This window comes from Kitasatospora sp. NPDC049285, assembly GCF_040678815.1.
Lineage (GTDB): Bacteria > Actinomycetota > Actinomycetes > Streptomycetales > Streptomycetaceae > Kitasatospora.
On record NZ_JBFAQR010000011.1, the window covers coordinates 57,672 to 115,342 of the forward strand.

The window sequence follows — 57,671 nt, forward strand, 5'->3', positions numbered from 1 at the left end:
TGTTCGCGGAGCTGGAGGCGGTGGTCTCGCCGACCACCATCCTGGCCACCAACACCTCCTCGCTGTCCGTCACCGAGATGGCGTCCAAGCTCCAGCACCCGGAGCGCGTGGTCGGCTTCCACTTCTTCAACCCGGTCGCGATCCTCCCGCTGCTGGAGATCGTCCGCGCGGAGAAGACCGACGACGCCTCGCTGGCCACCGCCTTCGGTGTCGCCAAGAAGCTGAAGAAGACCGCGGTCCTCACCAAGGACGCCCCGGCGTTCGTGGTCAACCGCATCCTCACCCGCTTCATGGGCGAGATCCAGAACATCATCGACGAGGGCACCCCGTTCGAGACCGTCGAGGCCGCGGTGAAGCCGCTCGGCCTGCCGATGTCCCCGATCGCGCTGCTCGAACTGGTCGGCCCGGCGATCGCCCTGCACGTCTCCGAGACCCTGCACGGTGCCTTCCCCGACCGCTTCACCGTCTCCGAGAACCTCGCCAAGGTCGTCCAGGCCGGCAAGCGCGGCTTCTACATCTGGCAGGACGGCGCCCAGGTCCTCGACCCCGAGGTCCTCGCCATCCTCTCCTTCGGCGACTCCGTCCTGACGGAGGACCAGGTCCGCGCCCGCGCCCTGGAGGCCGTCGCGCAGGAGATCGGCCTGATGCTCGACGAGGGCGTCGTCGGCGAGGCGCAGGACATCGACCTGTGCATGATCACCGGCGCCGGCTGGCCCTTCCACCTCGGCGGCATCACCCCGTACCTCGACCGCGAGGGCGTCTCCGAGCGCGTCACCGGCAAGAAGTTCCTGGCCCCCGGCCTGGCTTCGGTCCCCGCCTGACGCACCGCCACACCACCGCCGCCGGGCGGCACTCCTCCTTCGGGACGAGGTGCCGCCCGGCGGCGTTTCCGGCTCAGGGCGCGAACACCATCTCCGGGAAGCGCGGCGACGGCCCGTCCAGCAGGTGGTCGTCGCGGCCGCGCAGCCAGCGGTCGAAGAAGGCGGCGACGTAGCTGCGGGTGGCCGCCTCCGCGCGCTCGGGCCGGATGTCGCCGATGTCCGCGGCGCGCTGCTCCGCGGTGAGCGCACCCTGGCGGGCGAGCTGCGGCAGCAGGGACTCCGCGTCGGTGTACGAGCCGTGCCGGGAGCCGGTCAGCGTGAAGTCTGCGTGCCAGCCGGTGCTGTGCCGCCAGAGCGCGTCCCAGCCGGGCTGGCGGTGGTAGTCGCCGGAGTCGTCCTCCCCGGTGCCGAGCAGCAGGAACGGCCGGTCCAGGCCGTCCTCGGCGACGCTCGGCAGGAAGACGCCGGTGTGGCCGTCGGGGCCGGGGAAGTGCAGTTGGCCGTCGAGGTTGACGCCGGCCGTGATCCGCGGGTCGTCGTGCATGGCCTGCAGCGCGGCGAAGCCGCCCGCCGAGTGGCCGACCATGCCGACCCGGCCGAGGTCGAGGGCGCCGGCCAGGCCGGCCGGCAGGCCGGGTCGGGAGCCGAGGCGGGCGAGCTCGTCGAGCACGGTGCGGGTGTCCGCGACCCGGGCGGCCAGCGCCTTGCGCAGCACGGCGCCGATGTCCAGGTCGGGCCGGCCGAGCATGCCGGGGAGCACCGAGGCGGCCAGGCCGCCGTCGGGGAAGGAGACTTCGGACGCGTCGTAGGTGTGGTCGACGGTGACCACCACGAAGCCGCGCGAGGCGAGGTCCTCGACCAGGGCGGTCCCCCAGCTGCGCGGGTCGCCGAGTCCGGGCGAGTACAGCACCACCGGGCGCGCTCCGCCCGGTCGTACCGGGGCGTCCGGGCGGGCGTGGGTGGCGATGCCCGCCCAGTCGGTACTGCCCGGCGACACGCCGTAGTTGAGCAGGCCGACGCCGTCCGGCCCGCCGAAGTGGGCGCCGGCGGCGTCCGTCATGTAGGGGGCCCGACCCCCCGCCGGGGCCGTGCGGTCGGCCGGGTACCAGATGCCGATCATCAGCTCGCGCGGCCGCCCGGGCTGCCAGGGGTCGTCCCGGCGGGCGTCCGTGACGGCCAGCGAGGTGGTCCCCACCGGGTACGGGCCGGTGGGTTGCGGCAGCCATGCCCGCGCCCGGTGCACCCCGGCGCCGCCGTCCGGCTGTGCGGCCGAGGCGCCGGGCACCCCCAGGCCCACAATCGCCGCCGCCAGGAGCACCGCCACCGTTCCGGCCCGCGCCCGCCCGCCCATGAGGTCCCTCCTCGTTCCGACCGATCCACCGGTCAGCACGGTACGGGCGGAGGCGGCCGCCGCCGTCACCCCGGGGAGCCAACCCGCCCCTGATACCGCGGTATGACACCCGTACGGAGGCGCGGGGCCCGGTGCGCTACTTCTTCTTGAGGCGGTAGATGACCGTGTCGCCCGTGACGCCGACGACCTCGTAGTGGGTGTCGAGGAGGGTGGCGATGCGGGGGACGAGGTCGGGTTGGTAGGGGGCGGTGCCGGAGTCGTCGACGACGACTTCGGGGAAGCCGTTGGTGCTGATCTCGTGGTCGAAGGTCTGCCAGGCGTCGGAGACGGAGTACTGCTCGCCGACCTTCTGGCCGTCCTTGCCGCCGCTGTAGTTGGTGAGGAAGCCGGCGGTGAGGTAGCGGGTGACGGGGCGTCGGTCGGCGAGCCAGTAGAGCTCGGGGTGCATGCCCCAGACCAGGACGGTGTCCTTGGGGGTGGTCTGGGCGGCGACGGCGGTGGCGACCTCGGTGGTCTGGGTGAGTTTCTGGCCGGGCCAGAAGACGGCGAGGCCCCAGAAGAAGGTGCAGGCGGCGGTCGAGTAGACCACGACGGGTTTCCAGCGGACGGCGGAGGTGGAGACCGCGCCGACGCCGAGCAGGACCAGCGGCGGCATCAGCTGGAGGTAGTAGTGGCCGAAGAAGTGGAAGCCGACCGAGACCGCGAGGACGGAGGAGGCCAGCCACACCCACAGGTCGATGGTGGAGCCGTGCTCCTCGCCGCGGTCGGGCACCGGACGACGCCGGTAGCGCAGCCACAGGCGGCGGCCGACGGGCAGCAGGAAGGCCAGCCCGGCGGCGAGCAGGATCGCCGAGTTGCCGAGCGCCCGGCCGAGCATCTGCGGCCAGTTGGAGCCGAGGCTGGCGTAGTCGCCGGAGCCGGTGACCACCCAGAACAGGAAGCCCTTGGGCTTGGTGAGGATGACCGCGACCAGCGCTATCGGCAGCGCGAAGCCGAAGCCGATCTTGGCCAGGGCGGGCAGCCACCGCACGCCGCGCTGCCGGGCGTCCTGGAGCAGCATCCACAGCACGGGGAGCAGCACGGCGCCGCCCGTCTGCTTGGTGAGCGAGCAGATCGCGACGGCGATGCCCGCGGCCAGCCAGCGGCGGCGCTCCGCGTAGCGGAAGGCGGCGACCATGGCGGGCAGCATGAAGACTTCGAAGGTGGCGGCCTGGGTGTCCTCGGGGGAGAGCCCGATGGAGAGCAGCAGGTAGAGGATGCCGGCGTAGCGCCCGGCCCGGTCGCCCCAGCGTCCGCGGGCAAGCGAGGCCAGCAGGACGGCGGTGAGCAGGTGGGCGCAGATCGCGAGGGTGCGCAGCGGCCAGAGCGAGACGGAGCCGAAGAGCCCGAAGCAGGCTTCGTACAGCCAGGGCAGCAGCGGGGGTTTGCGGTCGACGACGGTGTCGTAGAGGACGCCGCCGTCGGCGAGCATCCGGGCCTGGGTGGCGAGGTAGCCCTCGTCGGGGCTCCACACGGGGCGCAGGAAGGACGGCAGGTGGGTCAGGGTGGCCAGCACCGCGAGCAGCGGGACCAGTCTGGTCCAGTACCCGGTGCGGACGCGCTGGGGAACGCGGTCGGCGAGGGCACTCAGGCGGCTCGTGATGGTGAGGGACACGGATGACAACCTACCGGGCGTGAACAGCGGGAGGCATCGCCGGTCCACGAAAGAGTGTGACGGTAAGACAATGGGCGCACCGCGCGGAGCCGTTGGAGTGGCCCGCGCGGTGCGCCGCCGAACGAGGACCGGGGTCAGCGCCCGGCGAGTGCCCGGGTGCGGATCAGCGCCTCGACCTTCGCGGCGATCGCGGGCGCGGTGAGCCCGATCTCGTCGAGGATCTCGCCGCGCGAGGCGTGGTCGAGGAACTCCTGCGGGATGCCGAAGTCCCGCAGCGGGACGTCCACGTCGGCGTCGCGCAGCGCCTGGGCGATGGCGGAGCCGACGCCGCCGGCCCGGCCGTTGTCCTCGACGGTGACGACCAGTCGGTGCTGGGCGGCGAGGCCGGGGAGCACGGGGTCGACCGGCTTGACCCAGCGGGGGTCGACGACGGTGGTGGTGATGCCCTGCTCGGCGAGCAGGTCGGCGACCGCGAGGCAGGTCGGGGCCATCGCGCCGACCGAGACGATCAGCACGTCGGCCGCGTCGTCGTCGGAGCGCTCGGTGTTCTCCCGCAGCACGTCCATGCCGCCGACGGTGCCGACCGCGGGGACGGACGGGCCGACGCTGCCCTTCGAGTAGCGGACCACGGTGGGCGCGTCGGTGACCTCGACGGCCTCGCGCAGCTGCAGGCGGACCTGCTCGGCGTCGCGCGGGGCGGCCAGCCGCAGGCCGGGGACGACCTGCAGGATCGACATGTCCCACATGCCGTTGTGCGAGGCGCCGTCGGTGCCGGTGACGCCGGCCCGGTCGAGCACGAAGGTGACGCCGAGCTTGTGCAGGGCGACGTCCATCAGGACCTGGTCGAAGGCCCGGTTGAGGAAGGTCGCGTAGACCGCGACCACCGGGTGCAGGCCGTTGGTGGCCAGGCCGGCGGCGCTGACCGCGGCGTGCTGCTCGGCGATGCCGACGTCGAAGATCCGGTCGGGGTAGGCCTTGGCGAACGGGGCGAGGCCGACCGGGTGCAGCATGGCGGCGGTGATGGCGACGATGTCGCGGCGCTCGCGGCCGAGCGCGACCATCTCCTCGCCGAAGACCGAGGTCCAGTCCTTGCCGGAGGTCTTCACCGGCAGGCCGGTGTCGGGGTGGATCACGCCGACCGCGTGGAAGCGGTCCTCGTCGTTGTTCTCCGCGGCGTGGTAGCCGCGGCCCTTCTCGGTGATGCAGTGCACGATGACCGGGCCGCCGAAGCCGCGCGCCTTGGTGAAGGCGGACTCCAGGGCCTGCAGGTCGTGGCCGTCGATCGGGCCGATGTACTTGAGGCCGAGGTCCTCGAACATGCCCTGCGGGGCGATGAAGTCCTTGAGGCCCTTCTTGGCGCCGTGCAGGGTGTCGAACATCGCCTGGCCGACCACGGGGGTGCGCTGCAGCGCGTCCTTGCCCCAGGACAGGAAGCGCTCGTAGCCCTGGGTGGTGCGCAGCGTGGAGAGGTGGTTGGCGAGGCCGCCGATGGTCGGCGAGTAGGACCGCTCGTTGTCGTTGACCACGATGACGATCGGCAGGTCCTTGCCGTCGGCGATGTTGTTCAGCGCCTCCCAGGCCATGCCGCCGGTGAGCGCGCCGTCGCCGATCACCGCGACCACCGGGCGGTCCTTGTGGCCCTGGACCTTGTTGGCCTTGGCCAGGCCGTCGGCGTAGCCGAGCACGGTGGAGGCGTGCGAGTTCTCGATCACGTCGTGCTCGGACTCGGCGCGCGAGGGGTAGCCGGACAGGCCGCCCTTCATCTTGAGCCGCGAGAAGTCCTGACGGCCGGTGAGCAGCTTGTGGACGTACGACTGGTGGCCGGTGTCGAAGAGGATGCGGTCGCGCGGGGAGTCGAACACCCGGTGCATCGCGATGGTCAGCTCGACGACGCCGAGGTTGGGGCCGAGGTGGCCGCCGGTCTTGGAGACCTCCTCCACCAGGAAGCCGCGGATCTCCTCGGCGAGCGACGACAGCTGCGCAGGGGTGAGCCGATCGAGATCGCGCGGTCCCCGAATGCGGGTCAGCAGGGCCACCCGTTCCTCCTCGTTCAAGTTCTCGCGCCCTCACGGGCCCGGAGGGCGTACGCCCCGTGTGAGTCTAATGTCCATTACCCGTGCGTAGTGCGGCGGGCAACCGTGTCCAGCACTTCGGGTGTCCGCGACCGGGAAAACGGCGAACCGCGCGACCGGCCCCTGTATATACGGGGCGAAGCGGTCGCGCGGTTCCGGGGGTTGGACGGTCAGCCGCGTCCGGAGGACTTCTGGGTGCGGCGGGAGACCGAGTCCAGGACCACCGCGGCGAGCAGCACCGCGCCGGTGATCATGTACTGGATGGCCTGCTGGGCGTGGACCATGTCCAGGCCGGTGGTGATGGACTGCAGGACCAGGATGCCGAGCAGCGCCGACCAGGTCTTGCCGCGGCCGCCGAACAGGCTGGTGCCGCCGATGACGGCCGCCGCGATGGCGCTCATCAGCACGTTGCCGCCGCCGAGGGCCTTGTCCGCGGAGCCCTGCTGGGAGGCGATGAACAGACCGCCGAAGCCGGCCAGGCCGGCCGAGATCATGTACACCGAGGTGCGCACCCAAGCGACGTTGATGCCGGAGCGGCGGGCCGCCTCGATGCCGCCGCCGACCGCGAAGATCTGCCGGCCGTAGGAGGTGCGGCGCAGCACGAAGTCCGCGATCGCGACGATGCCGACGAAGATCACCAGCGGCAGCGGCAGGCCGCGGTCCTGGTTGAGCATGTAGGCGACGACCAGCGCGACGACCGCGATGGCGCCGGTGCGCAGCGCGATCTCGCTGTACGGGCGGGCGGGCAGCCCGGCCGTGGCGCGGCGGCGGGCGTCGAGCAGCTGGCCGGAGGCGAACAGCGCGATGGTGCCGATGGCGAACAGCCAGGACCAGATGACGTCGCCGTCACCGAGGAAGTAGGTGTCCAGGTTGGCGATGACGCCGTCGTTCAGGTTGTTGACGGTGCCGAGCTTGCCGATGGTGAAGTCCTGCAGGCCGCTCCAGGCGAGCATGCCGGCCAGGGTGACCAGCAGCGCGGGCACGCCGATCTTGGAGAAGAAGAAGCCGTGCACGGCGCCCATGGCGACCGCGGCGAGGATGCCGATCAGCACCGCGATCCACTCGTTGACACCCTGACGGACCGCCAGCACCGAGGAGATCGCGGCGGTGACGCCGGCTATCGAGCCGAGCGAGAGGTCGATCTCACCGAGCAGCAGCACGAAGACGATGCCGGTGGCGATCAGGCCGGGGCCGGCGATCCACTTGGTGATGTTGGTGAGGTTGTCGGCGTTGAGGAACGAGCCGGTCTTCCACTGGAAGATGATCGCGATCAGCACCAGGCCGACGACCACCGGCAGCGAGCCGAGCTCGCCGCTGCGGATCTTGCGCCGGAACTCGTCGACGTAGCCGGCCAGGCCGTCCTTGCGGACCAGCAGCCGCGGGTCGACGGCCGGGGCCGCCGGGGCTGCAGGGGTGGTGGTGGGGTTCTCGGTGCTCACTTCGCTTCCTCCGCGATTCGGGCCTGACGACGTGTCACCGCGTTGTCGGTGGCGCCGGTGATGGCGGAGATGATCTCCTCGTGCGAGGTGGTGGCCACCTCGAAGCTGCCGTTGTTGCGGCCCAGGCGGAGCACCGCGACGGTGTCCGCGACGGCCTTGACGTCGGCCATGTTGTGGCTGATCAGGATCACGCCGAGGCCGCGCTGGCGGAGCCGCTCGACCAGGTCGAGGACCTGGGCGGTCTGCTCCACGCCGAGCGCCGCGGTGGGCTCGTCCAGGATCACGATCTTCGGGTCGCCGACCAGGGCGCGGGCGATCGCGACGACCTGGCGCTGACCGCCGGAGAGCGAGGCGATCGGGATGCGGACACTGGGGATGCGGATCGACAGGGTGTCGAGGAGCTCGCGGGCGCGCTTCTCCATCGCGACCTCGTCCAGGGTGCCGAAGCGCTTGAGCTCGCGGCCGAGGAAGAGGTTGCCGACCACGTCGAGGTTGTCGCAGAGCGCGAGGTCCTGGTAGACGGTGGCGATGCCGAGCGACTGGGCGTCGTGCGGGCGACCGATGGAGACCGCCTTGCCCTCCCACTCGATGACGCCCTCGTCGATCGGGTGGACGCCCGCGATGGTCTTGACCAGGGTGGACTTTCCGGCGCCGTTGTCGCCGACCAGGGCGACGACCTCGCCCGCGTGAACCTCCAACTGCACGTCGGTGAGCGCCTGGACGGCGCCGAAGCGCTTGGAGACCCCGCGCAACGCCAGTACGGGTGCGCCTGTCACGTGAACCATCTCCTTGTGTTCCGTGCCGGTCCTGACATCCCGGCACGGCCGACCCGCGTACCGGGCCGGGTACGCGGGGGTAGTGCGAAAAGAAGCGCGCGCGGCTGCTCCGCGCCGGTGGGCGGGGGCCGACTGCCGGTCAGTCGGCCCCCGCCCGCGGGGTGTTACTGGATGCCGGCCGCGGTGCAGGCGGCGGCGAAGTCGGCGGTGCAGATGTCCGCCGCCTTGTAGAGACCGTCGGCGATCACGGTGTCCTTGATGTTCGCCTTGGTGACGACCTTCGGGTCCAGCAGCTTGGCCGGGATGCCCTTGTCGGTGTCGCTGTCGATGGTCGACGAGGCGACGGCCTTGACGTCCTTGCCCTGCAGCAGGTTGACGGCCAGTTCGCCGGCCGCGTCGGCCAGCGGCTTGTACGCCTTGTAGATGGTGTAAGCCTGGTCGCCCGAGACGAGGCGCTGGATCGCGTCCAGACCGGCGTCCTGGCCGCCGACCGGGACGTTGATGCCCTGCGACTTCAGCTGGGTGATGATCGCGGCCGCCATGCCGTCGTTGGCGGAGTAGACGGCCTGGAAGCCGTCCTTGCCGAGCTGGGTGATGGCGGCGCCGACCTTCTGGCCCGCGACGGTGGGCTTCCACTCACCGCTCTGCTCGTAGACGACCTTCTTGACCTTGCTGTCCAGGACCTTGTGGGCGCCGGACTTGAACTTGCCGGCGTTCGGGTCCGCCTCGTCGCCGTTGATCATGATGATGTTGGCGTCCGCGGCCTTGGCGCCGAGGGCGTCGACCAGGGCCTGGCCCTGGAGCTCGCCGACCTTCTCGTTGTCGAACGAGACGTAGGCGGAGACCGGGCCGGTGGCCAGGCGGTCGTACGCGATGACCTTGACGCCCTTGTCGGCGGCCTCCTTCACCCAGGACTGGGTGGACTTGGCGTCGAACGCGTCCAGGATGATCACCTTGACGCCCTGCGCGATCAGGGTGTCGAACTGCTGCTTCTGCTTCGCGGCGGAACCCTCGGCGTTGCTGTACTCGACCTTGCAGTCGGCGCACAGGGCCTTGACCTTGGCCTCGATGAACGGCTTGTCGAAGGACTCGTAACGGGTCGAGGACGCGTTCTCCGGGAGCAGCAGGCCGATCGACTTGTTGTTGCCCGAAGCCGCGTCGCCCTTCTTGTCATCGCCGGCCTTGCCACAGGCGGCCATGGTGAGAGCCATCGAGACGGCGGCGGTACCGATGACGACGCGACGCATCATTGCGTTCATGGTGGGGGGTGCCTCCCTGACAGAGCCGCAACATCGCGGCGAGGTGGGCAGGAGTCAACCCCGTCACCAAGCTTGTCGTCAATAAGTAAAACCGGAGGGCCCTGGATTCAGACCCTTTCGTTATCTTCCTGAAGGCTTACCCGAGATCAGACGGGGTAGAAGTACCGTTCGGGCACGCCTCACAGGACGCCCGTCTCACCCATCTCGCTCATCACCAGGGCGAGCGCGCCGAGCACCTCCGCGCGGCCACCGAGCGTGCCGGGAACGACCGACAACTGCCGGGCGGCGCTGGGGATCGCGTACCGCGCCACGGAGTCCCGGATCGGGGAAAGCACCAGCTCACCGGCCTCGGCGAGGTCTCCGCCGAGGATCACCCGGCGCGGGTTGAGCAGATTGCAGAGGGTGGCCACGCCCATGCCGATCTGGCGGCCCGCGTCGGCGATCACCCGGCGGCAGCCCAGGTCGCCCTGCTGGGCCAGTTGGACGACCCTGCTCAGGGTGAGGTCGCCGGGGTGGTTGGCGTTCAAGAGGTTGAGCAGGTAGCGCGAACCGACGAAGGTCTCCAGGCAGCCGCGGTTGCCGCAGCGGCAGACCGGACCGGCCTCGTCCAGCGTGATGTGCCCGATCTCGCCGGCGGTGCCGCCGGGGCCCCGGTAGATCTGGTTGTTGATCACCAGTCCGGAGCCGACGCCGCTGGCCACCTTGATGTACGCCAGGTCCCCCAGGCCCCGGCCGGCGCCCCAGACCAGCTCGCCGAGCGCGCCCAGGTTGGCGTCGTTGTCCACGTGCACCGGCATCCCGAGCCGCTGGGACAGCTCCTGACGCGGCATCACCCCGGTCCAGCCGGGCAGGATCGCGGTGGAGCCGAGCGCCCCGGTCTCCACGTCGATCGGGCCGGGCACGCCCAGGCCCACCCCGATCACCTTGTCCGGCCGGAACCCGGCCTGCTCCAGCAGCCGCTCCACCATCCGCTCGGCGCGGTCGAAGCCCTGCTGGGCCGAGACGTCGACGTCCAGCGGCTCGCTCTCCTCGGCCAGCACCCGGTGCGCCAGGTTGCCGACCGCGACCCGCAGGTGGGTGTGGCCGAAGTCGACGCCCACCACGATCCCGGCGTCCCCGCTGAGCGAGACGCTGCGCGCCCGCCGCCCGCCGGAGGAGGTGTCGGCGACCACCACGGTCCCGGATTCCTTGAGCTCCCGGACGATGTTGGACACCGTCGCGGCCGACAGGCCCGTGCCGCGGGCGATCTCCGCCTGGGTGAGCGATCCGGCCATCCGCACGGCCCGCAGCACCCGCTCGAGGTTCGCCCGGTGCAGCGAGGACTGCGATCCCGGTGTGTCCGTCGACATGTTCCACCCTCCGAGAAGCCGCGCCGTTGCGGCAGTGTCCAAAGTTCAGCTTCAACTTCTGAACTCTATGCTCCGTCACTGCTCGGAGGGCGAGTCAAGCACGAACACGGATCGTTACGCGCGTGGGAGGATGCCCGGTATCCGAGCCTGACGAAGGAGTCCTGCGAGTGCCTGGCACCAACTTGACCCGTGAGGAGGCCCGCACCCGGGCCGCGCTCCTGCACGTGGACGCGTACGACATCGAGCTCGACCTGAGCTCTGCGCGTGAGGGCGGAACCTTCCGGTCCACCACCGTGGTCCGCTTCACCGCCACCGAGCCCGGGGCCTCGACCTTCATCGACCTGGTCGCCCCGAGCGTCTCCGAGATCGTGCTCAACGGCCGCGCCCTCCCGCTGGAGAACTTCGCCGACAGCCGCATCGCGCTGCCCGGGCTGGCCGCCGACAACGAGCTGCGGGTGGTCGCGGACTGCGCCTACACCAACACCGGTGAGGGCCTGCACCGCTTCGTCGACCCGGTCGACGGCGAGACCTACCTCTACACCCAGTTCGAGGTCCCGGACGCCCGCCGGGTGTTCGCCAACTTCGAGCAGCCCGACCTGAAGGCCGCCTTCACCTTCACCGTCACCGCCCCCACCGGCTGGGTCGTGGTCTCCAACTCCCCGACCCCGAAGCCGTCCGGCGAGGGCGACGCCCAGGTGTGGGCCTTCGAGCCCACCCCGCGGATGTCCACCTACATCACCGCGCTGGTGGCCGGCCCCTACGTCGGCGTCTTCGACGAGTACAACGAGCACGACGACAGCGAGCAGGTGGTGCCGCTGGGCATCTACTGCCGCCCCTCGCTGCGCGAGTTCCTGGACGCCGAGGCGATCTTCGAGGTCACCAAGCAGGGCTTCTCCTACTTCCAGGAGAAGTTCGACTACGACTACCCGTTCGCCAAGTACGACCAGCTCTTCGTCCCGGAGTTCAACGCCGGCGCGATGGAGAACGCGGGTGCCGTCACCCTGCGCGACCAGTACGTCTTCCGGTCCAAGGTCACCGACGCCTCCTACGAGATGCGCGCCGCCACCATCCTGCACGAGCTCGCCCACATGTGGTTCGGCGACCTGGTCACCATGGAGTGGTGGAACGACCTCTGGCTGAACGAGTCCTTCGCCACCTTCGCCGAGGTCGTCTGCCAGGCCGAGGCCCCCGGCTCCAAGTGGCCGCACTCCTGGACCACCTTCGCCAACCAGATGAAGACCTGGGCCTACCGGCAGGACCAGCTGCCGTCCACCCACCCGATCATGGCGGAGATCAACGACCTGGAGGACGTCCAGGTCAACTTCGACGGCATCACCTACGCCAAGGGCGCCTCGGTGCTCAAGCAGTTGGTGGCCTACGTCGGCCAGGACGCCTTCTTCGAGGGCGTGCGCGGCTACTTCAAGCGCCACGCCTGGGGCAACACCCGCCTCAGCGACCTGCTCGGCGCCCTCGAGCAGGCCAGCGGCCGCGACCTGAAGACCTGGTCCAAGGCCTGGCTGGAGACCGCCGGCATCAACATCCTCCGCCCGGCGCTCGAGGTGGACGCCGACGGCGTCATCACCTCCTTCGCCGTCCTGCAGGAGGCCCCCGCCCTCCCGGCCGGCGCCCGCGGCGAGGCCGTGCTGCGCCCGCACCGCATCGCCATCGGCCTGTACGAGCTGGTCGACGGCGCGCTGGTGCGCACCGACCGGATCGAGCTGGACGTCGACGGCGAGCGCACCGAGGTCCCGCAGCTGACCGGCCGTCAGCGCCCCGCGGTGCTGCTGCTCAACGACGACGACCTGTCCTACGCCAAGGTCCGTCTCGACGACGCCTCGCTGGCCCAGGTCACCGAGCACCTCGGCGACTTCGCCGACTCGCTCCCCCGCGCGCTGTGCTGGGCCTCCGCCTGGGACATGACCCGCGACGGCGAACTCGCCACCCGCGACTACCTCGCGCTCGCCCTCTCCGGTCTCACCCGGGAGAGCGACATCGGCGTGGTCCAGTCCGTGCAGCGCCAGGTCAAGCTCGCCCTCGAGCTGTACGCCGACCCGGCGTGGCGCGAGGAGGGCCTGCAGCGCTGGGCCGCCGCCGCCGAGACCGCGCTGGCCGCGGCCACCCCCGGCAGCGACCACCAGCTCGCCTGGACCCGCACGCTGGCCGGCGCCGCCCGGACGGACGCTCAGCTCGACCTGCTGGCCGGCCTGTTGGACGGCACCGCGGTCATCGACGGCCTCGCCGTCGACACCGAGCTGCGCTGGACCCTGCTCACCCGACTGGTCGCCACCGGTCGGGCGGACGACGCCGCGATCGCCGCCGAGCTGGAGCGCGACAACACGTCGTCCGGGCAGGAGCACGCCGCGACCTGCCGCGCCGCCCGCCCGACCGCCGAGGCCAAGGCCGAGGCCTGGGCGTCCGTGGTCGAGTCCGACACCCTCACCAACTACGTGCAGGAGGCCGTCATCGCCGGCTTCCAGCAGCCCGACCAGCGAGAGCTGCTGGCGCCGTACATCGAGAAGTACTTCGCGGCGGTCAAGGGCGTGTGGGAGTCGCGCAGCCACGAGATCTCCCAGCAGATCATCGTCGGCCTCTACCCCGCGTACGCGGTCTCCCAGGCCACCCTCGACACCACCGACGCCTGGCTCACCACCGCGGACCCGGCCCCGGCCCTCCGCCGCCAGGTGATCGAGGCCCGCGCGGGCGTCGAGCGGGCGCTGCGCGCGCAGAGCGCGGACCGCTAAAGGGGCAGTTGCAACCACCTAGGGGGGCTCTGGGGGTACCTCCCGGCCCCCCTAGGGGCTGGGGGCGGAACTGCGAGGCGAGTGGCGGTGCGGTCTTAGGTCGGCTGTAGGTCTTGGAGACGTCTATGCGTCTTGACCTCGCAGCGCCCTGTGAGACCGGCCGCCACGCGCCCCCGCCGTTCCCCGGGCCCCTAAAAGTGTCACCCTGAACTGTGTGAGACCCGGGGTGTTCGACAGTTCCACGGTTCCGCCGTGGGCGTGGACGACGGCTCGGACGATGGCGAGGCCGAGGCCGGTGGAGCCGGTGCGGCGGGTGCGGGCGCGGTCGCCTCGGGTGAAGCGGTCGAAGACGTGGGGGGCCAGGGCGGGTGGGATGCCGGGGCCGTCGTCGGTGACGGTGAGCAGGACGTCGGCGGGACGGGGCTCCAGACGGAGTGTCACCTCGGTGCCCGTGGGGGTGTGGGCGCGGGCGTTGGCCAGCAGGTTGGCGACGACCTGCGCCAGGCGGTGGGGGTCGCCGGGGACGGTGACGGGGTGTTCGGGGAGTTCCAGCAGCCAGCGGTGGTCGGGGGCGGCAGCCCTCGCGTCGGCGGTGCAGTCGAGCGCGATCCGGGTCAGGTCGACGTCCTGGAGGGCCAGCGGGCGGCCGGCGTCCAGCCGGGCGAGCAGCAGCAGGTCGTCGACGAGGTCGCCCATCCGCACGGATTCGGCGGTGATGCGCTCCAGCGAGTGGCGGACCTCGTCGGGCACCGGGCCGGGGTGGCGCAGGGCGAGTTCGGCGTGGCCGCGGACCGCGGCGACCGGGTTGCGCAGTTCGTGGCTGGCGTCGGCGGCGAAGTCGCGCAGCCGGTCCTCGACGGCCTGACGGCGGGTCAGGGCGTCGCCGACGTGGCCGAGCATCCGGTTGAGCGCGGCGCCGACCCGGCCGACCTCGGTGCCGGGGTCGGCGTCGGGGACGCGTTCGGCGAGGTCGACGGTGCCACTGGCGAGCGGGAGGGCGGAGACCCGTTCGGCGGTGGCGACCACCCGGTCGAGCGGGCGCAGGGCGATCCGGGCCCCGAGGGTGCCGACGGCCGCGGCGGCGGCGAGGGCGGCCGCGAAGACCACGAGTTCGATGGCGAGCAGGCGTTGGACGGTCTCGTCGACGGGGTGCAGGGGCAGCCCGGTGACCAGGACGTCCTGGTCGTGGCCGGCCACCGCGACGGCGCGGTAGTGGCCGAGCGCGGAGAGGTCGAGGTCGTGGGGGCGGCCGCCGACCGGGAGGCCGCGCAGGGCCCGCTGGTCGGCGTCGGTGAGCGGGACGGTGGCGTCCGCCGCGCCGTGGACGAGCTGGACGGGGTCGTCGTCGCCGGGCGGGATGCCGCCGACCACGGCGGCGTGGGTGACGGCGCCGTCCGCCAGCCGGGCGCCGAAGGTGCCGGGGGACTGGGCGCGGGTGTCGCTGCCGCTCTTCTGGCCGGGGTGCTCCAGGCTGGCGGCGTAGCGGCCGCCGCCGGCGGCGAGCTGCTGGTCGAGGCGGTCGACCAGGAAGTGCCGCAGCGCCTCGCAGGTGGCGACGCCGATGCCGCAGCAGATCACGGCGAGCAGCACCAGCACCCCGGCGACCAGCCGGGCCCGCAGGGTGCGCGGACGGAGCGTCGGGCGCCTCACGGCGTCGGCGCCTTGATCACGTAGCCGGCGCCGCGGACGGTGTGGATCATCGGGTGCCGGCCGGCGTCGACCTTGCGGCGCAGGTAGCTGATGTAGAGCTCGACCACGTGGGCCTGGCCGCCGAAGTCGTAGGACCAGACCGCGTCCAGGATCTGCGCCTTGCTGAGCACCTGGCGGGGGTGCTCCAGCAGGTGGCGGAGGAGCGCGAACTCGGTGGGGCTGAGGTCGATCGGCACGCCGCCGCGGGTGGTCTCGCGGGCCTGCGGGTCGAGTCGCAGGTCGCCGAGGACGAGGGTGCCCGGGGCGTCCGGCCCGGCGGGGGCGGGGTGGGCCCGGCGGAGCAGTCCGCGCAGCCGGGCGACCACCTCACCGAGGCTGAACGGCTTGGTGACGTAGTCGTCGCCGCCGGCGGTGATGCCGGCGATCCGGTCCTCGACGGCGTCGCGGGCGGTGAGGAAGAGCACCCGGACCTCGGGGTCGGCGGTGTGCACCCGGCGGAGCACCTCCAGCCCGTCGAAGTCGGGCAGCATCACGTCGATCACCATGGCGTGCGGGTGCCAGTCGGCGGCGACGGCGACCGCCTCCAGGCCGTCGGTGGCGCCGCGGACCTCCCAGCCCTCGTAGCGCAGGGCGCCGCAGACCACCTCTACCAGGTCGGGCTCGTCGTCGACCACCAGGACCCGCCAGGGCGTTTGCATCCGTCCATTCTGGCTCCGCCCGATGAGAAAGCGGTGAGATCATCGGACCGCTGATCTGCCTGCTCCAGCGCCTCCGACCTGCCCGAACGCCCCCGCGGGAGGGTCTGCGGGCCGCACTTTTCAGAGGGAACTGAGAGCTTGCGGTGCCACCGTGGCCACCTGGAGCAGCAAGGAGGCCCCGTTGACCGCACTCACCACCCCGACCCGCGCCGACCGGCGGGCCGCGCACCGCCGCGCCCTACCGCCGGACGCCGTCCGGCACGGCGCGCTCGCGCTGATCGCGGTCGGCGCGCTCGGCGTCCTCGCGCTCTGGTGGACCGGCACCCCACGCGTCGCCGGCGCCGCCGACTGGCTCACCGGCGCGGGACGGATCACCGGACTGCTGGCCGGGTACACCGCGCCCGTCCTGCTCCTGCTGATGGCCCGGATCCCGCTGCTGGAACGCGAGGTCGGCGCCGACCGGTTGGCGCGCTGGCACGCCTTCGGCGGCCGCTACCTGGTCTCGCTGATCACCGTGCACGTGCTGACCGTGATCTGGGGCTACGCGCTGACCAGCGGCCAGGGCGTGTGGGCCGAGGGCGTGGAGATCGTCCTCCACTTCCCGGAGATGCTCAAGGCGTCCCTGGCCACCCTGCTGATCCTCGGCACCGGGGCGGTCTCGGCCCGCGCCGCCCGCCGCCGGCTGAGCTACGAGGCCTGGTACTACCTGCACCTGGCCACCTACCTCGCGGTCGCCCTCGGCTTCGGGCACCAGCTGGCCACCGGCGCGGACCTCGGCGACGGCCCCGCCCGGGCCGGCTGGTACCTGCTGTACTTCGGCACCGGCGCCGTCCTCGCCTGGTACCGGCTGCTCCAGCCGTGGCTGCGCGACCGCCGGCACGGGCTGCGGATCGCCGAGGTGCGCACCGAGGGCCCCGGCGTGGTGTCCGTCTTCCTGACCGGCCGTCACCTCGCCGACTTGCGCGCCGAGCCCGGCCAGTTCTTCCGGCTGCAGTTCCTCACCCCGCAGCTGCGCTGGGCCGCCAACCCGTACTCGCTCTCCGCGCCGCCGCACCCGCACTTCCTGCGCTTCACCGTCAAGGACCTGGGCGGGCACAGCGCCGCCGTCGCCGCGCTCACCCCCGGCACCCGGGTCCGCGCCGAGGGCCCGTACGGGGCGTTCACCGCCCGCCGGCAGCACCAGCGCAAGGTGCTGCTGCTCGGCGCCGGCGTCGGCGTCACCCCGCTGCGCGCGCTGTTCGAGACGCTGCCCGGCAGGCTGACGCTCGTCCAACGGGCCACCCACCCGCGGGACGTGCTGTTCCGGCAGGAGCTGGCCGAGGTCGCCGCGCACCGCGGCGGCACCGTCCACGAGCTGCTCGGCCCGCGCGCCCGGGTCGGCGACCTGCGCACCGCCCTCACCCGGCTGGTACCGGACCTGGCCGACCACGAGGTCTACCTGTGCGGCCCCGAGGCCTTCAGCACGGAGGCCGTCCGCGCGCTGCGCGCCGCCGGGGTGCGGCGCTCCCGCATCCACCACGAGTCCTTCGCCCTCTAGGAGCCCCGCCGCCATGCGCCGAGCCGTCATCACCGCGTCCGCCACCGCCGCCGGGGTGGTCCTGCTGCTCTCCCTGAAGCCGCACGACGCCGCGACCACCGCCGCCATCTCCTCCGTGTCCGGCACCGGCTCCGGCAGCGCCGGCCAACCGCAGGACGCCTCGCACACCAGCGCCGCGCCGTCCACCACGCCGTCCACCACCGGCTCCTCACGGACCGTCACCGGCACGGCGATCAACACCCGCTACGGCCCGGTCCAGGTGAAGCTCACCCTGTCCGGCAGCACCATCAGCAAGATCGACGTCATCCAGTACCCCACCCGAGACCGCCGCGACCAGGAGATCAACAGCTACGCCATCCCGGTCCTCAACCAGGAGGCGATCGCCGCGCAGAACGCGAGCATCGACGTGGTCAGCGGCGCCACCTACACCAGCGAGGGCTACACCCGCTCGCTGCAGAGCGCCCTCGACCAGGCGGCCAAGTGACCGCCGCCCCGCTCGGCCACGTCGAGCACGTGATGGGGACGGTCTTCTCCTTCACCGTCCGCGACCCCGGCCCCGCCACCGCCGACGCCCTGCGCCGGATCGTCGCCCGCCTGCACCACATCGACGAGGTCTTCTCCCCGTACCGGCCGGACAGCGCGATCAGCCGACTCGGCCGCGGCGAACTCTCCCTGACGGAGTGCGACCCCGAGGTCGCCGAGGTGCTCGCGCAGTGCGACGCGCTCGCCGCCGAGACCGACGGCTACTTCACCGCGCACCCCGGCGGCCGGCTCGACCCCAGCGGCTGGGTCAAGGGCTGGGCCATCGAGGAGGCCTCCCGGGCCCTGCGCGCCGCCGGTTCCACCCACCACTGCGTCAGCGGCGGCGGCGACGTCCAGACCGCCGGCGGCCCCTGGCGGATCGGCATCGCCGACCCCCACCGCCCCGGCACCGTCCTCTGCGTCCTCACCGGCCACGACCTCGCGGTCGCCACCTCCGGCACCGCCGAACGCGGCGCCCACATCCACGACCCGCACACCGGCCGCCCCACGACCGGCTACGCCTCACTCACCCTGGTCGGCCGCCACCTGGCCCGTACCGACGCCCACACCACCGCCGCATTCGCCATGGGCTCCCCCGCCGGCCTCACCTGGGCCCACCACCACGCCCTCGCCGCCCTGGCCGTCCACCCGGACGGCACCCGCGAACAGACCCCGGGCCTGGCTCACTTCCGCGAGGGGGTAAACCCCCAGGGGCCCGGGTGAGCGAAGCTCACAAGGGGCCCGGGGAACGGCGGGGGCGCGTGACGGCTGGTCTCACAGGGCGCTGTCAGGTCAAGCCGCATGGACGTCTCCAAAGACCTACAGCCCAGTCAAGACCGCACCGCCACTCGCCTCGCAGTTCCGCCCCCAGCCCCAAGGGGGGCCGGGAGGTACCCCCAGAGCCCTGGGTGTTGCAACTGGCTCTGGGTGCGCTGCTACTTCTTCTTGCTGCCCGGAAGCATGCACAGGCCCGCGATCACCAGGAAGGCGAAGATCGGCAGGAAAACGAACAGCCCCAGGGTCGCGCCGACGCTCAGGCTGGTGCCCGGGTCGTCGCCGTCGTCGCGCGTCAGTGCCATCGCGGGCGACGTCATCACCATCATCAGCGTGGCCGTCGCGGTGACCGCACCGGCGCGCATTGCGTTCCTCTTGTCCACGTTCCCCAAGGTACCGGCCCCCTACCCCGCATCGCTCAGCGGGGTGCGCCTTCCGGCGTGTCCCGCTGACGGGTCGTCCGCGGGGGCGGCCAGCGGGGCCAGCGTCGCGGCGATGGCGGCGGCGCCGGGGGATGCGGCCACCTGGTCGAGGGTGCGCGGGGTGCCGGTGGAGTCGGCGACGGGGAGGCGCCAGTTCGGGTACTGGTCCCACGTGCCGGGCAGGTTCTGCGGTCGCGGGTCGCCGACCGTGTCGGGCAGCCACACGCCGACCAGCTTCGCGGGCGTGGCCAGCAGGAAGGCGTACAGCGCCTCCGGCGTGGTCTTCTCGCCCTCGGCGAGCAGCCCGAGCCTGGTCAACTCCTCTTGCCAGTCGGTGAGTTCGCGGTCCGCCGCGGCCTGTTCCTCGGCCAGCGGGCGGGCCAGCAGGCCGAGGTGGTGGCGCAGCTCGACGTGTTCGCCGCTGAGTCGGGCGGCGGTGCTGGGCAGGTCGTGGGTGGTCAGGGTGGCGAGGCATCCGGCCCGCCAGCGCTCGGGCGGGAGAATGGCGCCGCCCGCGTGCCAGTCCCGTTCGAACCAGAGCACCGAGGTGCCCATGATCCCGTGTTCGGCGAGCCGCTCGCGGACGCCGGGCTCCACCGTGCCGAGGTCCTCGCCGATCACCGCGGTACCGGCCCGGTGCGCCTCCAGCGCGAGGACGGCCAGCATCGCCTCGGCGTCGTAGCGCACGTAGGTGCCCTGGGTGGGGCGGGCGCCCTGCGGCACCCACCAGAGTCGGAACAGGCCCATCACGTGGTCGATCCGGATCGCTCCGGCGTGCCGGGCGGCGCCGCGCAGCAGTTCGGCGTACGGGGCGTAACCGGCCTCGGCGAGCGCGTCGGGGCGCCAGGGGGGCAGGCCCCAGTCCTGGCCGTGTGCGTTGAAGGCGTCCGGCGGGGCGCCGGTGGAGATGCCGCCCGCGAGGACGTCCTGCAGGGCCCAGGCGTCGGCGCCGTCGGGGTGGACGCCCACCGCGAGGTCGTGGATCAGGCCGATCGGCATCCCGGCGTCCTCGGCGGCGCGCTGCGCGGCGTGCAGTTGCTCGTCGACCAGCCAGGCCAGCCAGCGGTGGAACTCGATCCGGTCCGCCAACTCGGCCTTGGCCGCCGCGACCTGGGGGTTGGTGGGGTGCCGCAGGCCCTTCGGCCAGGAGTGCCAGCCGCTGCCGTGCTCCTCCGCCAGCGCGCACCAGGTGGCGTACCGCTCCAGCCACTCGCCCTCGCGCCGGACGAACGCCCGGTACGCGGCCTCCCGTCCGGCGCCGCGCGGCACGGTGTGCAGCAGGTCGAGTGCCTGGCGCTTCAGCGACCAGACCGAGTCGCGGTCGATCAGGCCGTCGTGCGCCAGCACCTCCTCCCGCAACTGCCGTGCGCGGCGGGCGAGATCGTGGGCGTCCTCGTGCCGGGTGTACTCCGGGACGGCCTCGATCCGCAGGTGCACCGGGTCGGCGAAGCGGCGCGAGGAGGGGCGGTAGGGCGAGGGGTCGGAGGGGACGCCGGGCAGGCCGGCGTGCAGCGGGTTGATCTGCAGGAAGCCCGCGCCGTGCTCGGCGCCCGCCCACTGGGCGAGTTCGGCCAGATCGGCGAGGTCGCCCATGCCCCAGGAGTGGTCGCTGAGCACCGAGTACAGCTGCGCCAGGAAGCCCCAACTGCGCTGCTGCGGTTCGGGGATGCGCGGCGGGGCGACGATCACCGTGGCCCGGGCCGCGCGCTCCCCCGCCCGCGCGTGCAGCGTGTGTCGGCCGAGCGGCAGGTCCTCCGGCAGCCAGTGCGCGTGCTCGTGGCCCTCCGTCAGCTCCCAGACGCCGCCGTCCTCCAGCTCCAGCCGCACCTCGGCGTCGGCCGGCAGGTCGAGCGCGGTGCGGCGTCCCTGCCAGGCCACCACGGTCGGGGGCAGCAGCCGCTCGGCGATCTGCGCGCGGTGCCGCTCCAGGGCCTGCGCGGCCAGCTCCGGCGTGCCCGCCTCGACCCCGAGCGCCCCGAGCACCGCGACCAGGGTGTCCGCCCCGACCTGCACCGGCCCGGCCCCCGCGTCGTACGCGGTGTCCACCCCGTACGCGTGCGCCAGCGCCACCAACTCCGGCGCGGCCGGCGGATTGTCCTCCGCCGGCACCAGCTCGACCCCCGCCTGCTCCCGGTCAAGGTATGCGGCCACCCAGCGCACTCCGTCCTCAGACGCCCAAACGCCAACAGCCACAGTCCTACCCGCGCCACCACCCCCCGACCCCGACCGACACGGCCCACCCGCGCCCCGATACGGGTGAACGCCGCGCCGCCGCGTTGCCGGCGGGCCCGCCGGACGACAGGTGGGGGCGGTGTGACGAGGGTGAACGCGGCGGGGCGGGGAGTCGACCGGGGGCCGACGGGGTGCGGTGGGGTTATCGGGCCATATCGGGCATACCTGTCAGGGGCGTTGACAGGGACGCGGGTAGCTGGTGGGCTGGGCGCGCCGGGTGGCGCAGGGGGGCTGGGCTGGGCTGGCGGGGGGCCGGTGAGCTGGGCGTTTCGGGCGGCGAGGAGGCTCCGGTGCAGGCGCGGGTGTCGGTGGTTGCGGGGCGTCGGCTGCGGCAGCAGATGGAGCAGAGTACGGCGCTGCGCGAGGTGTTGTCCCACCCCGCGGCGCTGGCGGCGCGGCGGACGGCCGCCCGGACGGCCCGTCAGATAGCACCGCGCGCGGCGGACCGCTTCATCGCGGACTTCAAGGGCACGCCGCCGCTGCTGGCGTCGGTGCGGGCGGAGCGCCGCTCGGGACGCCGGAGCAGCACCCTGAAGCTGGCGGCGACGCTGTCGGCGGCGGCCGTGGTCGGCGGGCTGCTGGTCTCCGCGCCGGGGTACGCGGCGGAGCCGGGCGCCGGCGATCTGCGCGCGGTCTCGGCGGGCGTGAACGACCCCCAGGACGCGCCGGCACCGGCCCCGCTGGGCTCGCTGACCGAGCCCCGGCTCTTCCCGCGTCCGCAGCAGTTGCGCACCGCCGGCAAGCCGGTGAACGTCCCGCACCGGGTCACCGTGGTGCTGGCGGACGGCGCCGACGGCCCGGCCGTGGACGCCGTCCGGGCGCTGCTCACGGCGGCGGGCGCGACCGACGTGGTCACCGCCCCGGAGGCGCCGGAGCAGCCCGCCGCGGGCGAGCTGGTGGTGTACGTCGGCGGTCCGCGCGAGGGCGCGGGCGGTCCGACCGACCGGGCGCTGCGGCTGCTGGTGCAGGCGGCCGGGCTGCCGGACACCGAGGTGCCGGGACTCGACGGGCTGCCGCCGGGCGGCTACCTGCTGACGGCGGGTCAGCTCCCGGCGCCGGCCGGCGGGCAGTACGGCGCCGTGGTGCTGGCCGGGGTGGACGGCGCGGGCACGTTCTACGCGGCGCAGAGCCTGCGGCAGTTGCTGGCGCCGGTCGGACCGGGCCAGGGCCAGGGCGCGGAGGGCGACCGGGGCTTCCCCGGGGTGCTGGTGCGGGACTGGCCGAGCGGGGCGCCGGTGCGCGGCACCGCGGAGTCGTTCTACGGCGCGCCGTGGAGCGCGGCGCAGCGGCTGGCGGAGGTCGACTTCCTGGGCCGCACCAAGCAGAACTTCTTCCTGTACGCGCCGGGCGGCGACCCGTACCGCACCCAGCGCTGGCGCGAGGCGTACCCGGAGGAGCGGCAGCGGGAGTTGGCGGCGCTGGCGGCGCGGGCCCGGGCGAACCACGTGACGCTGGGGTACGCGATCGACCCGGGGCAGTCGTTCTGCTTCTCCTCGGGCAAGGACGTGGACGCCCTGGTGGCGAAGCTGGAGGGCCTGCGGCAGCTCGGGTTCCGGGCGTTCCAGCTGGAGTTCCTGGACGTCAGCTACGACGAGTGGCACTGCGGCGGCGACAAGCGGAAGTTCGGCACCGGTCCGGTGGCGGCGGCGAAGGCGCAGGCGGGGCTGGTCGCAGCGGTGCAGCAGCGGCTGCTGGCGGGGCACCCGGAGCTGCCGCCGCTGTCGGTGGTGCCGACGGAGTACCAGAAGCAGGGCGCGACGCCGTACCGGTCGGCGCTGGCCGCGGCGCTGCCGAGCGGCGTGCAGGTGGTGTGGAGCGGCGGCGCGGTGATCCCGAAGCAGGTGACGGGCGATCAACTCGCCGACACCGCCGCGCTGTTCAGCCGCCCACTGGTGACCTTGGACAACTACCCGGTGAACGACTCGGCGCCCGACCGGCTGTTCCTCGGCGGCTACGGCGGGCGGGACGCCGCGGTGGCGCAGCACTCGGCGATGCTGCTGACCTCGGCGATGAGCCAGCCGGTGGCCTCGCGGATCCCGCTGGCCACCGCCGCGGACTTCGGCTGGCAGCCGGAGGGCTACCAGCCGGAGAGTTCGCTGGCGGCGGCGCTGCACGCGCTCAGCGGCGGCCCGGCGCAGCAGGCGGCGCTGGCCGCGCTCGCGGGCAACAGCGCGTCCTCGCCGCTGGGCGGCAAGGAGTCGGCGTACCTGGCGCCGCTGCTGGAGCGGTTCTGGGCGGCGCTGGAGCCGACCTCGGGGGCGTCCGCCGATCCGGTGAAGCTGCGCGAGGCGGCGCAGCCGCTGCGGGACGCGTTCGCGGTGATGACGGACGCGCCGGCCACGCTGGCGGGCGACCCGGTGGCCGCGGACGCGGCGCCGTGGCTGGACCGGCTGTCGGCGTACGGCTCGGCGGGCCGGGCGGCGGTGGACATGCTCCTCGCGCAGCGCGGCGGCGACGGCACCGCGGCCTGGCAGGCCCGGCTGGAGCTGGGCCGGCAGCGCCAGGTGCTGGCGGCCAACCCGGTGACGGTCGGCAAGGGCGTGCTGGACCCGTTCCTGGACCGGGCGGAGAAGGCCGCCGACACCTGGTCGGGCATCGTCGGCGCGGCCGCCCCGACCACCACCCTGGGCACCGCGCACGACCACGTGCCGACCCTGATGACCGACGGCGCCGCGGACACCTTCTACTGGTCCTCGTCCATGCCGCAGGTCGGTGACAGCTTCGGCCTGGACCTGGGCACCCCGAAGCCGCTGGGCACCGTGACGGTGCTGATGGGGTCCTGGGGCGACGGCCCGGACGCCGGGTCGGCGGCCGACGACTACCTGCACGACGGGGTGCTGGAGTACTTCAGCGGCTCCGGCGGCTGGCAGCAGCTGGCCAAGGTGCACGAGCAGCGCGCGGTGACGGTGACCGCCCCGGCGGGCGCGGTGGCCAAGGCGGTACGGCTGCGCGTCACCGGTGCGCAGCAGACCGCCGTCGCGGTGCGGGAGTTCACGGCGGCCGCGCCGGACGCCACGGCCGCCGCGGTCAGCGGTCCGCCCGCCGCGCCGGGCTCCTCCGCGCAGGCGGTGCTGAACGGCGACCCGGACTCGGCGTTCCGGGCGGCCGCCCCGCCCGCGCCGGGCGACGAGCCGCTCACCGTGGAGCTCGGCGCGGCCCGCCCGCTGGACCGGCTGACCGTGCTCACCGACCCGACCGTGCGCGCCGAGGCGATCGCCCAGGTGCGCCGCCCGGACGGCACGTGGGTGGACCTCGGCCCGGTCCGGCCCGGCTACAACGAGCTGCGGGCGAACGGGCAGCCGGTGGAGGCGATCCGGCTGGTCTGGCAGCCGGGCAGCGAGGCACCGGTGGTCAACCAGGTGATCCCCTGGTACGCGGACCTGCCGGCCGCCCGGATGACGCTGGCCGACGCCACCCTGGACGTGGTCGCGGGCGCGCCCGCCCCGGCGCAGACCCGGGCGACCGTCGAGTCCGGCCGCCCGGACGGGCTGACCGGCGAGCTGAAGGCCGAGGTCCCGCTGGTGGCCAGGGGTCTGACGGTGGCTCCGGTCCCGGCGGTGAGCGTGCCGCGCGGCGGGAAGGTGGGCGCCCCGGTGCTGGTCACCGCGGCCGCCGACACGCCGTCCGGCACCTACCAGGTGCCGCTGGTGTTCACCGCGGGCGGGCTGACGGTGCGCCAGGTGCTGCAGGTGCACGTGGTCCCGCCGACCGGCGGCCCCGACCTGGCGCCGTCCGCGACCGCCACCTCCTCCGGCGACGACAGCGCGAAGACGCCCGCCCGGGCGGTCGCCGACAACGACCCGCGGACCGCGTGGACCGCGCCCGCCCGGGACGACGCCTGGGTGCAGCTGCGGCTGCCGCAGCCGGTGCGCCTCGGCTCGGCGGTGCTGCACTGGCAGGACGCGTACGCCAGCGCCTACCGGGTGGAGACCTCCCCCGACGGCCTGGTGTGGACCCCCGTCGCGGTGGTCGAGAACGGCCAGGGCGGCACCGAGACCCTGCGCTTCGACGCCCCGGGCACCCAGTACCTGCGCGTCCAGGGCGTCAGCCGGGCCACCCGGTACGGCTACTCGCTGTCCGGCGTGGAGCTGTACGCCGTCGGCGCCCCGTAGCCGCACGGCCGGTGCCCCGCACACGGCGGGCCGCCGACACTCCCCGTTGCGGGGGGCGCCGGCGGCCCATGAGGCGTACCGAGTGTTTGTCGGGCAGGCCCTTGTCTGATCAGGCGGAGAGCGGAGCGTGCTGCTCGCCGCGGCGGACGGGATGGGTGCGGACCGGGGCCGGGAGCGCGCTCGGCAGGTCGGTATGGTCGTGGTGCTCGAAGTCCCGGAACTGGTCGAGGCCGCCGTACGGCTCCAGGTAGGGCCGCCAGCGCGGATCCTTGATCCCGGTGCCGATGACCCGCCAGGCCAGGCCGCTGGGGGCGGCCGGGGGGCGCTTCATCCGCCAGCCGAGGTCGGCGAGGTGCCGGTCGGCCTTGGTGTGGTTGCAGCGGCGACAGGCCGCCACCACGTTGTCCCACCGGTGCTGGCCGCCCCGACTGCGCGGGATGACGTGGTCGACACTGGTGGCTGCGGCCCCGCAGTACACGCACCGCCCGTGGTCTCGGGCGAACAGCGCGCGCCGGGTGAGCGGCACGGGGCCTCGGTAGGGGACCCGTACGAATCGGGTCAGTTTGACGACGGAAGGCGCCGGAACGGCGCTGGTGGCGCTGTGCAGAGTGGTACCCGCATCCTCCAGGGCGATCGCCTTGTGACTGAGAACGAGGATGAGGGCGCGTCGCATCGAGACGACTCCGAGTGGCTCGTACGACGCGTTGAGGACAAGGACATGCGGCACGGGGCCTCCTTGGACGCCTGCGGCGCGTGGCTCGCGCCGAGTCGAGCGGGGCGAACGCGCCCTGTGCGGGGCGCGATCTCCCTCAGTGTCGCCTTACGTCGTCGTTCGACGCCACCATTTCTCCGTGAACGGGCCGCGCGCGTGTGGTGATCGTGTGCGTTCCGTCATAGCCGGTATGCCCAGCTCGGGGCCGTCCTGCACGTACGGTGCGGATGGGGCCGCAGACAGTGGCCGGAAGCGGTCTGACGCCCCCTCCGGCCGGGTGACGGCGCTCGATACAGTGGGTCGATGCTCGCCGATACCACCCCCAGCACCGCGCCGCCGACCTTCTCGCTGCCCACCAGCGCCGCCGAGGTGACCGACACCACCCGGCAGGCGGCCGGCTGGCTGGACGACAACTGGCAGGGCTGGCTGGTGAACGGCCTGCGGATCGTCTTCGTGCTGCTGCTGGCACTGGTGCTCCGCGCGGTGGTCCGCAAGGTGATCGACAAGCTGGTCGAGCGGATGGGCCGGCCGGCCGAGCCGGAGACCGACCACGGGATGCTCGGCGGACTGCTCGCCAACAGCGGCGTGGTCAACACCGAGCGCCGCCAGCAGCGGTCCGAGGCGATCGGCTCGGTGCTGCGCTCGGTCTCCTCGTTCACCATCCTGGGCACCGCCGCGCTGATGGCGCTGTCGGTGCTGGGCGTGGACCTCGCGCCGCTGCTGGCCAGCGCCGGCGTGGCCGGCGTGGCGATCGGCTTCGGCGCCCGCAACCTGGTCACCGACTTCCTCTCCGGGGTCTTCATGATCATGGAGGACCAGTACGGCGTCGGCGACGAGATCGACACCGGGGTGGCCACCGGCACGGTGCTGGAGGTCGGCCTGCGGGTGACCAAGCTGCGCGGCGCGAACGGTGAGATCTGGTACATCCGCAACGGCGAGGTGAAGCGGATCGCCAACATGAGCCAGGGCTGGGCGACCGCCGCGGTGGACGTCCAGGTGGGCTACAAGGAGGACCTGGAGCGGATCGAGGCGCTGATCGCGGAGACCGCCGAGCAGCTGGCCAAGGAGGCCCCCTACGACGAGCTGGTGTGGGGCCGGGTCAAGGTGCTGGGCGTGGAGTCGGTGGCGGTGGACTCGGTGCACCTGCGGGTCGAGGCGCGCTGCGCGCCGGGCTCGGCGCCGCAGGTGGCCCGGGCGCTGCGGTTGCGCCTGAAGGCCGCGTTCGACGTGGCCGGGGTGAAGCTCAAGGAGGAGGCCGCCGCGGCGGCGCCCGCACAGCCCGCCGCCCCCGAGATGCTGCCCCCGTCGGCCCTGTCCGACCCGGCCTCGCTGCGCTCGCTGGCGACCAAGCCGATCCCGGTCCAACTCGGCGAGTAACGCCCCCGCAGGCCCCCGGAGAACCCCGCCCCGTGCGGGGTTCTCCGTTTTTCCCGGTAACGAGTCGGCATCCGCCCGTTGACATCACGATCCGACGATTGGAAACTTTCCTAACAGTTGGCCGCGACACCGTACGGAGAGGAGGATCGGGCTGTGACCACCCAGAAGACCCCCCGCGCTCCCCTGGCGGGCACCCCCAGCCTGCTGCGCGCGATCAACGACCGGGCCGCGCTGGAGCTGCTGCTCGCCAACGGTCCGCTCTCCCGCACCCAGATCGGCAGCCTCACCGGGCTGTCCAAGCCCACCGCGTCCCAGCTGCTGGCCCGCCTGGAGGCGGCCGGCCTGGTGATCCCGGTCGGCACCACGGCCGGCGGCCCCGGGCCGAACGCGCAGCTGTACCAGGTCAACCCGGCCGCCGGACACGTCGCGGGACTGGACGTCACCAGCACCTCGATCCGGATCGCGGTCGCCGACATCACCGGCGTCACGCTGGCCGAGCACCGTGTCTCCACCAAGGGCTGGCCGGCTGCCGGCACCGTCGAGCGGGTCGCCGCCGCGGTCGCCGAGACCGCCCGCCGGGCGCAGGTCGACCCGGACGGCCTGAGCGACGTGGTGATCGGCATCGGCGGCGCGCTCGACCCGGTCAGCGGCAAGCTCCGGTACGCCTCGCACCTGCCCGGCTGGCACTCGCCGCGACTGGTGGCGGAGCTGACCGAGGCGATCGGCGCGCCGGTGTCGATCGAGAACGACGTCAACCTGGCCGCGGTGGCCGAGCAGGCCGACGGCGCCGCCCGGGGCTGCGAGGACTTCGTGCTGCTGTGGGCCGAGGAGGGCATCGGTGCGGCGATCGTGATCGCCGGACGACTGCACCGCGGCTTCACCGGCGGCGCGGGCGAGGTCGGCTACATGCCGGTGCCCGGCGCCCCGGTCTCCGGCGACCCGCGCCGCAAGGACTCCGGCGGTTTCCAGGACCTGGCCGGCGAACCGGCCGTGCTGGCGCTCGCCCGCAAGCACGGACTGGGCGGCGCCACCGCGACCGAGGCGGTGGCCGCCGCCCTGGACGCCCCGCAGGGTGAGGCCTTCCTGGCCGAGCTGGCCGAACGGCTGGCGGTCGGGCTGGCGGTGATCACCTCGGTGGTCGACCCCGAACTGCTGGTGCTCTCCGGCGGCACCCCGACCGCCGGCGGAGAGCGCCTGCGGGAACTGGTCCAGGAGGCCCTGGGCCGGATCTCGATCCCCCGGCCGGAGGTGCGGCAGTCCACCGTCCCCGGCTCCCCCGTCCTGACCGGTGCGCTGCAACGCGCCCTCGCCACCGCCCGGGACACCCTGTTCAGCACCCATTGACCCTCGGTCCGCACCACAACGCTCGCCCCCATCCCCCGCACCGGAGCCGCCGGGCCATACCCGGCGGCCCCGAACCCTCGCAAGGAGAGCCTTCCCGTGGACATCACCCGCAGATCGCGCCGCCCGCTCGCCGCCGTCACCACCCTGGCCTGTCTGGGCCTGCTGGCCACCGCCTGCACCGGCACCAACTCCGGTGGCGGCGACGACGGTTCGGCGGCCGGCAAGGACGTCACCATCACCTTCTGGCACGGCTGGAGCCAGGACAACGAGGTGAAGGCGATCAACGACAACATCGCCGCGTTCGAGAAGGCCCACCCGAACATCCACGTCAAGGTGGTCGGCAACATCGCCGACGACAAGAGCGAGCAGGCGCTGCGTGCCGGCGGCCCGGACGCGCCGGACGTGGTGTCCTCGTTCACCACCGACAACGTCGGCAAGTTCTGCTCCTCGCACGTCTGGGCGGACCTGGGCCCGATGCTCAAGAAGGACGGCATCGACGCGGCCAAGACCTTCCCCGCCGCGATGCTCAAGTACAGCCAGTACCAGGGCAACCAGTGCTCGCTGCCGCTGCTCGGCGACGCCTACGGCCTGTACTACAACAAGACCGCCTTCGCGGCGGCCGGCATCACCGCCCCTCCGAAGACCTTCAGCGAGTTCGCCGAGGACGCGCAGAAGCTCACCGTCGCCGACGGCGACTCGTACAAGCAGCTCGGCTTCATGCCGAACTACCACGGCTACGAGACCGCCATAGCGCACTACCTCGGCCAGTACGGCACCGGCTACTTCGGCGCCGACGGCAAGTCGAACATCGCCGGCGACCCGACCGTGACGGCCGCGCTGACCTGGCAGAAGTCGATGGTCGACAAGCTCGGCGGCTTCGACAAGCTGGAGAAGTTCCGCACCGGCTTCGGCGACGAGTTCAGCGCCAAGAACCCGTTCACCACCGGCCAGGTGGCGATGAGCCTGGACGGCGAGTGGCGCACCGCCTCGCTGGCCGACGACAAGCCGGCCTTCGAGTGGGCCACCGCGCCGTTCCCGGTGCCGGACGACCAGGCCGCCACCTACGGCCGCGGCTACCAGACCGGCACCATCGTCGGCGTCGCCAACGGCTCGAAGAAGCAGAGCGCGGCCTGGGAGCTGGTCAAGTACCTGACCACCGACACCGACGCGGTGGTCTCCTTCGCCAACGCGATCCACAACGTGCCGTCCACCGTCGCCGCGCTCAACTCGCCGAAGCTGGACGCCGACGCCAACTTCAGGACGTTCATCGACATCGCGAAGAACCCGAACTCCTCGACCACCCCGGCGAGCATCAACGGCGGTGCGTACCAGGTGTCCCTGCAGAACCTGAGCTACGACGTCGAGTCCGGCAAGCAGACCGATCTCAAGGCGGGCCTCGCGGCCACCGCCAAGGAGATCGACGACGCCGTCAACCAGGCGAAGTGACCGGCGCACCATGGCACTTCTGAGCTCCACCGTCCCGCCGGCGCTTCGCAGCAAGCGCCGGCGGGAGCGGGCCCGCACCCTGGCCTTCCTGTCGCCCTGGCTGATCGGGTTCTGCGTCTTCTTCCTGTACCCGCTGGTGTCGACGGTCTACTTCTCCTTCATGAAGTACGACGGCTTCGCGCCGCCGACCTTCACCGGGCTGAAGAACTGGGACTACGTCTTCACCAAGTACCCGTTCTTCTGGAAGGGCCTGGGCAACACCCTGTGGCTGGTGGTCGTGATGGTCACCCTGCGGGTGGTGTTCGGCCTCGGCATCGGACTGCTGATCACCAAGGTGAAGTCCGGCGCGGGCTTCTTCCGCACCGCCTTCTACCTGCCGTACCTGGCCCCGCCGGTGGCCGCCACGATGGCCTTCGCCTTCCTGCTCAACCCGGGCACCGGGCCGGTCAACCACCTGCTGGGCGAGTTCGGCCTGCCGCAGCCCGGCTGGTTCACCGACCCGTCATGGTCCAAGCCCGCCCTGACCCTGCTGGCGATGTGGGGCATCGGCGACCTGATGGTGATCTTCATGGCGGCGCTGCTGGACGTCCCGACCGAGCAGTACGAGGCCGCCGAACTCGACGGCGCCGGACCGTTCCAGCGCTTCCGCTACGTCACCCTGCCGAGCATCTCGCCGATCGTCATGTTCGCCGTCGTCACCGGCGTGATCCAGACCATGCAGTACTACACCCAGGCGATCGTCGCCGGGAAGGTCGCCTCCGGCGTGATCGGCGGCTCCGGCCAGCAGTTCGAGCCCGGCTACCCGCACGGCTCCACCTGGACGCTGCCGCAGATGGTCTACAACCTCGGCTTCCAGCGCTTCGACACCGGCTCGGCCTGCGTCGTCGCCGTCATCCTGTTCGCCATCTCGATGGCCTTCACCTCGATCCTGCTGCGGCGCAAGTCCGGCTTCATGACGGAGGACTGAGCCCCCGTGACCCTCGCCTCCTCCGCACTCCCGCGCAAGGGCGCCGGAACCGTCTCCTCCGCCGCCGCCCGCACCGCCCGCCGCCGCGAACTGCTCAACTGGGTGGCGGTGCACTCGCTGGCCATCGCCGCCGCGCTGTTCTTCCTGCTGCCGTTCGTCTTCGTCTTCCTCACCTCGGTGATGACCGACCAGCAGGCGCTCACCTCCGACATGTGGCCGCACCAGTGGCAGTGGTCGAACTTCGGGAAGGTCTGGAGCACCCCCGGCTTCCTCACCTGGTGGCGCAACACCCTGCTGTACGCGGGCGCCGGCACCCTGCTGACCATCGTCTCCAGCCTCCCGGTGGCGTACGCGCTGGCCAAGTTCCGCTTCCGCGGCCGCAACCTGGCGCTGATGGCCGTGGTGTCGATGATGATGCTGCCGCCGCAGGTCACCGTCATCCCGATGTACCTGTTCTGGGCCAAGCAGCTGCACCTGACCGGTTCGCTGTGGCCGCTGATCATCCCGATGGCGTTCGGCGACGCCTTCACGATCTTCCTGCTGCGCCAGTTCCTCCTGACCATCCCCAAGGAGTACATGGAGGCCGCCCGGATCGACGGCTGCGGCGAACTGCGCACCCTGCTGCGGGTGGTCCTGCCGATGGCCAAGCCGGCCATCGCCGCGGTCGCGCTGTTCCAGTTCTTCTACTGCTGGAACGACTACTTCGGCCCGCAGATCTACTCCAGCGAGAACCCGGGCGCCTGGACCCTCAGCTACGGCCTGGAGTCCTTCAAGGGCGCCCACCACACCAACTGGAACCTCACCATGGCAGCCACCCTGCTGGTGATGGCACCGGTGATCGTTCTGTTCTTCTTCGCACAACGCGCCTTCATCGAGGGCGTCACACTGACAGGGGTCAAGGGCTGATGTCCGCACTCAAGTTGGCAATCGTCGGCGGCGGTTCCACGTACACGCCGGAGCTGATCGACGGCTTCGCACGGCTGCGCGACACCCTGCCGATCGGCGAACTGGTGCTGATCGACCCGGCGGTGGACCGCCTGGAGCTGATCGCCGGACTCGCCCGCCGGATCTTCGCCAAGCAGGGACACCCGGCCACCGTCAGCACCGCCACCGACGTCACCGCGGGCGTGCAGGGCGTCGACGCCGTCCTGCTGCAGCTGCGGGTCGGCGGGCAGGCCGCCCGCAACCAGGACGAGACCTGGCCGCTGGAGTGCGGCTGCGTCGGCCAGGAGACCACCGGCGCCGGCGGCCTCGCCAAGGCGCTGCGCACCGTCCCGGTGGTGCTGGACATCGCCGAGCAGGTCCGCCGCGCCAACCCGGACGCGTGGATCGTCGACTTCACCAACCCGGTCGGCATCGTCACCCGCGCCCTGCAGACCGCCGGCCACAAGGCCGTCGGCCTGTGCAACGTGGCGATCGGCTTCCAGCGCAAGTTCGCCGCCCACCTCGGCGTCGACCCGGAGCTGGTCCGCCTCGACCACGTCGGCCTGAACCACCTCACCTGGGAGCGCGGCGTCACCCTGCTCGACGCCCCCGGCGCCGCCACCGGCCGCGAGGTGCTGCCCGAGCTGCTCGCCGCGCACGGCGAGGAGATCGCCGCCGACCTGCACCTGCCGCTCCCGGTGGTCCGTCGGCTCGGCGTCGTGCCCTCCTACTACCTGCGCTACTTCTACCAGCACGACGTGGTGGTGGAGGAGCTCAAGGTCAAGGGCTCCCGGGCCGCCGAGGTCGCCGCGATCGAGCGGCAGCTGCTGGAGATGTACGCCGACCCGACCCTGGACACCAAGCCCGAGTTGCTGGGCAAGCGCGGCGGCGCGTTCTACTCCGAGGCCGCCGTCCAGCTGATCGCCTCGCTGCTCGGCACCGACGGCCGCACCACCGTCCAGGTGGTCAACACCCGCAACGACGGCGTGCTGCCCTTCCTGCCCGACGACGCCGTCATCGAGGTCCCCGCCGAGGTCGACGCGAACGGGGTGCGCCCGCTGCCGCAGCGCCCGGTCGAGCCGCTGTACGCCGGCCTGATCGCGGGCGTCACCGCGTACGAGCAGCTCGCCCTCGACGCCGCCCTGCGCGGCGGCCGCGACCGGGTGTTCGACGCGCTGCTCGCCCACCCGCTGGTCGGCCAGCTCGAACTCGCCGAGCAGCTCACCGACCGGCTGATCGCGCACAACCGCGACCACCTCGCCTGGGCATGAACCACATGACCCAGCATCACCGCGCCACAACCAGGCTCCACCGTGGGGGGACCGGCCGAATGAGCCACCAGCAGTCCGAACAGCAGCCCGGCGTCCTCGCCATCGACGCCGGCAACAGCAAGACCGACATCGCGCTGGTCAGCGCCGACGGCCGGGTGCTCGGCTCGGCCCGCGGCGGCGGCTTCCAGCCGCAGCGGACCAGCCCCGAGCACGCGGTCGCCGCGTTCGCCCCACTGGTCGCCTCGATCGCCGAGCAGGCCGGGCTCGACGCCCGGCCCGGCGCCGCGCCGCTCACCAGCCACCTCAGCGCCTGCCTGGCCAACGCCGACCTCCCGATCGAGGAGAAGCAGCTCCAGACCGCGCTCGCCGCCCACGGCTGGGCCACCAGCACCCACGTCGCCAACGACACCTTCGGCCTGCTGCGGGCCGGCACCGACGGCCCGCTGGGCGTCGCGGTGGTCTGCGGCGCCGGCATCAACTGCGTCGGCCTGCGCCCCGACGGCCGCACCGCGCGCTGGCCCGCCCTCGGCTCGCTCACCGGCGACTGGGGCGGCGGCGCCGGACTCGCCACCGAGGCGATGTGGCTCGCCGCCCGGGCCGAGGACGGCCGCGGCGAGCCGACCCTGCTCTCCGCCATGATCGGCGCCCACTTCGGCCTGGCCGGGGCCAACGCCGTCGCCGAGGCCATGCACCTCGGCCAGCTCGACCCGGCCCGGCTGCACGAGGTCTCGCACGTGCTGTTCGCCGCCGGCGAGGCCGGGGACCCGATCGCGCTGGAGGTGATCGACCGTCAGGCCGACGAGATCGTCCGCTTCGCCACCGTCGCGCTGACCCGGCTCGGCCTGCTGGAGCAGCCCGTTCCGGTGGTGCTCGGCGGCGGCGTCCTCGCCGCCCGTCACCCGCTGCTGCTCGACAACGTGACCGCGCGCCTGGCCGCGACCGCCCCGCTCGCCGAACCCCGCGTGGTCATCGCCCCGCCGGTCCTCGGCGCCGCCCTGCTCGGGCTCGACCACCTCGGCGCCGACCTCCCCACCCAGCGCCGCCTCCGCGACGCCTACCCCACCCATCACCCGGTGGCCGCCTGACGGCCCGCCACCCCCGAGGCCGCCGCCGGCGGAGCACCCGAGGCACCGCACACCTCGCCTGCTCCGCCGGCGGCATTCCCCGCTCCGGCCCGCCGTCAGATCCGGCCGTGCTCCTTGACGACCCGTCGGGTCTGGGCGAGCAGCATGCCGACGTTGACGGACTTGCGGCACACCACCACGGCGACCATCTCCTGCTCGCCGCCGCTCTCCTGACCGATCCGCAGGAAGAGGTGGGCCAGGTTGTCGCTGTTGACCAGGATCTCCTGGAAGTAGTGCCGGTCGGAGACCACGCCCCGGCGTTCCTTGAAGATGTTCTCGATCATGACGACGTTGCGGCCCTGGAACAGGTCCAGGGTCGCCGCCGCCAGCAGGTCGAGCACCTCGCTGGGGTGCGAGTCCACCGTCTCGACGTTGAGCAGCATGCCGGTGGACATGTCGATGATTCCGGCGGCGAGGCACTCGGGCACGTCCTCGCGCAGGTGTTTGACGAGGGCGGCGGTGCGCTCGGACATGCTGCCGTGCTGAGGGCTCATCGGACGGGGCTCCCCTTCGGGTCGGTGGTGGCGGTGCTGTCGGTGGCGAAGCCGTGGACCTGGCCGCGCATCTGCGCGCCGACCCGGTTCACGGTGATGGCCGCCTGCCGGTTGAGGCGGTCCAGATCGAGGCGGCGGTCCCCGACGACCAGCAGCAGCGCGGTGCTCTGGATCGCGTAGACCACCAGGCGCCCGTCGGCGCAGTCGGTGAGCACGTGGCCGAGCTCGCCGCGGCCGGTGACCTCCGCGGTGCGCCGGGCCAGGCTGAGCGTGGCGGCGGCCATCGCCGACAGCAGGGCGGGCTCGGCGTCGGGGCCGGTGTCGGCGGCGACCACGAAGCCGTCCACGGCGGCGATCGCGCTGTCGGTGACGCCGGGCAGCGCGTGGCGCAGCAGCTGGAGTTCGGTGCGAAGTGCTTCTCGGGGCACGAGGGAGGGCTCCTTCGGTCGTGCGGGTGTGCGGGTGCCCACGGCCGGGACGGGCGGGCAGGCGGGGGTGGTCGGCGCGGTCGCCGGTCAGGCGGGGCGCGGCGGTGTGGTCGGCGCGGCGGCGCGGTCGCCGGTCAGGCGGGGCGCGGCGGTCGGCGGCGGGGCAGTTGCCCGGCGGTGGTCGGCGGCGGCGCGGGCGGCAGGGCGGCGTGCTGGTCGGGGCGGCGCGGTTCCAGCGAGGTGTAGAGCCGGGCGCGGGTGGTGGTGGAGGCGATGACGACGAGGCCCTGTTCGCGCAGCCGGGAGAGCTCCACGGTCACCTGGTAGAGGCCGCGGCCGAGGATGAAGGCGAGGTCGCGGGCGGTGGTGGCGCCGTCCGCGTGCCGCAGCAGCTCGCGCTGGCCGGCGACCGGGTGGCGGGCGGCCTCCCAGGGGGTGAGGGTGCTGACCACCCGGTCACCGTCGGGTGAGACGGGCGCCCGCAGGCCGGCCAGCGCGGCCAGCCGGCGGCGGGCCTCGGTGACCACCTCGTACGGTTCGACCTCGGCGTAGGCGCACGGCCAGGGCAGGTCGTCGGGGTCGCGCGGCTCCCAGCGGGTGGCGGTGACCCGGCCGGCCGCGGTCGCGAAGGCGGCGTCGTGCAGCGCGCTCAGGCAGACCGCCTGGAGCCCGGCGGGGCCGAGGAGTTCGGCGGTGCGGCCGGTGCGCAGCAGCAGCGTGTCGACGCCGGGGGCGCCGAAGCTCTCGACCCCGAGGATCCGGCCGCGGGCGAGGTGGAAGACCGCGCCCGGCTCCCCGAGCAGGTGGATCGACCCGGCGCCGGTCGGCGCGCGGTGCTGTTCGAGTGACTCGAGTCCGGTCAAGGGCCTGCCGATTCCGGTCAGCGGTGGGGAGGGGCGAGGCGCGCGACCGCACGGTGGCATATGCCGAATGACCGTGCGCGGCGGGCTGTTCACTCATCCAAGTGACCGTCCTGACGCACCGTCAAGTCACCTGTCATAAAAGGTGATTGACGCAAGAAGGTGGTCGAATCCGCCCGCTCGACAACGATTTCCGCTCGAACCTGGCACCGTGCGCACCCAAACACGTGGCTGATATCGGTTGGGTGAACATCCGGCCCCACTGCGTCAGATGCCCGTTCTGTCCGTTGAACGGCGTGCCGCGGTACCGCTAGTGTCCCGCGCTCACAGCGCGTCCGAACGGGGGCGTGCGCCTGGAGACCGGGAGCCGACGCCAGATGGCGATCCTCAAGTCCACCATGCAGGAGCAGGTCGCCGCGGCGATCGCCGCGATCGAGCCGAACGACCGCCCGGTGGTGACCTTCCACACCATCACGGGCCCGAGCCCGTGGCTGATGAACGAGCTCGGCCTGATCGGCCAGCTCTTCGTCAAGTACTACTTCGTCACCCTGACCGAGCGGGTCGTCGTGGTGCACCGCGCCGCGCGGATGAGCAACCGGCCCAAGGAGCTCGTGCACGTCATCCCGATCGAGCAGGCCCGCACCCTGGTCAGCGACGTCCGCCGGAACACCATCTGGAGCTCGCTGCGCTTCCAGTTCCCGGGCGAGCAGAAGCCGACCCGCCTGAACATCGGCCGCTACTGGCGCAACGAGCTGGACGTCTTCGTCCCGGCGCTGACCGGCGGCGCGATCGTCCCCGGCCAGGCCCAGCCGGTCGACCCGGCGCAGGCCCCGCAGGCCTGACCCCGCGTCACCCGGACGGCCGCCCGCGGGCGGCCGTCCGGCACGTGCGGCCCTCGCGGACCCGGCGTCACTTCAGGTGGTCGCGGGCCCAGTCGGCGAGCAGCCGGGCGCAGTCGTCCACCGACTCCCGCCAGCTGCGGTGGGCGTCCTCGCCGGCCTCGTCGCTGACGTGCTTGACCAGCCGGACCGGCAGGCCGGCCCGGCGCGCGACGGTGGCGATCGCGTAGCCCTCCATGTCGACCAGGTCGGCGGTGCGGGCGAGGCGGGCGCGGGCCTCCTCGGCGGAGACGAACAGGTCGCCGGTGGCGAGGGTCGGGCCGTCCGCGGCGAGGTCGATCGGGCCGTCCATCGGGCGGCCGACCAGCCCTTCGAGCAGCTCGGCGTCGAGGTCGTGCTGGAGCACCCGGCCGATCTCGTGGGTGCCGGCCAGCCCGGGCCGCAGGGTGCCGGCGGTGCCCAGGTTGACGACCTCGGCGGGCCGCTCGCCCCGGCCGAGGACGGTCGCCAGCGCGGCGGCCGCGTTGACCTTGCCCATGCCGGTGAGCAGCACCGGCAGCCCCAGGTCCAGGTGCGCCGCCTCCTCAGGGAGCGCGAGGACGAGCAACGGGCGGTCGGGGGCGACGGTTCCGATCAGGCGCATGACCGCCAGCTTACAAACGGCGGGAACCGCACGGCGGCGCGGGAGCGTCGCACCGGTCGCGAGGACACCACCGAGCGAACGGCACCACGAGAGCACCAGGTAAGAGGACACCACCGTAAGTCGAGCACGAAGCGGTCTCCGGAAGCCCAACTCCCGGAGAACTCGCGTGTGATGGTCGGACCCGGCAGACATACTGCGGGTACGGGGGGACGACGGCCCAGGGAAGGTGGACGGTGGCGACACCGGCGGTGATCGAGGCACAGGGGGGCACGGCGGCGGCCGTGCGGCCGGGGGGCGGCGCGCTCGGGCGGGTACGCCGCGCCGCGGCCACCCCGCCGGGGCGGCTGCGGACGGCGAGCGCCGTCCTGGCGCTGCTGGCGCTGCTGTTCGGCGTCTCGGCGGTCTGGCAGTCCGCGACCCGGTCCGCGGCGGCCGGGCAGGTGGTGACGCGCAGCGGCCCGCTCAACCAGGACGCGGCGGAGATCTACCGCTCGCTGGCGGACGCGGACGCCACCGCCGCGGCGGGCTTCCTGCTCGCCGGGGACGAGACGCCCGAGGTCCGCAAGCGCTACCAGGACGACCTGGCGACCGCCTCGCGGCTGCTCTCGCAGGCCGCCGCGCGCAGCGGGTCGTCGGCCTCCGCGCAGCAGTGGCTGACCGAGCTGAACGGTCAACTTCCGCGCTACGCGGGCCTGGTGGAGACCGCCCGGGCGATCAGCCGGCAGGGCCTGCCGCTCGGCGGCGCCTACCTGCGGTACGCCTCCGACCTGATGCAGAACACCATGCTGCCGAACGCGCAGAAGCTGGTCGACGCCGAGTCGGCGCAGCTGGACGCGGACTACCGCACCGCCGGGGCGGTGCCGTGGCTGGCGCTGCTGTCCGGCCTGCTGGCGCTGGCCGCGCTGGCCCGGTACCAGCGGGTGCTGTTCCGGCGCACCAACCGGGTGTTCAACCCCGGCCTGGTGGCGGCCTCGGTGGCGATGCTGCTCGCGTTCGGCTGGCTCGGCGTCGGCACGCTGGCGGTCAACGGCTACCTGCACGACAGCCGGTACCGGGGCGTGGACCGCCTCGACGACCTCGACAGGGTCCGGATCGCGGCCCTGCAGGCGCACACCGCGGAAACCCTCAACCTGGTCTCCCGCGGCGCCACCGACAAGTACACGCAGCGCTGGGACGAACTGACCAAGAAGCTCGCCGACTCCCCACGGATCCCCGGCTCGGAGTCCCGGCTCTCGATGGCCGCGGACGAGGGCACGAAGAAGCCGCTGGCCGACGCCGACCGCTGGTACGGGCAGTGGCTGGACCTGCACAAGAACGCCGCCACGCAGGACGCGGCGGGCGACTACGACGCCGCGGTGCAGCTGACCCTGAAGCCCGGCAACGCCGACACCGCGGACAGCGCCTACCGGGCGGCCGACGAGCAGTGGGCGCGGGCCGCGCAGGTCGAGCAGGCCTCGTTCCGCGGCGCGGCGGGCGGACTGGACGACCTGCTGGTGGTGCAGGCCGCGGCGGCCGGGGTGCTGGCCGCGGTGGCCGCGACCGCGGCGGTGCGGGGCATCGGCCGCCGACTGGCCGAGTACCGGTGACGAGAGCGACGAGGGGGACGAGCAGGATGCGCAAGGCGAACTCCCGGGCCCTGCTGGCCGCGGTGGTGCTGGCGGCGGGCGCGGTCGGCGGCGGGGTGCTCGGCACCGGCAGCTCGGCCGGCGTGGGCGGGGTGCGGGTGGAGGCGGCACCGCAGCTGGCGCCGATGGCGGACGGCTGCGACCTGGCGGCGTCGCTGCCGCCGCGGCAGGACGTCGGCGCGAAGATCCGCAAGATCCGCGAACGCGGCGTGCTGGTGGTCGGCGTCGACCAGAGCGCCTACCACTGGGGGTTCCGCAACCCGCAGACCGGCCGGATCGAGGGCTTCGACATCGACTTGGCACACGCCATCGCGAAGTCGGTGCTCGGCGACCCGTCGAAGGTGCTCCTGAAGACCATCTCCACCGCCCACCGGATCGACGCGGTGAAGAACGGCGAGGTCGACGTGATCACCCGTGCGATGACCATCACCTGCGACCGGAAGAAGGACGTCGCCTTCTCCACGCCGTACTTCCGCACCTCGCAGCGGGTGGTCGCGCCGAAGTCCGCGCACGTGAAGAGCGTCGACGAGGCGCTGAAGGGCAAGCGGGTCTGCGCGGCGCTGAACTCCTCCTCGGACGCCGAGCTGAAGGCCAACCCGCGCGGCGCGGCCCAGGTCCGGCTGGTCGACAACCAGCTGGACTGCCTGGTGCTGATGCAGCTCGGCGAGATCGACAGCACGCTGTCGGACAGCTCGCTGGCCGCCGCGCAGGTCGCCCAGGACCCGCAGGTGGAGCTGGCCGGCGAGCCGTTCCAGCCGGCCTACATGGGCGTGGCGATGAACCAGGCCGACACCGACCTGATCGCCTGGGTCAACCAGGTGCTGGTCGACTGGCGCTCCGGCGGCGGCTGGCGGGCCAGCTACGACACCTGGCTGAAGGACAGCATGGGAGCGTCACCGGATCCCTACCTGCCGTGACCGTGCGCGGCGCGGACGGTGAAAACCCGTCAAGAACGGGGACCGCCGTCCGCTCCGCCGGGCCCGTCCGGGAGACTGGCCGCCGACGGGCCGTCATCCGGCCCGCCGACGACGATCCGTCACCTGACCCTGGCCGAGAGGAGGAACCGCGATGGCCGGAACGACCCGCCCGGTGATGAGCCGTGAGGAGATCGACCGTGCACTCGCCCGGCTGGGCGCCGAGCGCGACGCGGTGGAGGCGGCGCTGCTGGCGCTGCAGGACCACCCGGGCCGGCGGCTGCTGGACGGCGCCGAGCTGACCGGTCGCACCCGCGAGCGCTGGGCGGTGGCCGAGGGCGGAGTGGCGCTGCTGTGGGCGCTGTTCGACCGCTACGCGGAGGCGCTGGCCTCGGCCCGCGCGGTGCGCTCCCGGCGCGCCCGGCCGGGCTCGGCGGAACTCGCCGAGCTGAGCGAGCTGCTGTCCGGCCGCGCGGTGACCGTCTCCGGCGGCCAGCTCCCGGAGGCCGCGGGCCAGTTGGGCAGTCCGGCCCGGCTGGTCGAGCGGGTCACCCTGGCCGAGCTGCTGGAGCGGATGAACGGCTGGTACGCGGTGGTGCTGGAGGTGGTCGGCCCGGTCGACGCGGTCTGGACGGCGCTGCCCGCCCGGATCGACCTGCTGCTGGCCGAGCTCGGCCGGGTGCAGATGCTCGCCGTGTCGGTCGGGGTACGGCCCGGCGCGCACCCGCTGGCCGACGACCTCGCCGAGCTGGCGCAGGAGTTGACGGTGCTGCGGGCCCAGGTGGTGTCCGACCCGCTGGCGCTGTGGCGCCCCGCCCGGGTGCCCTCGCAGCGCGGCCGGGCCGAGGAGTCCGCGGTCGGGGCCTCGCCCGCCGGGGCGGTGGACACCGCGGGCTTCGACCGGGCGGGCCGCCGACTGGACGACGTCCGGGTCGAGTTGGAGGGGCTGCTGCGGCTGCGCGACGAGTCGCACGAACGGCTGCAGCAGGTCGCCGACCTGCTCCAGCGGGCCGACCTGACGCTGGCCGAGGCGCGCCGGGCCCGCGGCGAGGTGCTGGCGAAGATCGCCGCCACCGAGGTGCCCGCGGTGCCCGGTCCGCCGTCCGCGCTGCGCGAGGCGATCGGGCAGGCGGTGGACTACCAGCGGACCGGGCAGTGGCACCGGCTCGGCCCACTGCTGGACGCGCTGGAGGACGCCGCCGCCAAGGAGCTCGCCCGGGCCCGGCACGCGCTGACCGAGGTCGCCCAGCCGCTCGCGGTGCGGGCCGAACTGCGCGGCCGGCTGGAGGCGTACAAGGCGATGGCCGCCCGGCTCGGCCTGGCCGAGGACCCGGAAGTGGTCGAGCGTTTCGAGAAGGCGCGTTGGCTGCTGTGGAGCGCGCCGTGCGACCTGCGGGCCGCCGCCGAGGCGGTGGGCCGGTTCCAGCAGGCGCTGCGCAGCCCGGAGCGGCAGCCCGCGCAGGGCATACAGGACAGACGCCAGGGGGAGGAGTCCGATGGCTGAGGCGTGCACCCGCCCGGAGTGCGGCAGGGAGATCGACCCGGACGGGTACTGCGACGAGTGCGGGCTGGCCCCGGAGCCGCAGGCGGGGTCCGGCAAGGCACCTGACGGGGCGTCGGTTCCGGCGCAGCGGCAGGCCCCCGGGCCGGGGTCGGCGTGCGGACGGGACGGCTGCGGCGGCACCATCGACGCGGACGGCTACTGCGACGAGTGCGGCCTGGCCGCGGAGGCCGCCGCCGCGCCGGTGACCTCCGCGCGCAGCGGCTCCACCCAGCGCTCCGGTTCGGTGCGCACGATGTCCGGCCGGTCCCGGTCGCACCGCTCCGCCCGGACCGGCAGCGGCCGTTCGGTGTCGGTGCGCAGCTCCCGGGGCACCCCGTCCACGGTGCGCCGCGGCAACCTCGGCGCCGGCCTGGTGGCGATCGCCCCGGTGCCGACCCGCGACCCGTCCGAGGCGGTGCTGGCCGACCCGGAGGTGCCGGAGCGCAAGCGCTTCTGCTCCCGCTGCGACCAGCCGGTGGGCCGCGAGAAGGACGGCCGCCCGGGCCGCCCGGACGGCTTCTGCACCAAGTGCGGCACCGCGTACTCCTTCACCCCGAAGCTGGTCCGCGGCGACCTGGTCGGCGGCCAGTACGAGGTGATGGGCTGCCTGGCGCACGGCGGCCTGGGCTGGATCTACCTGGCGGTCGACCGCCGGGTCTCCGACCGCTGGGTGGTGCTCAAGGGCCTGCTCGACACCGGCGACGAGGACGCGCTGGCGGTGGCCATCGCCGAGCGCCGCTTCCTGGCCGAGGTCGACCACCCGAACATCGTGCGGATCATCAACTTCGTCGAGCACCCCGACGCCCGCACCGGCAACACCGACGGCTACATCGTCATGGAGTACGTCGGCGGCAAGTCGCTCAAGGACATCGCCAACGACCGGCGCACCCCGGACGGACGGCGCGACCCGCTGCCGGTCGAGCAGGCCATCGCGTACGCCCTGGAGGCGCTGCCCGCGCTCGGCTACCTGCACTCGCGCGGGCTGGTGTACTGCGACTTCAAGCTGGACAACGTGATCCAGTCGGACGACACCCTGAAGATCATCGACATGGGCGCGGTCCGCCGGCTCGACGACGACGGGGCGATCTACGGCACCGTCGGCTACCAGGCCCCGGAGATCGCCACCGACGGTCCGAGCGCCTCCTCCGACCTGTACACGGTGGCCCGCACCCTGGCGGTCATGACCTTCGACTTCCAGGGCTACGCGGACCGGTGGCAGCACGAGCTGCCCGGACCCGAGCAGGTCGAGGTGTTCGCCCGCTACGAGTCCTTCTACCGCTTCCTGGTGCGCGCCACCGACCCCGACCCGGCGCGCCGCTTCGCCTCCGCCGAGGAGATGGCCGCCCAGCTCACCGGCGTGCTGCGCGAGGTGCTCAGCCTGCAGGACGGCCGGCCCCGGCCCGCGCTGTCCACGCTGTTCGGGCCCGAGCTGCGGGTGGTCGAGACCGAGGGCGCCGAGGGCGCCCTCCCGGCAGCGGCCGCCGCGCTGGCGCTGCCGGTGCCGCGGGTCGACCCGGCCGACCCGAACGCCGGGTTCCTCGCCACGCTGCTCGCCACCGCGCCCGGCGAGGCGCTGACGGCCCTCCAGGCGGCCGGCGCGGACTCGGTGGAACTGCGGCTGCGCGCGCTCCGCGCCCACCTGGAGCTCGCCGACGCCGACGCGGTCGCGCAGACCCTGGACACCCTGGAGTCCGAACACCCCGGCGACTGGCGGGTGGTGTGGTACCGCGGCCTGGCGGCGGTGGCCGCGGGCCGGCCCGAGGCCGGCGCGGACGCCTTCGACGCGGTCTACGACGCCTTCCCCGGCGAGGCCGCGCCCAAGCTGGCGCTCGCGCTCTGCGCCGAGCTGCTCGGCAACCACGAGGACGCCACCGAGTTCTACCGGCTGGTCGGCGCCACCGACCGGTCCTACGTCAGCGCCGCGTTCGGCCTGGCCCGGGTGCGGATCCTGCTCGCCGACCGGCCCGGCGCGGTCGCCGCGCTGGAGGCCGTCCCGGAGTCCTCCACGCACTACACCGCGGCCCGGGTCGGCGCGGTCCGCGCCCGGCTGCGCGGACGGCCCGCCACCGAGCCGCTCGGCACCGAACTCGCCGACTGCTCGGCCCAGCTGGCGGCGCTCACGCTGGACGCCCGGCGGCGCGAGGAACTCGCCGTCGAGGTGCTCGACTCGGCGCTGGCCTGGGTGCTCGCCGGAGCCGCCGGCAAGCCCGCCACGCTCACCGTCCTCGGACATCCCGCCGCGGAGCGGGAACTACGGCTCGCCCTGGAACACTCCTACCGAGTGTTGGCGCGGTTGTCCGACCGGGCCGAATCGAGGATCGAGTGGGTGGAACGGGCCAACAAGGCCCGCCCCCGGACGTGGGTGTGAACGATGCCGCAGACCGTGTGCCCGAGCTGTACCGAACCGCTTGACCCGGAGGACGCCTTCTGCGGCGGGTGCGGAGCCGACCTGTCCGGCCCGCCGACCGTCCGGGACCTGCCGGTGGTGCCCTCGTGCGCGCACTGCGGCTCCGCCAACCTCGACGACGGCTGGTGCCAGGACTGCGGACACGCCCTGCCGCGTGAACGCGACCACCAGGAACGCGAGTTGACCGGCGTCGCGGCGGTCTCCGACCGCGGCCTGCGGCACCACCGCAACGAGGACGCGTTCACCGTCGCCGCCACCGCCCGCCCCGACGGCAGCCCCGCCGTGGTCGCCGTGGTCTGCGACGGCGTCTCCTCCTCGGACCGGCCCGACGAGGCGTCCGCCACGGCGGTGGACGCCGCCGCCGAGTCGCTGCTGGCCGCCCTGGAGGCCGGCCGCGAGGCCGGCGAGGCGATGCGCGAGGCGATCGGCGTCGCCAACCGCGCCGTCACGGCGCTCGCCCACGACGGCACCCGGGAGCCCGACTGGCGGATCAACTCGCCCGCCTGCACCTACGTCTCGGCGATCAGCGCCGACGGCCTGATCACCATCGGCTGGGTCGGCGACACCCGCGCCTACTGGGTCCCCGACGACCGGGAGGCCGCCGAGCCGTACCGGCTCACCGAGGACGACTCCTGGGCGGCCCGGATGGTCTCCGCCGGACTGATGAACGAGGCCGAGGCGTACGCCGACGCGCGCGCCCACGCCATCACCGGCTGGCTCGGCGCGGACGCCGAGGACCTCGACCCGCACACCGTCAGCTTCACCCCGCACGTCCCCGGCGTCCTGCTGATCTGCACCGACGGCCTGTGGAACTACGCCGAGGCCGCCACCGACCTGGCCGGCCGGGTCCGCGCCGACGCCCGCACCGCGCCGCTGGCCGCCGCACAGGCCCTGGTGCAGTTCGCGGTCGGCGCGGGCGGGCACGACAACATCACCGTCGCGGTGCTGCCGATCGACCCGCGGCCCGCCGGCCACCAGCACGACCACGACCACGACGCGACCCTGCTCGACCTGCCGCTGCCGCGCCCCGCCGGGGGCGGCCACGACGCCACCGTGCCGAACCTGCCGGTGGCCGGCGCGGCAGCCCCCTGATTCCTCTCGACCCTCCGACAGGAGAACTCCGCATGGCCTCGCTGTCCAAGCCCGCCGCGCCCCGGTTCGACGTGGACGTCTTCCAGAACGAGTACCTCGCCGAGGGCTCGCGGGAGGTCAACGCGATCGTCACCGTCACCGCGACCGGCGGCGGCACCTCCGGCGGACGCCCGTTGGCCACCGCCGACCCCGGCCCCGGGGCCGCCGTGGTGATCGTGGTCGACTGCTCCGGCTCCATGCAGTACCCGGCCACCAAGATCCGGCACGCCCGGGAGGCCACCGCCGCCGCGATCGACACGCTGCGCGACGGTGTCTCCTTCGCCGTGGTGGCCGGCACCCACGAGGCCGTCGACGTCTACCCCGGCAACGGTGCGATGGCGGTGGCCGGCGACCTCTCCCGGCAGCACGCCAAGGACGCCCTGCGCAAGCTCTCCCCCAACGGCGGCACCGCGATCGGCACCTGGATCACCAAGGCCCGCCAGCTGCTCACCGCCCAGCCCGGCTCGCCGATCCGGCACGCCATCCTGCTCACCGACGGCCGCAACGAGCACGAGAAGCCCGCCGAGCTGCAGCGCGCCCTGGACGCGGCGGCCGGCGTCTTCACCGCCGACTGCCGCGGCGTCGGCACCGACTGGGAGGTCGCCGAGCTGCGCAAGGTCTCCTCCGCGCTGCTTGGCACCGTCGACATCGTCGCCGAGTCCTCCGGCCTGGCCGACGACTTCCGGGACATGATGACCACCGCCATGGGCAAGCAGGTCGCCGACGTGGCGCTGCGGGTGTGGACCCCCGCCAACGCCCGGGTGAAGTACGTCAAGCAGGTCGCCCCGGACGTCGAGGACCTCACCGAGCGCCGGGCCGAGGCCGGTCCGCGGGCCGGGGACTACCCGACCGGCTCCTGGGGCGACGAGTCCCGCGACTACCACGTCTGCGTCGAGGTCCCGGCCTCCGCGGTCGGCAACGTGATGCTCGCCGCCCGGATCAGCCTGGTGCTGCCGCTGCCCGACGGCGGCGCCGAAGTGCTCGGCCAGGGCCTGGTCCGCGCCGTGTGGACCGACGACCTGGCCTCCTCCACCCGGATCAGCCCGCAGGTCGCCCACTACACCGGCCAGGCCGAACTCGCCGACGCCGTCCGCGAAGGCATGGAGGCGCACCGGGCCGGCGACGTCGACCGGGCAACGGCCAAGCTGGGCAAGGCCGTTCGGCTCGCGCACGCGAGCGGGAACGACGGCACCCTCAAGCTGCTGCAGAAGGTGGTCGACGTGGTCGACGCCGGGGAGGGTACCGTTCGGTTCCGTAAGAACGTGAGCGCGGCCGACTCGATGACTCTCGAGACCCGATCGACCAAGACCGTGCGCGTGAAGAAGTGAGCCGGACACCCTGCCGGATCCGACCCGCTGGAATGGGGATTTGATGCCGATCTGCCCTAGGGGACACGAGTCACAGGCAGAGGACTGGTGCGACTACTGCGGCTTCCCGATGTCGCCGCCGCCCGGGCTGCCCATCCCCGGCCGCCCGGCCGCCGCCCCCGAGGCACCCGCCGCGCCGCCGTACCCCGGCGGCGGGTACCCGAGCGGCGGGCCCGGCAACCCGCCGCCGAGCACCGGCGGCGGCTACTTCGAACCCCGCCGCCCGGCCACCCCGCCGGCCGGCACGCCCACCGGCCCCGGCTCCACCGCGGGCGGCAACGCCCCCGGCCCGTTCGGCGCTCCCCCGCCCTCCGCCACCGCGGGCCTGGTCACCTGCCCGATCTGCCGCACCCCGCAGACCGGCCGGTACTGCGAGGAGTGCGGCTACGACTTCAACCTCGCCACCTCCACCGCCCGCCCGCCGACGGCGCCCCCGCCCGGCCAGCAGCCGCCCGGCTACGCCTTCCCGCCGTCCGCCGCCGCGCCGCCGGCCGCCCCGCCCGCCGCGCCCCCGTACGAGAAGCCCTCGTACGAGAAGCCCTCGTACGAGCAGCCGTCCTACGAGCGGCCCGGGTACGAGCAGCCGGCGGGCTACGAGCCCGGCGGCTACCGGCCGGCCGGGCCCGGCCCGGCCGCTCCCCCGCCGCCGCCCGGCTACCCGGGCGCGCCGTCCTTCGAGAAGCCCGGCTCCGCCGCCTTCCCGGACGGCGACTACGAGCGCACCGGCCCGGTGTACGCCGAGCCGAGCGCGCCGCCGCAGCCCGGCGGCGAGGACTTCGGCACCTCGTTCCGGCTCGCCCCGCCCGGCCAGCCCGGCCCCGGCGCGCCCGGGCAGCCGCCGGCCCCGCCGCAGCGCACCAGCTGGGTCGCCGTGGTGGCCGCCGACCGCGAGTACTTCACCGACATGATGACCCGCAGCGGGCCGGAGGCGGCCGGGCTGTTCTTCCCGCCGTACACCCCGGAGCGCCGGATCCCGCTCACCGGCCGCGGCCAGCTGCGGATCGGCCGACGCAGCCAGAACCGCGGCACCGTGCCGGAGATCGACCTGTCGGTCTCCCCGGAGGACCCGGGCGCCTCGCACCAGCACGCCATGCTCGCCGAACAGCCGGACGGCAGCTGGGTGCTGGTCGACCAGGACTCCACCAACGGGACCACCCTCAACGGCAGCCCGGACACCCTGCCCCCGCACACCGCGATCCCGCTGAACGACGGCGACCGGATCCACATCGGCGCCTGGACCACCATCACGATCCACCGCGCCTGACGGCCCGTCATCCGCTGACGCAGCGTCACCACGGCCTCACGGCCCGCCGGTTCGGCGACCGCCGTGGGGCCGTGGTGCGCCCGCCCGCCACCGCTTCCCCAAAATTCGCACAAATTTGCTCGCCACCAGACCGGGAACCCCTACGCTTCGCTCCATGACTGAAGCAATAACCGCTGACGGGATCCGGAAGCGGTACGGGGATGTCCAGGCCGTCGACGGAGTGTCACTCTCCGTCAGGACTGGCGAGTTCTACGGCCTGCTCGGGCCGAACGGGGCCGGCAAGACCACCACGCTGGAGATCCTGGAGGGCATCCGGGAGGCCGACGAGGGCCGGATCGAGCTGCTCGGCATGGCGCCGTGGCCGCGCAACACCAAGCTGCTGCCGCGCATCGGCGTGCAGTTCCAGGCGTCGGCGTTCTTCAACAAGCTGACCGCCCGCGAGACCATCCGCACCTTCGCCTCCTTCTACGGCATCGGCCCCAAGCGCGCCGACACCATGCTGGAGCGGGTCGGCCTGACCGAGTCGGCGGCGGTGCTCACCGACAAGATGTCCGGCGGCCAGGCGCAGCGACTGTCCATCGCCTGCGCCCTGGTGCACGACCCGGAGCTGGTCTTCCTGGACGAGCCGACCACCGGCCTCGACCCGCAGGCCCGCCGCAACCTCTGGGACCTGCTGCGCGACATCAACGGCGAGGGCCGCACCGTCGTGCTCACCACCCACTACCTGGACGAGGCGGAGATCCTCTGCGACCGCGTCTCGGTGATGGACCACGGCAAGGTGCTGAAGACCGGCGCGCCGGCCGCGCTGGTGCGCGAGATCGACGACACCGTCCGGATCAGCGTCGAGTCCGGGCAGCTCCCGGTCGACCGGGCGCGTGAACTGCTCGCCGCCGCCGGGTCGGTGTACACCAACCTGGAGGACGACGGGATCACCCTGGCGCTGTCCACGGACGCGCCCGCGCCGGTGCTCTCGGTCCTCGCCGAACAGGGCGCGCTGCGCGGCCTGGAGGTCCGCGGCGCCACCCTGGAGGACGTCTTCCTCCAGCTGACCGGACGGGAGTACCGGGCATGACCGCCACCACCACCGCCCCCGCCCGCACCCCCGAACCCGCGCCCGAGCCGGGCGGCCAGGAGCGCGGCAACGCCTTCGTCGGCCTCTCCCGGGTGATGCTGGTCGGCTTCCTGCGCGACCGTGGCGCGATGTTCTTCACGCTGGCCCTGCCGGTGATGTTCCTGCTGCTGTTCGGCGTCCTCTACAAGGGCGGCGGCACCTCGCACGTGAAGGTCGCCGAGGTCGGCAAGGTCCAGCTGCTGGACGCCGTCAAGGACCAGAAGGACGGCCCGCTCAGCGCCCTGGAGATCACCTCCTTCGCCAACGAGGACGACGCGCTCGCCAAGGTCCGCAAGGGCGAGCTCGACGGCCTGGTCACCGAGGGCCCCGGCGGCAAGCTGGTGCTCCGCTTCAGCCAGGCCGACCAGGTCAAGGCCGGCACCGTGCAGGGCCTGATGAACGCCCTGGTGCAGACCGCCAACCAGGAGGCCGCGCACACCACCCCGGCCTTCACCCTGGACTCCACCAAGGTCGAGGACGACTCGACCAAGCCGATCCAGTACCTCACCCCCGGCCTGCTCGGCTACGCCATCTCGATGGGCGCGGTCTACGGCGCCTCGTTCACCCTGGTGAGCTGGCGCAAGAAGCGGGTGCTGCGCCGCCTGCGGCTGGCCCCGATCTCGGCGGGCACCGTGGTCGGCGCCCGGGTGCTGGTCAGCGTGCTGGTCGCGCTCGCCCAGACCGCGCTGTTCCTGGTCATCGCGCGGATGCCGTACTTCGGCCTGAAGCTCACCGGCAACTGGTGGCTGGTGGTCCCGCTGGTCGTCTGCGCCACCCTGGCGTTCATGTCGATCGGCCTGGTCACCGGCGCCGTGGCGAAGAGCGAGGAGGCGGCGAACGGCATGAACCAGCTGATCATCCTGCCGATGTCCTTCCTCGGCGGCGCGTTCATCCCGCTCGACTTCGCGCCGAGCTGGCTGCAGAACGTCTCCAAGGCGCTGCCGCTGCGCTACCTGATCAACCCGGCCAAGTCGGTGCTCAGCCAGGGCGGCGGCATCGCCGACGTGCTCCCCGGCATGGGCGTCCTGCTCGCCTTCACCGCGGTGCTCTGCGTCATCGCCTGGCGGTTCTTCAACTGGGACGACGCGTAACCGTCGCCCCGCCCGGCGCGGCTCCGACGGGGGTCGTACACCGAAAGTCCCGGTGTACGGCCCCCGTCGGCGTCTGCGACCATGGACGGGTGACTGACACCGGGCGCGACACCGCACAAGAGGAGACCTTCTACGACCAGGTCGGCGGCGAGGCCACGTTCCGCAGGCTGGTCCACCTGTTCTACCAAGGCGTCGCCCAGGACGAGTTGCTGCGCCCGATGTACCCCGAGGAGGACCTCGGCCCCGCCGAGGAGCGCTTCGCCCTCTTCCTGATGCAGTACTGGGGCGGCCCCCGCACCTACAGCGACCACCGCGGCCACCCCCGCCTGCGGATGCGCCACGCCCCGTTCCAGGTCGACCGGGCCGCGCACGACGCCTGGCTGCGGCACATGCGCGCCGCGCTCGACCAGCTCGACCTCCCGGCCGACGCCGAGCGCCAGCTGTGGGACTACCTGACGTACGCCGCCGCCTCGATGATCAACACGGCGGGCTGAGCGACACCCTCCACGGGGCTGCGGAGTCGGCCCTCCGGTGCGACGGCCAGGCCGTCAGCGCACCAGCTGGGCCGTCAGCGCAGCGGGCTGAGCCCGAGACCCGCGCCGGGGGCGGCGGCGGTGCGCAGCGCGATCGAACCGGCCGGGGCGTTCAGCCGCAGCCAGCCACCCGCCCGGTGCACGGTGAGCGGGGCGCCGGGGCGCAGGAAGCCGATCACGTAGGCGGCGTGGGCGGCCCGCAGCGGAAGTTCGGCGACCGCGCCGAGCGGCCGGGACCAGATCTCGTCGGCGATGCCGTCCAGCACCTGCCGACCGCGGTGGTGCTCCGGGACCTGCTCGGTGCGCTCCTTGAACTCCCGTACCGCGGCCAGCACTTCGGGCATCACGGCGTCGACGGGCGGTTCCGCGAGCAGCTGCCAGCCGGAGCGCGGGGGCAGCATCCCGGCCCAGGCCGGGCCGGTGACCGGCGCGGGGACGCGGACCGCGCCCATCGCCTCGTCCACCGACTCCAGCAACTGCCCGGCGGAGACGGTGGCGTCGGCCGGGTGCTCCAGGCCCGCCAGCCGGGCGGTGCGCACCGCGAGCACCCCGGAGGTGCCCAGCGGCAGCCGTCCGAACACCGCGAGCACGCCCGCGCCGTCCGTGCCGGGCACCGCCTGCAGCCGGACCGCGGCGGCCCGGTCGAGGCGGAGCAGCCGCCCGAGGAAGGCGGCCAGGTCGGCCGCCTCGCCGGCGTCGGCGAGGTCGAGGCGGGGCTGCGCGGTCACCGGGGGCTCAGCTCGTTTCGTGAAGCGTCGTTCGGGCGTCGTCGTTCAGGCGTCGTTCAGGCGCTGCGGGCCGTCGTGCCGTCGTGCCGTCGTGCCGTCAGGCGGCGACGCCGGCCGGCTGCTCGTCCAGGAAGCGGCTGAGGAACTCCCGCTCCACCGGGCTGATCCGGCGCGGCCGGCCCTCGGCGAGGTTGTAGGGGACGACCACGGTGGAGGCGGTGACGTAGACCGTCTCCCGGCCGTCCTCGTCGACGTCCTTGATCTCGTAGGAGACGGTCAGCGAGGCGCCGCCGATCTTCGTCACCCAGGTCTCGATGGTCACCGGGTACGGGCGGTGCACCAGCGGGCGCTTGTAGTCGATCTCGTGACGGGCCACCACCGAGCCGCCCGCGAACTCCCCGGCCCCGGCCTCGGCGGCCTGGGTGAACATGAAGTCGATCCGGGCCTCCTCCAGGTAGCGGAGGAAGACCACGTTGTTGACGTGGCCGAAGGCGTCCATGTCGGACCACCGCAGGGGGCAGGCGTAGATGTGGCGGGCCACGGGTGTTCTCCTCGCAAATCAGATTACCCGTAAGTAACTACGTAGCTTACGGGCCACGGCCCGGCCGTCCGCCGAGGGGGCGGCCGACCGGGCCGGTGCTTGCCGTCGGCGTCTCAGCCGCGGGTCAGCTTCTTGTAGGTCGCGCGGTGCGGACGGGCCGCATCGGCGCCCAGGCGCTCGATCTTGTTCTTCTCGTAGGACTCGAAGTTGCCCTCGAACCAGAACCACTTGCTCTCGCCCTCGTAGGCGAGGATGTGGGTGGCCACCCGGTCCAGGAACCAGCGGTCGTGGGAGATGACCACGGCGCAGCCGGGGAACTCCAGCAGCGCGTTCTCCAGCGAGGACAGGGTCTCGACGTCGAGGTCGTTGGTCGGCTCGTCGAGGAGCAGCAGGTTGCCGCCCTGCTTGAGGGTGAGCGCCAGGTTGAGGCGGTTGCGCTCACCGCCGGAGAGCACGCCGGCCGGCTTCTGCTGGTCCGGGCCCTTGAAGCCGAACGCGGAGACGTACGCCCGCGACGGCATCTCGACCTGGCCGACGTTGATCCAGTCCAGGCCGTCGGAGACGACCTCCCACAGGGTCTTCTTCGGGTCGATGTTGGAGCGGGTCTGGTCGACGTAGCTGATCTTGACGGTCTCGCCGACCTTGACCGAGCCGCTGTCCGGCGTCTCCAGGTCCTGCAGCATCTTGAACAGCGTGGTCTTGCCGGCACCGTTCGGGCCGATGATGCCGACGATGCCGTTGCGCGGCAGGGTGAAGCTGAGGTCCTCGATCAGCACCTTCTCGCCGAAGGCCTTGTTGAGCTTCTCGACCTCGATGACGACGCTGCCCAGACGCGGGCCCGGCGGGATCTGGATCTCCTCGAAGTCCAGCTTCCGCATCTTGTCGGCCTCGGCCGCCATCTCCTCGTAACGGGCGAGGCGGGCCTTGGACTTGGCCTGGCGGCCCTTGGCGTTGGAGCGGACCCACTCCAGCTCTTCCTTGAGCCGCTTGGCGCGCTTGGCGTCCTTCTGGCCCTCGACCTTCAGACGGGTCTGCTTGGTCTCCAGGTAGGTGGAGTAGTTGCCCTCGTACGGGTAGGCGCGGCCGCGGTCGAGCTCCAGGATCCACTGGGCGACGTTGTCCAGGAAGTACCGGTCGTGGGTGACCGCGACGACGGTTCCGGGGTACTTCTCGAGGTGCTGCTCCAGCCAGTTCACCGACTCGGCGTCGAGGTGGTTGGTGGGCTCGTCGAGCAGCAGCAGGTCGGGCTGCTCCAGCAGCAGCTTGCACAGCGCGACGCGGCGGCGCTCGCCACCGGAGAGCTTGGTGACCGGCCAGTCGCCGGGCGGGCAGCCCAGCGCGTCCATCGCCTGCTCCAGCTGGGCGTCCATGTCCCACGCGTTGGCGTGGTCCAGGTCCTCCTGGAGCTTGCCCATCTCGTCCAGCAGCGCGTCCGAGTAGTCGGTCGCCATCAGCTCGGCGATCTCGTTGAACCGGTCGAGCTTGGCCTTGGTCTCCTTGACGCCGTCCTGGACGTTCTCCAGGACCGTCTTGGACTCGTCCAGCGGCGGCTCCTGCTGGAGCATGCCGACGGTGAAGCCCGGCGAGAGGAAGGCGTCGCCGTTGGAGGGCTGGTCCAGCCCCGCCATCATCCGCAGCACGGTCGACTTACCGGCGCCGTTGGGGCCGACGACGCCGATCTTCGCCCCGGGGAGGAAGCTGAGCGTCACGTCGTCAAGGATGACCTTGTCGCCGTGTGCCTTGCGCACCTTGCGCATGGTGTAGATGTATTCCGCCACGTGAGATCGCTCCGGCGTCGTCGTGAGTAATCGGCTTGCAGCCTTCCATTGTGCCGTAAGGCGTAGTCCGCCCCTAACGCCCGCATCGGGCGCAGCGGCGGACCGGCGGGACGGGGCTGCGCCGTCCCTGTCATGCGAACGGCCCCGCCTCCGGAGTGCGGAGGCGGGGCCGCGCCCTCCCCGGCGGGCTGCCGGGGAGGTTCAGCGCACCGTTCAGGAGCTGCGGCTGTGGCGGCCGCGGCGACGCAGGCCGTAGACCGCGGCACCGCCGGCGATCACCAGCGCGCCGGCTACGGCGGCGGTGATGCCGGTGCCCATGCCGCCACCGGTGGAGGCCAGCTGCGGGCCGGTCGGGCTCGGCGACGGGGTGGAGGCGCTCGGGGTGGCCGGCGGCAGGGTCTGGCTGTCGGTCTTGCAGTTCAGCACGCCCGAGAAGGTCTGGCTGAACTTGCCGGGGCCGTTGATGGTGAAGTCGTACTTCTGGTCCTCGGCGACGGGCAGGACGACGTCCTGGGTGCCGCCCGGCTTCACGGTGACGGTCTTGCCGCCGACGGTGAAGGTCCAGTCCTGGTCACCCTTGTTGGTGGCGGTGATGATGACCGCGCCCTGGGCGCAGTCGACCTTGGCGGTGGCGGCCGGGATCGGGCCCTTGGGCGCCCAGGCCACGGTGGCGAGGGCGTCGACCTTGACCTTCTCGCTGCCGGCCAGGATCAGCGTCTGGCTGTGCTTGCCGTTGTCGTCGCCGACGAAGGCGCGGCCGATGCCGACGGTGGACTCGGCGCTGGCGTTGACCGTGGCGGTGCCGGCCGCGGCGCCGGCCGGGACCTTGGCGAACAGCTGGTCGCCGTTGTGCGCGGTCTTCACCGCGGCGCCGTTCTTGTCGACCAGGGTGACGCCGGCGTCGGCGCCGTTCTTGTCGAGCGCGACCGCGACGTCCGCGGCGCCGCCACCGGTGGTGACGGTGATCGGGCCGACCAGCTCACCGCTCTTGCCCGCCACCGAGGCCGGGTTGAGGGCGAGGCTGGGCTTCGGCTCGGCGGCGCCGCCGTTGGCCTCGGCCTGGGCGATCAGCCAGTCGGTGAGCTTCTTGGCCGACGCGTGGTCGTCGCTCTGCTTGACCGGCACGTTCGGGTCGGAGAAGTGCCAGATCGCGATCTGGGTCGCCGCGGCGGCGTCGTCCTTGGTCAGACCGGGGATGCCGGACGCCTTGGACAGCGCGGCCTCGTCGAGGTTCGGGAAGGAGTGCTCGAGGATCCACTGGATCTTCGGGCCGGCCTTCGCCTTGACCTTCTCCGGCTGCGAGAGCGACGTGGAGGCCCAGTCGGTCTCGTGGTAGGTCGCGTCCTTGAGCGTGTCGTTGAGCAGGTCGATGCAGTAGACCTGCAGCGTGGCGTCGCTGCCCACCACCCCGAGGGTGAACTGCCCGGCGGTGACGGGCAGCCAGCGGCCGGGGCGGACCTCGTGCTCGACCTTCTCGCCGTAGCGGATGCCGCCCTGCAGCTTCGCGGCCGTGACGCCCGACGTGCCGTCAGCCGCGGCCGCCGTACCGGCTGTGAGGAGACCGGAACCGACGGCCAAGCCGGACGCGAGCATGACAGCAACAATGCGGGAGACGGCCCGCCCCTGCTTGTGGAACATGTGCGATCCCTTCGGGCGGACGGCTGCCGAGAGGGCAGCCCGCCCCTGCAAAGCGGCACCCCCTGTGGCACCGCTGCACGTGTGTGGACCAGACGCATCCTATTGACGCGATCCCGCCACTAGCCGCCCGTAGCAAATCAGGACGATTTCGTAGCTGTTTCGTTATCAAGGAGCGGATCATGAAGGCGAGTTGATGAGTCGACATAAAGTCACCGCGCACCGCCCGCGGCAATCAGGATTGCACTCCCCGGCCCAGGAAGTGCCCGGAATCCGTCAGTTGAGAACCTCCCGGGTCACATCCGAACCTCCCGCCCCGGCGGCACCCGCCGCGCCGCCACCGCCCGCCGCACCGGGGCCGGTTGACGCCCCGACACCGGCCTGCGCCGTGCGGCGCGCCTCCACCGCCGCGACGATCCACTCCGGCACCGCCTCCTGCACCAGGACCGGCTTCGCCTCCACCGCCCGCCGGAACATCGACGTCCCACGGGCCAGGTCGTGCCCCACCGATCTGGCGTCGATCTCCACCTCAGTCCGCCGACTTCCCTCCTCACCCCACTCACGCACCCTCAACCGCCCGCTCACCACCAGCGGATCGCCCTTGCTCACCGAACTCACCAGGTTCACCGCCAGCCAGCGCCACGCCACCACCGTCACCCAGGTCGTCTCGCCGTCCGCCCAGTCGCCGCGCTCCTTGTCGAAGCGGCGCTCGGTCGCCGCCAGGCGGAAGTTGGCGACCGGGACACCCGCCGGGGTCTCGCGGTAGGTCACGTTCGACGCGGCATTGCCGACCATCGTCACCAGGGCCTCGCTCATTGCGACTCTCCGTTCTCCGGCCACACACCGCCGGTCACCGATAACGCCGGCGGAATTCCCGCCGCGGGAAGATCCTCCGGCGGAGCAGGAATTCGAGCCAGCCACTTCTCCGGGCCTGTGGACAACTCCGGCCTGTGGAAAAGCCGGGTAACTCGCAGGAGTGAATGCGGGACGATTTCCGTCCGAATCCGATCACCCTGACGACGTGTCCACGACAACGAACTCGCACGCCAGGAGGCGTGCCGCCCGCCGCGCAGCCGTCCGCCGGAAGCCGGGCGCACACCGCGATGACACTCCGCGGCCACCCGCGAAACCCCGAACGAGTGCCCGTCGGGCCGTCAGGTCCAGGTCATCCGACCGAAGGAACCCCGAATCCCGCCCCCACCCGCCGCGCACCGCGGGGGATTGTCCGCGTCGAATCCATAACGGGTGGGGCGACAGCCCCGTAACGACTGCACAACGTCCGGCTCCAGGACCCCACAGAGCGCTGCGCACCAGCCCACTACCTGCGATTATCGGACCGCCCCACGGAGGTCGACACACCGCGGTCCGGCCTTCGAAGTCCAGGTGGCGGAACTGAACACCCGTATCCTGTCCCGGAACATCCCGTCCCGGCCCAGGCCCGGCAAGCGGGCCGACGTCACACCCGGCCCCCATAGCTCAGCGGATAGAGCACCCGCCTTCTAAGCGGTAGGTCGCAGGTTCGAATCCTGCTGGGGGCGCACACGCCCGCCCGCGGTCCACACCCCCACCGCGACCCCGCACCCCGCTCGCGGCACTGCACGCGCGACCGTGACACCGCACCCCCGCTACGAACCCCCGCCACACGGCCACCGCCCCACGTTGCTGCCGACCCATGCGGCCGCCGACCGGCGACGCCGCTACCGCGCGCCCGCGGCCAGGTCCGCCAGGAAGGCGTCCAGCAGGGCGCGTTGGCGCTCCGGCGGGAAGTCGGCGGGGGCGAACAGGGCCTGCACGACGAGGCCGAGCGCGAAGGACTGGGCCTCGGCGGCCAGGTCGGCGGCGTTGCGGGTGGCGGGGAGCTCGCCGAGGGACTGCGCCTGTTCGCACAGCGCGGTCATCCGCCGGCGGGCCCGCCGGTAGCGCTCGGCGTGGTCGGCGGTGAGCCCGGGGTCGGCGAGCGCGGGGTCCCAGGAGCCGACCCAGATCCGGTTGCCCGCGGCGCTCTCCGCGTCCAGCGGCAGGATGTCGAGCAGCACGGCGCGCAGCATGGCGAGGCCCTGCGCGGGGCCGACCTCCGCGGTGGCGGGGCGGTCCCGGTCCGCGTGCTGCCGGTCGAGGACGTCCAACGCGTGGGCGACCAGGGCGCGCTTGTTGGGGAAGTAGTG

At 73.0% G+C, this 57,671-nt stretch carries 46 protein-coding genes and 1 tRNA gene (2 of these 47 cut by a window edge); 25 read left to right on the forward strand and 22 right to left on the reverse strand.

Going from position 1 to position 57,671, the window contains the following annotated elements:
• Positions 1-821 carry the 3' end of a 3-hydroxyacyl-CoA dehydrogenase NAD-binding domain-containing protein gene (locus AB0K51_RS10605; RefSeq protein WP_363452776.1) on the forward strand. It extends 1,306 nt beyond the left edge of the window, so only the last 821 of its 2,127 coding nucleotides appear in the window; the start codon falls outside the window, past its left edge; the stop codon is at positions 819-821.
• Between the two features lie 73 nt (positions 822-894).
• On the opposite strand, the gene AB0K51_RS10610 is transcribed toward AB0K51_RS10605, so the two are convergent.
• The 7 genes from AB0K51_RS10610 to AB0K51_RS10640 form a co-directional block, all read right to left on the reverse strand.
• Positions 895-2,172 (reverse strand): esterase, encoded by a 1,278-nt coding sequence (locus tag AB0K51_RS10610; protein WP_363452778.1) that lies wholly within the window; start codon positions 2,170-2,172, stop codon positions 895-897.
• Between the two features lie 136 nt (positions 2,173-2,308).
• A complete protein-coding gene (locus tag AB0K51_RS10615) occupies positions 2,309-3,826 on the reverse strand; it encodes a glycosyltransferase family 39 protein (protein WP_363452780.1) in 1,518 nt (505 codons plus the stop codon).
• Between the two features lie 134 nt (positions 3,827-3,960).
• Positions 3,961-5,862, reverse strand: a complete 1,902-nt coding sequence (gene dxs / locus AB0K51_RS10620) for a 1-deoxy-D-xylulose-5-phosphate synthase (protein ID WP_363452782.1) — start codon at positions 5,860-5,862, stop codon at positions 3,961-3,963.
• Positions 5,863-6,068: 206 nt separating this feature from the next.
• Positions 6,069-7,337 (reverse strand): sugar ABC transporter permease, encoded by a 1,269-nt coding sequence (locus AB0K51_RS10625; protein WP_363452784.1) that lies wholly within the window; start codon positions 7,335-7,337, stop codon positions 6,069-6,071.
• On the reverse strand, positions 7,334-8,122 hold the full coding sequence (locus AB0K51_RS10630) for an ATP-binding cassette domain-containing protein (protein WP_363452786.1): 789 nt from the start codon (positions 8,120-8,122) through the stop codon (positions 7,334-7,336). Before AB0K51_RS10630 ends, AB0K51_RS10625 begins: the two co-directional genes overlap by 4 nt.
• Positions 8,123-8,277: 155 nt before the next feature.
• On the reverse strand, positions 8,278-9,372 hold the full coding sequence (locus tag AB0K51_RS10635; protein ID WP_363452788.1) for a substrate-binding domain-containing protein: 1,095 nt from the start codon (positions 9,370-9,372) through the stop codon (positions 8,278-8,280).
• 179 nt (positions 9,373-9,551) lie between these two features.
• On the reverse strand, positions 9,552-10,721 hold the full coding sequence (locus tag AB0K51_RS10640; protein ID WP_363452790.1) for an ROK family transcriptional regulator: 1,170 nt from the start codon (positions 10,719-10,721) through the stop codon (positions 9,552-9,554).
• Positions 10,722-10,888: 167 nt separating this feature from the next.
• Here AB0K51_RS10640 and pepN point away from each other — a divergent pair, with 167 nt between their 5' ends.
• Positions 10,889-13,462: an aminopeptidase N gene (pepN, locus tag AB0K51_RS10645; RefSeq protein ID WP_363452792.1), complete on the forward strand. Its 2,574-nt coding sequence runs from the start codon at positions 10,889-10,891 to the stop codon at positions 13,460-13,462.
• A 123-nt stretch (positions 13,463-13,585) separates the two neighbouring features.
• Here the strand turns inward: pepN and AB0K51_RS10650 are convergent, their stop codons facing one another.
• Together AB0K51_RS10650 and AB0K51_RS10655 are read right to left on the reverse strand one after the other, a co-directional pair.
• Positions 13,586-15,112, reverse strand: a complete 1,527-nt coding sequence (locus AB0K51_RS10650) for a HAMP domain-containing sensor histidine kinase (protein WP_363452794.1) — start codon at positions 15,110-15,112, stop codon at positions 13,586-13,588.
• Positions 15,109-15,810 carry a response regulator transcription factor gene (locus AB0K51_RS10655; protein WP_363452796.1) on the reverse strand — a complete coding sequence of 234 codons (702 nt, stop codon included), beginning with the start codon at positions 15,808-15,810 and terminating at the stop codon, positions 15,109-15,111. The genes AB0K51_RS10650 and AB0K51_RS10655 overlap by 4 nt, the downstream gene beginning before the upstream one ends.
• A gap of 181 nt (positions 15,811-15,991) precedes the next feature.
• On the opposite strand from AB0K51_RS10655, the gene AB0K51_RS10660 reads away from it, so the two are divergent.
• Genes AB0K51_RS10660 through AB0K51_RS10670 form a run of 3 tightly spaced genes read left to right on the forward strand, consistent with a single transcriptional unit; the run spans position 15,992 to position 18,592 of the window.
• Positions 15,992-17,347, forward strand: coding sequence for a ferric reductase-like transmembrane domain-containing protein (locus AB0K51_RS10660; RefSeq protein WP_363452798.1), 1,356 nt, complete (start codon positions 15,992-15,994; stop codon positions 17,345-17,347).
• 13 nt (positions 17,348-17,360) lie between these two features.
• Positions 17,361-17,831: an FMN-binding protein gene (locus AB0K51_RS10665; RefSeq protein ID WP_363452800.1), complete on the forward strand. Its 471-nt coding sequence runs from the start codon at positions 17,361-17,363 to the stop codon at positions 17,829-17,831.
• A 32-nt stretch (positions 17,832-17,863) separates the two neighbouring features.
• Entirely contained in the window at positions 17,864-18,592 is a 729-nt protein-coding gene (locus tag AB0K51_RS10670; protein ID WP_363452905.1) for an FAD:protein FMN transferase, read from the forward strand.
• Positions 18,593-18,804: 212 nt separating this feature from the next.
• Here AB0K51_RS10670 and AB0K51_RS10675 read toward each other — a convergent pair whose 3' ends face one another.
• Both AB0K51_RS10675 and malQ read right to left on the reverse strand, forming a co-directional pair.
• Positions 18,805-19,026 carry a hypothetical protein gene (locus AB0K51_RS10675; RefSeq protein WP_363452802.1) on the reverse strand — a complete coding sequence of 74 codons (222 nt, stop codon included), beginning with the start codon at positions 19,024-19,026 and terminating at the stop codon, positions 18,805-18,807.
• Positions 19,027-19,047: 21 nt separating this feature from the next.
• On the reverse strand, positions 19,048-21,111 hold the full coding sequence (malQ, locus tag AB0K51_RS10680; RefSeq protein WP_363452907.1) for a 4-alpha-glucanotransferase: 2,064 nt from the start codon (positions 21,109-21,111) through the stop codon (positions 19,048-19,050).
• A 524-nt stretch (positions 21,112-21,635) separates the two neighbouring features.
• On the opposite strand from malQ, the gene AB0K51_RS10685 reads away from it, so the two are divergent.
• Positions 21,636-25,409 carry a beta-N-acetylglucosaminidase domain-containing protein gene (locus AB0K51_RS10685; protein WP_363452804.1) on the forward strand — a complete coding sequence of 1,258 codons (3,774 nt, stop codon included), beginning with the start codon at positions 21,636-21,638 and terminating at the stop codon, positions 25,407-25,409.
• A gap of 109 nt (positions 25,410-25,518) precedes the next feature.
• Here AB0K51_RS10685 and AB0K51_RS10690 read toward each other — a convergent pair whose 3' ends face one another.
• Positions 25,519-26,136, reverse strand: a complete 618-nt coding sequence (locus tag AB0K51_RS10690) for an HNH endonuclease (RefSeq protein WP_363452806.1) — start codon at positions 26,134-26,136, stop codon at positions 25,519-25,521.
• A gap of 288 nt (positions 26,137-26,424) precedes the next feature.
• Between AB0K51_RS10690 and AB0K51_RS10695 the strand changes: the two genes are divergently transcribed.
• From AB0K51_RS10695 to AB0K51_RS10725, 7 genes are all read left to right on the forward strand, one after another.
• Positions 26,425-27,498: a mechanosensitive ion channel family protein gene (locus AB0K51_RS10695; RefSeq protein WP_363452808.1), complete on the forward strand. Its 1,074-nt coding sequence runs from the start codon at positions 26,425-26,427 to the stop codon at positions 27,496-27,498.
• Between the two features lie 153 nt (positions 27,499-27,651).
• Positions 27,652-28,842 (forward strand): ROK family transcriptional regulator, encoded by a 1,191-nt coding sequence (locus tag AB0K51_RS10700; RefSeq protein ID WP_363452810.1) that lies wholly within the window; start codon positions 27,652-27,654, stop codon positions 28,840-28,842.
• A gap of 102 nt (positions 28,843-28,944) precedes the next feature.
• Entirely contained in the window at positions 28,945-30,288 is a 1,344-nt protein-coding gene (locus AB0K51_RS10705) for an extracellular solute-binding protein (protein WP_363452909.1), read from the forward strand.
• 10 nt (positions 30,289-30,298) lie between these two features.
• Positions 30,299-31,255, forward strand: coding sequence for a sugar ABC transporter permease (locus tag AB0K51_RS10710; protein ID WP_363452812.1), 957 nt, complete (start codon positions 30,299-30,301; stop codon positions 31,253-31,255).
• Positions 31,256-31,261: 6 nt separating this feature from the next.
• Entirely contained in the window at positions 31,262-32,161 is a 900-nt protein-coding gene (locus AB0K51_RS10715; RefSeq protein ID WP_363452814.1) for a carbohydrate ABC transporter permease, read from the forward strand.
• On the forward strand, positions 32,161-33,450 hold the full coding sequence (locus AB0K51_RS10720; protein ID WP_363452816.1) for a 6-phospho-beta-glucosidase: 1,290 nt from the start codon (positions 32,161-32,163) through the stop codon (positions 33,448-33,450). The genes AB0K51_RS10715 and AB0K51_RS10720 overlap by 1 nt, the downstream gene beginning before the upstream one ends.
• A gap of 59 nt (positions 33,451-33,509) precedes the next feature.
• Positions 33,510-34,535, forward strand: coding sequence for a BadF/BadG/BcrA/BcrD ATPase family protein (locus AB0K51_RS10725; protein WP_363452818.1), 1,026 nt, complete (start codon positions 33,510-33,512; stop codon positions 34,533-34,535).
• 95 nt (positions 34,536-34,630) lie between these two features.
• Here AB0K51_RS10725 and AB0K51_RS10730 read toward each other — a convergent pair whose 3' ends face one another.
• The 3 genes from AB0K51_RS10730 to AB0K51_RS10740 form a co-directional block, all read right to left on the reverse strand.
• Positions 34,631-35,047, reverse strand: coding sequence for a hypothetical protein (locus tag AB0K51_RS10730; protein ID WP_363452911.1), 417 nt, complete (start codon positions 35,045-35,047; stop codon positions 34,631-34,633).
• 17 nt (positions 35,048-35,064) lie between these two features.
• On the reverse strand, positions 35,065-35,496 hold the full coding sequence (locus AB0K51_RS10735; RefSeq protein ID WP_363452820.1) for a roadblock/LC7 domain-containing protein: 432 nt from the start codon (positions 35,494-35,496) through the stop codon (positions 35,065-35,067).
• Between the two features lie 134 nt (positions 35,497-35,630).
• On the reverse strand, positions 35,631-36,359 hold the full coding sequence (locus tag AB0K51_RS10740; protein ID WP_363452822.1) for a MarR family transcriptional regulator: 729 nt from the start codon (positions 36,357-36,359) through the stop codon (positions 35,631-35,633).
• A 374-nt stretch (positions 36,360-36,733) separates the two neighbouring features.
• Here AB0K51_RS10740 and AB0K51_RS10745 point away from each other — a divergent pair, with 374 nt between their 5' ends.
• Positions 36,734-37,198 carry a hypothetical protein gene (locus tag AB0K51_RS10745; RefSeq protein WP_363452824.1) on the forward strand — a complete coding sequence of 155 codons (465 nt, stop codon included), beginning with the start codon at positions 36,734-36,736 and terminating at the stop codon, positions 37,196-37,198.
• A 67-nt stretch (positions 37,199-37,265) separates the two neighbouring features.
• Here the strand turns inward: AB0K51_RS10745 and AB0K51_RS10750 are convergent, their stop codons facing one another.
• A complete protein-coding gene (locus AB0K51_RS10750; protein ID WP_363452826.1) occupies positions 37,266-37,838 on the reverse strand; it encodes a nucleosidase in 573 nt (190 codons plus the stop codon).
• A gap of 233 nt (positions 37,839-38,071) precedes the next feature.
• On the opposite strand from AB0K51_RS10750, the gene AB0K51_RS10755 reads away from it, so the two are divergent.
• From AB0K51_RS10755 to AB0K51_RS10800, 10 genes are all read left to right on the forward strand, one after another.
• Complete coding sequence (locus AB0K51_RS10755; protein WP_363452828.1) at positions 38,072-39,424, forward strand: hypothetical protein; 1,353 nt, start codon at positions 38,072-38,074, stop codon at positions 39,422-39,424.
• Between the two features lie 26 nt (positions 39,425-39,450).
• Complete coding sequence (locus tag AB0K51_RS10760; RefSeq protein ID WP_363452830.1) at positions 39,451-40,380, forward strand: glutamate ABC transporter substrate-binding protein; 930 nt, start codon at positions 39,451-39,453, stop codon at positions 40,378-40,380.
• A gap of 151 nt (positions 40,381-40,531) precedes the next feature.
• The gene (locus AB0K51_RS10765; RefSeq protein WP_363452832.1) at positions 40,532-41,881 is read left to right on the forward strand and encodes a hypothetical protein; all 1,350 of its coding nucleotides are present in this window, start codon (positions 40,532-40,534) and stop codon (positions 41,879-41,881) included.
• Positions 41,874-44,288, forward strand: coding sequence for a tetratricopeptide repeat protein (locus tag AB0K51_RS10770; RefSeq protein ID WP_363452834.1), 2,415 nt, complete (start codon positions 41,874-41,876; stop codon positions 44,286-44,288). Before AB0K51_RS10765 ends, AB0K51_RS10770 begins: the two co-directional genes overlap by 8 nt.
• Positions 44,289-44,291: 3 nt before the next feature.
• A complete protein-coding gene (locus AB0K51_RS10775; protein WP_363452836.1) occupies positions 44,292-45,419 on the forward strand; it encodes a PP2C family serine/threonine-protein phosphatase in 1,128 nt (375 codons plus the stop codon).
• Positions 45,420-45,451: 32 nt separating this feature from the next.
• Complete coding sequence (locus AB0K51_RS10780; RefSeq protein ID WP_363452838.1) at positions 45,452-46,786, forward strand: VWA domain-containing protein; 1,335 nt, start codon at positions 45,452-45,454, stop codon at positions 46,784-46,786.
• A gap of 109 nt (positions 46,787-46,895) precedes the next feature.
• Positions 46,896-48,089, forward strand: a complete 1,194-nt coding sequence (locus tag AB0K51_RS10785) for an FHA domain-containing protein (RefSeq protein ID WP_363452840.1) — start codon at positions 46,896-46,898, stop codon at positions 48,087-48,089.
• A gap of 154 nt (positions 48,090-48,243) precedes the next feature.
• On the forward strand, positions 48,244-49,161 hold the full coding sequence (locus AB0K51_RS10790) for an ABC transporter ATP-binding protein (protein ID WP_363452842.1): 918 nt from the start codon (positions 48,244-48,246) through the stop codon (positions 49,159-49,161).
• Entirely contained in the window at positions 49,158-50,291 is a 1,134-nt protein-coding gene (locus tag AB0K51_RS10795) for an ABC transporter permease (protein ID WP_363452844.1), read from the forward strand. Before AB0K51_RS10790 ends, AB0K51_RS10795 begins: the two co-directional genes overlap by 4 nt.
• Positions 50,292-50,380: 89 nt before the next feature.
• A complete protein-coding gene (locus tag AB0K51_RS10800; RefSeq protein WP_363452846.1) occupies positions 50,381-50,785 on the forward strand; it encodes a globin in 405 nt (134 codons plus the stop codon).
• Positions 50,786-50,859: 74 nt separating this feature from the next.
• On the opposite strand, the gene AB0K51_RS10805 is transcribed toward AB0K51_RS10800, so the two are convergent.
• The 5 genes from AB0K51_RS10805 to ssb all read right to left on the reverse strand — a co-directional run bounded on the left by AB0K51_RS10805 (position 50,860) and on the right by ssb (position 56,322).
• Complete coding sequence (locus tag AB0K51_RS10805; protein WP_363452848.1) at positions 50,860-51,552, reverse strand: hypothetical protein; 693 nt, start codon at positions 51,550-51,552, stop codon at positions 50,860-50,862.
• 97 nt (positions 51,553-51,649) lie between these two features.
• A complete protein-coding gene (locus AB0K51_RS10810) occupies positions 51,650-52,093 on the reverse strand; it encodes a thioesterase family protein (RefSeq protein WP_363452850.1) in 444 nt (147 codons plus the stop codon).
• 113 nt (positions 52,094-52,206) lie between these two features.
• On the reverse strand, positions 52,207-53,871 hold the full coding sequence (gene ettA / locus AB0K51_RS10815) for an energy-dependent translational throttle protein EttA (RefSeq protein ID WP_363452852.1): 1,665 nt from the start codon (positions 53,869-53,871) through the stop codon (positions 52,207-52,209).
• A gap of 213 nt (positions 53,872-54,084) precedes the next feature.
• Positions 54,085-55,509: a Cys-Gln thioester bond-forming surface protein gene (locus AB0K51_RS10820; protein WP_363452854.1), complete on the reverse strand. Its 1,425-nt coding sequence runs from the start codon at positions 55,507-55,509 to the stop codon at positions 54,085-54,087.
• Between the two features lie 273 nt (positions 55,510-55,782).
• The gene (ssb, locus tag AB0K51_RS10825) at positions 55,783-56,322 is read right to left on the reverse strand and encodes a single-stranded DNA-binding protein (RefSeq protein WP_363452856.1); all 540 of its coding nucleotides are present in this window, start codon (positions 56,320-56,322) and stop codon (positions 55,783-55,785) included.
• A 649-nt stretch (positions 56,323-56,971) separates the two neighbouring features.
• Between ssb and AB0K51_RS10830 the strand changes: the two genes are divergently transcribed.
• A tRNA-Arg gene (locus tag AB0K51_RS10830) sits at positions 56,972-57,044 on the forward strand.
• 159 nt (positions 57,045-57,203) lie between these two features.
• On the opposite strand, the gene AB0K51_RS10835 is transcribed toward AB0K51_RS10830, so the two are convergent.
• On the reverse strand, positions 57,204-57,671 hold the 3' portion of the coding sequence (locus AB0K51_RS10835) for a TetR/AcrR family transcriptional regulator (protein WP_363452858.1). It continues 144 nt past the right edge of the window; only the last 468 of its 612 coding nucleotides appear in the window; the start codon falls outside the window, past its right edge — the gene reads right to left on this strand; the stop codon is at positions 57,204-57,206.

What these genes read in the sequence shown, in the direction of transcription:
- AB0K51_RS10610 (WP_363452778.1), bottom strand. Translation starts at nt 2,172, where the DNA reads ATGGGCGGGCGGGCGCGGGCCGGAACGGTGGCGGTGCTCCTGGCGGCG.
- AB0K51_RS10630 (WP_363452786.1), bottom strand. Translation starts at nt 8,122, where the DNA reads ATGGTTCACGTGACAGGCGCACCCGTACTGGCGTTGCGCGGGGTCTCC.
- AB0K51_RS10635 (WP_363452788.1), bottom strand. Translation starts at nt 9,372, where the DNA reads ATGAACGCAATGATGCGTCGCGTCGTCATCGGTACCGCCGCCGTCTCG.
- AB0K51_RS10640 (WP_363452790.1), bottom strand. Translation starts at nt 10,721, where the DNA reads ATGTCGACGGACACACCGGGATCGCAGTCCTCGCTGCACCGGGCGAAC.
- AB0K51_RS10655 (WP_363452796.1), bottom strand. Translation starts at nt 15,810, where the DNA reads ATGCAAACGCCCTGGCGGGTCCTGGTGGTCGACGACGAGCCCGACCTG.
- AB0K51_RS10665 (WP_363452800.1), top strand. Translation starts at nt 17,361, where the DNA reads ATGCGCCGAGCCGTCATCACCGCGTCCGCCACCGCCGCCGGGGTGGTC.
- AB0K51_RS10670 (WP_363452905.1), top strand. Translation starts at nt 17,864, where the DNA reads ATGGGGACGGTCTTCTCCTTCACCGTCCGCGACCCCGGCCCCGCCACC.
- AB0K51_RS10685 (WP_363452804.1), top strand. Translation starts at nt 21,636, where the DNA reads ATGGAGCAGAGTACGGCGCTGCGCGAGGTGTTGTCCCACCCCGCGGCG.
- AB0K51_RS10695 (WP_363452808.1), top strand. Translation starts at nt 26,425, where the DNA reads ATGCTCGCCGATACCACCCCCAGCACCGCGCCGCCGACCTTCTCGCTG.
- AB0K51_RS10710 (WP_363452812.1), top strand. Translation starts at nt 30,299, where the DNA reads ATGGCACTTCTGAGCTCCACCGTCCCGCCGGCGCTTCGCAGCAAGCGC.
- AB0K51_RS10720 (WP_363452816.1), top strand. Translation starts at nt 32,161, where the DNA reads ATGTCCGCACTCAAGTTGGCAATCGTCGGCGGCGGTTCCACGTACACG.
- AB0K51_RS10725 (WP_363452818.1), top strand. Translation starts at nt 33,510, where the DNA reads ATGAGCCACCAGCAGTCCGAACAGCAGCCCGGCGTCCTCGCCATCGAC.
- AB0K51_RS10730 (WP_363452911.1), bottom strand. Translation starts at nt 35,047, where the DNA reads ATGTCCGAGCGCACCGCCGCCCTCGTCAAACACCTGCGCGAGGACGTG.
- AB0K51_RS10745 (WP_363452824.1), top strand. Translation starts at nt 36,734, where the DNA reads ATGGCGATCCTCAAGTCCACCATGCAGGAGCAGGTCGCCGCGGCGATC.
- AB0K51_RS10750 (WP_363452826.1), bottom strand. Translation starts at nt 37,838, where the DNA reads ATGCGCCTGATCGGAACCGTCGCCCCCGACCGCCCGTTGCTCGTCCTC.
- AB0K51_RS10760 (WP_363452830.1), top strand. Translation starts at nt 39,451, where the DNA reads ATGCGCAAGGCGAACTCCCGGGCCCTGCTGGCCGCGGTGGTGCTGGCG.
- AB0K51_RS10765 (WP_363452832.1), top strand. Translation starts at nt 40,532, where the DNA reads ATGGCCGGAACGACCCGCCCGGTGATGAGCCGTGAGGAGATCGACCGT.
- AB0K51_RS10770 (WP_363452834.1), top strand. Translation starts at nt 41,874, where the DNA reads ATGGCTGAGGCGTGCACCCGCCCGGAGTGCGGCAGGGAGATCGACCCG.
- AB0K51_RS10775 (WP_363452836.1), top strand. Translation starts at nt 44,292, where the DNA reads ATGCCGCAGACCGTGTGCCCGAGCTGTACCGAACCGCTTGACCCGGAG.
- AB0K51_RS10780 (WP_363452838.1), top strand. Translation starts at nt 45,452, where the DNA reads ATGGCCTCGCTGTCCAAGCCCGCCGCGCCCCGGTTCGACGTGGACGTC.
- AB0K51_RS10785 (WP_363452840.1), top strand. Translation starts at nt 46,896, where the DNA reads ATGTCGCCGCCGCCCGGGCTGCCCATCCCCGGCCGCCCGGCCGCCGCC.
- AB0K51_RS10790 (WP_363452842.1), top strand. Translation starts at nt 48,244, where the DNA reads ATGACTGAAGCAATAACCGCTGACGGGATCCGGAAGCGGTACGGGGAT.
- AB0K51_RS10795 (WP_363452844.1), top strand. Translation starts at nt 49,158, where the DNA reads ATGACCGCCACCACCACCGCCCCCGCCCGCACCCCCGAACCCGCGCCC.
- AB0K51_RS10820 (WP_363452854.1), bottom strand. Translation starts at nt 55,509, where the DNA reads ATGTTCCACAAGCAGGGGCGGGCCGTCTCCCGCATTGTTGCTGTCATG.
- ssb (WP_363452856.1), bottom strand. Translation starts at nt 56,322, where the DNA reads ATGAGCGAGGCCCTGGTGACGATGGTCGGCAATGCCGCGTCGAACGTG.